Annotated in this window: 60 protein-coding genes and 1 tRNA gene (2 of these 61 cut by a window edge); 33 read left to right on the forward strand and 28 right to left on the reverse strand. The window is 67.7% G+C overall.

Translation table 11 applies throughout. The features are described from left to right. Positions 1 to 3 carry the final stretch of a DUF6134 family protein gene (locus H7X47_RS03535; RefSeq protein WP_193367207.1) on the forward strand. The gene continues 759 nt to the left of window position 1, outside the view, so only the last 3 of its 762 coding nucleotides appear in the window; its start codon lies beyond the left edge, outside the window; the stop codon is at positions 1 to 3. Between the two features lie 173 nt (positions 4 to 176). On the opposite strand, the gene H7X47_RS03540 is transcribed toward H7X47_RS03535, so the two are convergent. The 9 genes from H7X47_RS03540 to H7X47_RS03580 form a co-directional block, all read right to left on the reverse strand. Beyond that, positions 177 to 1,085: a 3-hydroxybutyryl-CoA dehydrogenase gene (locus H7X47_RS03540; protein ID WP_193367540.1), complete on the reverse strand. Its 909-nt coding sequence runs from the start codon at positions 1,083 to 1,085 to the stop codon at positions 177 to 179. 70 nt (positions 1,086 to 1,155) lie between these two features. Then, positions 1,156 to 2,088: an FAD-binding protein gene (locus tag H7X47_RS03545; protein WP_193367208.1), complete on the reverse strand. Its 933-nt coding sequence runs from the start codon at positions 2,086 to 2,088 to the stop codon at positions 1,156 to 1,158. Next, positions 2,088 to 2,837, reverse strand: coding sequence for an electron transfer flavoprotein subunit beta/FixA family protein (locus H7X47_RS03550; RefSeq protein WP_193367209.1), 750 nt, complete (start codon positions 2,835 to 2,837; stop codon positions 2,088 to 2,090). The genes H7X47_RS03545 and H7X47_RS03550 overlap by 1 nt, the downstream gene beginning before the upstream one ends. Before the next feature lie 180 nt (positions 2,838 to 3,017). Beyond that, a complete protein-coding gene (locus H7X47_RS03555) occupies positions 3,018 to 3,626 on the reverse strand; it encodes a cob(I)yrinic acid a,c-diamide adenosyltransferase (RefSeq protein ID WP_193367210.1) in 609 nt (202 codons plus the stop codon). 25 nt (positions 3,627 to 3,651) lie between these two features. Continuing rightward, positions 3,652 to 3,852: a twin transmembrane helix small protein gene (locus tag H7X47_RS03560; RefSeq protein ID WP_193367211.1), complete on the reverse strand. Its 201-nt coding sequence runs from the start codon at positions 3,850 to 3,852 to the stop codon at positions 3,652 to 3,654. A gap of 80 nt (positions 3,853 to 3,932) precedes the next feature. Further along, positions 3,933 to 4,562, reverse strand: a complete 630-nt coding sequence (locus H7X47_RS03565; protein WP_193367212.1) for a LysE family translocator — start codon at positions 4,560 to 4,562, stop codon at positions 3,933 to 3,935. 85 nt (positions 4,563 to 4,647) lie between these two features. Next, complete coding sequence (locus tag H7X47_RS03570; protein WP_193367213.1) at positions 4,648 to 5,034, reverse strand: c-type cytochrome; 387 nt, start codon at positions 5,032 to 5,034, stop codon at positions 4,648 to 4,650. A gap of 20 nt (positions 5,035 to 5,054) precedes the next feature. Continuing rightward, entirely contained in the window at positions 5,055 to 5,618 is a 564-nt protein-coding gene (locus H7X47_RS03575; protein ID WP_193367214.1) for a ferritin-like domain-containing protein, read from the reverse strand. A gap of 122 nt (positions 5,619 to 5,740) precedes the next feature. Next, entirely contained in the window at positions 5,741 to 6,463 is a 723-nt protein-coding gene (locus H7X47_RS03580) for an RNA polymerase sigma factor (RefSeq protein WP_193367215.1), read from the reverse strand. A 173-nt stretch (positions 6,464 to 6,636) separates the two neighbouring features. On the opposite strand from H7X47_RS03580, the gene H7X47_RS03585 reads away from it, so the two are divergent. Continuing rightward, complete coding sequence (locus tag H7X47_RS03585) at positions 6,637 to 7,491, forward strand: shikimate dehydrogenase family protein (protein WP_322096449.1); 855 nt, start codon at positions 6,637 to 6,639, stop codon at positions 7,489 to 7,491. Positions 7,492 to 7,497: 6 nt separating this feature from the next. On the opposite strand, the gene H7X47_RS03590 is transcribed toward H7X47_RS03585, so the two are convergent. From H7X47_RS03590 to H7X47_RS03600, 3 genes are all read right to left on the reverse strand, one after another. Further along, a complete protein-coding gene (locus H7X47_RS03590; RefSeq protein WP_193367216.1) occupies positions 7,498 to 8,079 on the reverse strand; it encodes a GNAT family N-acetyltransferase in 582 nt (193 codons plus the stop codon). Between the two features lie 104 nt (positions 8,080 to 8,183). Then, complete coding sequence (locus H7X47_RS03595; RefSeq protein WP_193367217.1) at positions 8,184 to 8,525, reverse strand: DUF1330 domain-containing protein; 342 nt, start codon at positions 8,523 to 8,525, stop codon at positions 8,184 to 8,186. Positions 8,526 to 8,543: 18 nt separating this feature from the next. Further along, on the reverse strand, positions 8,544 to 8,930 hold the full coding sequence (locus H7X47_RS03600; protein ID WP_227010134.1) for a hypothetical protein: 387 nt from the start codon (positions 8,928 to 8,930) through the stop codon (positions 8,544 to 8,546). Positions 8,931 to 9,060: 130 nt separating this feature from the next. On the opposite strand from H7X47_RS03600, the gene H7X47_RS03605 reads away from it, so the two are divergent. After that, the gene (locus H7X47_RS03605; protein WP_193367218.1) at positions 9,061 to 9,885 is read left to right on the forward strand and encodes an MmyB family transcriptional regulator; all 825 of its coding nucleotides are present in this window, start codon (positions 9,061 to 9,063) and stop codon (positions 9,883 to 9,885) included. Positions 9,886 to 9,900: 15 nt separating this feature from the next. Here H7X47_RS03605 and H7X47_RS03610 read toward each other — a convergent pair whose 3' ends face one another. After that, on the reverse strand, positions 9,901 to 10,923 hold the full coding sequence (locus tag H7X47_RS03610; RefSeq protein ID WP_193367219.1) for a methyltransferase: 1,023 nt from the start codon (positions 10,921 to 10,923) through the stop codon (positions 9,901 to 9,903). 311 nt (positions 10,924 to 11,234) lie between these two features. Here H7X47_RS03610 and H7X47_RS03615 point away from each other — a divergent pair, with 311 nt between their 5' ends. The 3 genes from H7X47_RS03615 to H7X47_RS03625 all read left to right on the forward strand — a co-directional run bounded on the left by H7X47_RS03615 (position 11,235) and on the right by H7X47_RS03625 (position 12,916). Beyond that, positions 11,235 to 11,423 (forward strand): Flp family type IVb pilin, encoded by a 189-nt coding sequence (locus H7X47_RS03615; RefSeq protein ID WP_319633518.1) that lies wholly within the window; start codon positions 11,235 to 11,237, stop codon positions 11,421 to 11,423. Between the two features lie 218 nt (positions 11,424 to 11,641). Then, complete coding sequence (locus H7X47_RS03620) at positions 11,642 to 12,511, forward strand: PhzF family phenazine biosynthesis protein (RefSeq protein ID WP_319633519.1); 870 nt, start codon at positions 11,642 to 11,644, stop codon at positions 12,509 to 12,511. Positions 12,512 to 12,718: 207 nt separating this feature from the next. Next, positions 12,719 to 12,916: a hypothetical protein gene (locus H7X47_RS03625; protein WP_193367220.1), complete on the forward strand. Its 198-nt coding sequence runs from the start codon at positions 12,719 to 12,721 to the stop codon at positions 12,914 to 12,916. Positions 12,917 to 12,933: 17 nt separating this feature from the next. On the opposite strand, the gene H7X47_RS03630 is transcribed toward H7X47_RS03625, so the two are convergent. From H7X47_RS03630 to ccrA, 3 genes are read right to left on the reverse strand one after another with little or no spacing between them, the layout of a single operon-like run. Continuing rightward, positions 12,934 to 14,613, reverse strand: a complete 1,680-nt coding sequence (locus H7X47_RS03630; RefSeq protein WP_193367221.1) for an acyl-CoA dehydrogenase family protein — start codon at positions 14,611 to 14,613, stop codon at positions 12,934 to 12,936. Positions 14,614 to 14,659: 46 nt separating this feature from the next. After that, a complete protein-coding gene (locus H7X47_RS03635) occupies positions 14,660 to 15,370 on the reverse strand; it encodes a phytanoyl-CoA dioxygenase family protein (protein WP_193367222.1) in 711 nt (236 codons plus the stop codon). Between the two features lie 22 nt (positions 15,371 to 15,392). After that, positions 15,393 to 16,691, reverse strand: coding sequence for a crotonyl-CoA carboxylase/reductase (gene ccrA, locus H7X47_RS03640; protein ID WP_193367223.1), 1,299 nt, complete (start codon positions 16,689 to 16,691; stop codon positions 15,393 to 15,395). A 456-nt stretch (positions 16,692 to 17,147) separates the two neighbouring features. Here ccrA and H7X47_RS03645 point away from each other — a divergent pair, with 456 nt between their 5' ends. The 7 genes from H7X47_RS03645 (at position 17,148) to H7X47_RS03675 (ending at position 23,643) form a co-directional block, all read left to right on the forward strand. After that, positions 17,148 to 19,169 (forward strand): protein meaA, encoded by a 2,022-nt coding sequence (locus H7X47_RS03645; RefSeq protein WP_227010135.1) that lies wholly within the window; start codon positions 17,148 to 17,150, stop codon positions 19,167 to 19,169. A 291-nt stretch (positions 19,170 to 19,460) separates the two neighbouring features. Continuing rightward, positions 19,461 to 20,555, forward strand: coding sequence for a TRAP transporter substrate-binding protein (locus H7X47_RS03650; RefSeq protein ID WP_193367225.1), 1,095 nt, complete (start codon positions 19,461 to 19,463; stop codon positions 20,553 to 20,555). Between the two features lie 389 nt (positions 20,556 to 20,944). Further along, positions 20,945 to 21,283 (forward strand): ACT-like domain-containing protein, encoded by a 339-nt coding sequence (locus H7X47_RS03655; RefSeq protein WP_193367226.1) that lies wholly within the window; start codon positions 20,945 to 20,947, stop codon positions 21,281 to 21,283. An 11-nt stretch (positions 21,284 to 21,294) separates the two neighbouring features. Then, on the forward strand, positions 21,295 to 21,804 hold the full coding sequence (locus H7X47_RS03660; RefSeq protein WP_193367545.1) for a P-loop nucleotide/nucleoside kinase family protein: 510 nt from the start codon (positions 21,295 to 21,297) through the stop codon (positions 21,802 to 21,804). Between the two features lie 75 nt (positions 21,805 to 21,879). Further along, positions 21,880 to 22,203, forward strand: a complete 324-nt coding sequence (locus H7X47_RS03665; RefSeq protein WP_319633520.1) for a dimethylsulfonioproprionate lyase family protein — start codon at positions 21,880 to 21,882, stop codon at positions 22,201 to 22,203. Between the two features lie 89 nt (positions 22,204 to 22,292). Next, complete coding sequence (locus H7X47_RS03670) at positions 22,293 to 23,120, forward strand: AraC family transcriptional regulator (RefSeq protein ID WP_193367228.1); 828 nt, start codon at positions 22,293 to 22,295, stop codon at positions 23,118 to 23,120. A gap of 76 nt (positions 23,121 to 23,196) precedes the next feature. Continuing rightward, on the forward strand, positions 23,197 to 23,643 hold the full coding sequence (locus H7X47_RS03675; protein WP_193367229.1) for a VOC family protein: 447 nt from the start codon (positions 23,197 to 23,199) through the stop codon (positions 23,641 to 23,643). An 18-nt stretch (positions 23,644 to 23,661) separates the two neighbouring features. Here H7X47_RS03675 and H7X47_RS03680 read toward each other — a convergent pair whose 3' ends face one another. Next, positions 23,662 to 24,408, reverse strand: coding sequence for a GNAT family N-acetyltransferase (locus H7X47_RS03680; RefSeq protein WP_193367230.1), 747 nt, complete (start codon positions 24,406 to 24,408; stop codon positions 23,662 to 23,664). 116 nt (positions 24,409 to 24,524) lie between these two features. Here H7X47_RS03680 and H7X47_RS03685 point away from each other — a divergent pair, with 116 nt between their 5' ends. Next, a complete protein-coding gene (locus tag H7X47_RS03685; protein WP_193367231.1) occupies positions 24,525 to 25,391 on the forward strand; it encodes an NUDIX hydrolase in 867 nt (288 codons plus the stop codon). Positions 25,392 to 25,423: 32 nt separating this feature from the next. Then, positions 25,424 to 25,861: a T6SS immunity protein Tdi1 domain-containing protein gene (locus H7X47_RS03690; protein ID WP_193367232.1), complete on the forward strand. Its 438-nt coding sequence runs from the start codon at positions 25,424 to 25,426 to the stop codon at positions 25,859 to 25,861. 10 nt (positions 25,862 to 25,871) lie between these two features. Here H7X47_RS03690 and H7X47_RS03695 read toward each other — a convergent pair whose 3' ends face one another. Next, positions 25,872 to 27,569, reverse strand: coding sequence for a GMC family oxidoreductase (locus H7X47_RS03695; RefSeq protein ID WP_322096450.1), 1,698 nt, complete (start codon positions 27,567 to 27,569; stop codon positions 25,872 to 25,874). Positions 27,570 to 27,782: 213 nt separating this feature from the next. Between H7X47_RS03695 and H7X47_RS03700 the strand changes: the two genes are divergently transcribed. The 4 genes from H7X47_RS03700 (at position 27,783) to H7X47_RS03715 (ending at position 32,010) form a co-directional block, all read left to right on the forward strand. Further along, positions 27,783 to 29,012 (forward strand): TRAP transporter substrate-binding protein, encoded by a 1,230-nt coding sequence (locus H7X47_RS03700; protein ID WP_227010136.1) that lies wholly within the window; start codon positions 27,783 to 27,785, stop codon positions 29,010 to 29,012. 203 nt (positions 29,013 to 29,215) lie between these two features. Continuing rightward, positions 29,216 to 29,734, forward strand: a complete 519-nt coding sequence (locus H7X47_RS03705) for a TRAP transporter small permease (RefSeq protein ID WP_193367235.1) — start codon at positions 29,216 to 29,218, stop codon at positions 29,732 to 29,734. Positions 29,735 to 29,741: 7 nt separating this feature from the next. Continuing rightward, positions 29,742 to 31,133, forward strand: a complete 1,392-nt coding sequence (locus tag H7X47_RS03710) for a TRAP transporter large permease (protein WP_193367236.1) — start codon at positions 29,742 to 29,744, stop codon at positions 31,131 to 31,133. An 85-nt stretch (positions 31,134 to 31,218) separates the two neighbouring features. Beyond that, positions 31,219 to 32,010 (forward strand): IclR family transcriptional regulator, encoded by a 792-nt coding sequence (locus H7X47_RS03715; protein WP_193367237.1) that lies wholly within the window; start codon positions 31,219 to 31,221, stop codon positions 32,008 to 32,010. Between the two features lie 24 nt (positions 32,011 to 32,034). On the opposite strand, the gene H7X47_RS03720 is transcribed toward H7X47_RS03715, so the two are convergent. The 3 genes from H7X47_RS03720 to gluQRS form a co-directional block, all read right to left on the reverse strand. Continuing rightward, positions 32,035 to 33,495, reverse strand: a complete 1,461-nt coding sequence (locus H7X47_RS03720; RefSeq protein ID WP_193367238.1) for an alkaline phosphatase family protein — start codon at positions 33,493 to 33,495, stop codon at positions 32,035 to 32,037. Positions 33,496 to 33,606: 111 nt separating this feature from the next. Further along, a complete protein-coding gene (locus H7X47_RS03725) occupies positions 33,607 to 34,587 on the reverse strand; it encodes a DUF3137 domain-containing protein (protein WP_193367239.1) in 981 nt (326 codons plus the stop codon). After that, positions 34,584 to 35,444, reverse strand: a complete 861-nt coding sequence (gluQRS, locus tag H7X47_RS03730) for a tRNA glutamyl-Q(34) synthetase GluQRS (protein WP_193367240.1) — start codon at positions 35,442 to 35,444, stop codon at positions 34,584 to 34,586. Before gluQRS ends, H7X47_RS03725 begins: the two co-directional genes overlap by 4 nt. Before the next feature lie 39 nt (positions 35,445 to 35,483). On the opposite strand from gluQRS, the gene H7X47_RS03735 reads away from it, so the two are divergent. The 3 genes from H7X47_RS03735 (at position 35,484) to H7X47_RS03745 (ending at position 37,553) form a co-directional block, all read left to right on the forward strand. Further along, entirely contained in the window at positions 35,484 to 36,140 is a 657-nt protein-coding gene (locus H7X47_RS03735; RefSeq protein WP_193367241.1) for a DNA-3-methyladenine glycosylase family protein, read from the forward strand. A gap of 28 nt (positions 36,141 to 36,168) precedes the next feature. Then, complete coding sequence (locus H7X47_RS03740) at positions 36,169 to 36,861, forward strand: alpha/beta hydrolase (RefSeq protein WP_322096451.1); 693 nt, start codon at positions 36,169 to 36,171, stop codon at positions 36,859 to 36,861. Between the two features lie 131 nt (positions 36,862 to 36,992). Further along, positions 36,993 to 37,553: an HNH endonuclease gene (locus H7X47_RS03745; protein WP_193367242.1), complete on the forward strand. Its 561-nt coding sequence runs from the start codon at positions 36,993 to 36,995 to the stop codon at positions 37,551 to 37,553. 19 nt (positions 37,554 to 37,572) lie between these two features. On the opposite strand, the gene H7X47_RS03750 is transcribed toward H7X47_RS03745, so the two are convergent. The 3 genes from H7X47_RS03750 to H7X47_RS03760 all read right to left on the reverse strand — a co-directional run bounded on the left by H7X47_RS03750 (position 37,573) and on the right by H7X47_RS03760 (position 39,291). Then, positions 37,573 to 38,061 carry a demethoxyubiquinone hydroxylase family protein gene (locus H7X47_RS03750; protein ID WP_322096455.1) on the reverse strand — a complete coding sequence of 163 codons (489 nt, stop codon included), beginning with the start codon at positions 38,059 to 38,061 and terminating at the stop codon, positions 37,573 to 37,575. Between the two features lie 104 nt (positions 38,062 to 38,165). Then, a complete protein-coding gene (locus H7X47_RS03755; protein WP_193367244.1) occupies positions 38,166 to 38,675 on the reverse strand; it encodes a disulfide bond formation protein B in 510 nt (169 codons plus the stop codon). A gap of 34 nt (positions 38,676 to 38,709) precedes the next feature. Continuing rightward, positions 38,710 to 39,291, reverse strand: coding sequence for a YqaA family protein (locus tag H7X47_RS03760; RefSeq protein WP_193367245.1), 582 nt, complete (start codon positions 39,289 to 39,291; stop codon positions 38,710 to 38,712). A 165-nt stretch (positions 39,292 to 39,456) separates the two neighbouring features. Here H7X47_RS03760 and H7X47_RS03765 point away from each other — a divergent pair, with 165 nt between their 5' ends. Next, positions 39,457 to 39,873: a nuclear transport factor 2 family protein gene (locus H7X47_RS03765; protein WP_193367246.1), complete on the forward strand. Its 417-nt coding sequence runs from the start codon at positions 39,457 to 39,459 to the stop codon at positions 39,871 to 39,873. A gap of 84 nt (positions 39,874 to 39,957) precedes the next feature. On the opposite strand, the gene H7X47_RS03770 is transcribed toward H7X47_RS03765, so the two are convergent. Further along, positions 39,958 to 40,464: a cold-shock protein gene (locus H7X47_RS03770; RefSeq protein WP_193367247.1), complete on the reverse strand. Its 507-nt coding sequence runs from the start codon at positions 40,462 to 40,464 to the stop codon at positions 39,958 to 39,960. Positions 40,465 to 41,158: 694 nt separating this feature from the next. Here H7X47_RS03770 and H7X47_RS03775 point away from each other — a divergent pair. Together H7X47_RS03775 and H7X47_RS26050 are read left to right on the forward strand one after the other, a co-directional pair. After that, positions 41,159 to 41,244, forward strand: a tRNA-Leu gene (locus tag H7X47_RS03775). Between the two features lie 704 nt (positions 41,245 to 41,948). After that, positions 41,949 to 42,071: a hypothetical protein gene (locus tag H7X47_RS26050; RefSeq protein WP_264373061.1), complete on the forward strand. Its 123-nt coding sequence runs from the start codon at positions 41,949 to 41,951 to the stop codon at positions 42,069 to 42,071. A gap of 631 nt (positions 42,072 to 42,702) precedes the next feature. Here the strand turns inward: H7X47_RS26050 and H7X47_RS03780 are convergent. Further along, positions 42,703 to 43,353 (reverse strand): TIGR02466 family protein, encoded by a 651-nt coding sequence (locus H7X47_RS03780; protein WP_193367248.1) that lies wholly within the window; start codon positions 43,351 to 43,353, stop codon positions 42,703 to 42,705. A 512-nt stretch (positions 43,354 to 43,865) separates the two neighbouring features. On the opposite strand from H7X47_RS03780, the gene H7X47_RS03785 reads away from it, so the two are divergent. The 3 genes from H7X47_RS03785 to H7X47_RS03795 all read left to right on the forward strand — a co-directional run bounded on the left by H7X47_RS03785 (position 43,866) and on the right by H7X47_RS03795 (position 46,568). After that, positions 43,866 to 44,639: an SDR family oxidoreductase gene (locus H7X47_RS03785; RefSeq protein WP_227010137.1), complete on the forward strand. Its 774-nt coding sequence runs from the start codon at positions 43,866 to 43,868 to the stop codon at positions 44,637 to 44,639. A 214-nt stretch (positions 44,640 to 44,853) separates the two neighbouring features. Then, entirely contained in the window at positions 44,854 to 45,330 is a 477-nt protein-coding gene (locus H7X47_RS03790; protein WP_193367250.1) for a hypothetical protein, read from the forward strand. A 119-nt stretch (positions 45,331 to 45,449) separates the two neighbouring features. Next, positions 45,450 to 46,568: an ATP-binding response regulator gene (locus H7X47_RS03795; RefSeq protein WP_193367251.1), complete on the forward strand. Its 1,119-nt coding sequence runs from the start codon at positions 45,450 to 45,452 to the stop codon at positions 46,566 to 46,568. A 46-nt stretch (positions 46,569 to 46,614) separates the two neighbouring features. Here H7X47_RS03795 and H7X47_RS03800 read toward each other — a convergent pair whose 3' ends face one another. Both H7X47_RS03800 and H7X47_RS03805 read right to left on the reverse strand, forming a co-directional pair. Further along, positions 46,615 to 47,295, reverse strand: a complete 681-nt coding sequence (locus tag H7X47_RS03800; protein WP_193367252.1) for a response regulator — start codon at positions 47,293 to 47,295, stop codon at positions 46,615 to 46,617. 375 nt (positions 47,296 to 47,670) lie between these two features. Next, positions 47,671 to 48,084: a response regulator gene (locus H7X47_RS03805; RefSeq protein WP_193367253.1), complete on the reverse strand. Its 414-nt coding sequence runs from the start codon at positions 48,082 to 48,084 to the stop codon at positions 47,671 to 47,673. 227 nt (positions 48,085 to 48,311) lie between these two features. Between H7X47_RS03805 and H7X47_RS03810 the strand changes: the two genes are divergently transcribed. The 5 genes from H7X47_RS03810 to ileS form a co-directional block, all read left to right on the forward strand. After that, positions 48,312 to 48,668, forward strand: a complete 357-nt coding sequence (locus H7X47_RS03810) for a Spx/MgsR family RNA polymerase-binding regulatory protein (RefSeq protein WP_193367254.1) — start codon at positions 48,312 to 48,314, stop codon at positions 48,666 to 48,668. A 152-nt stretch (positions 48,669 to 48,820) separates the two neighbouring features. Next, positions 48,821 to 50,104, forward strand: a complete 1,284-nt coding sequence (locus H7X47_RS03815) for an MFS transporter (protein WP_193367255.1) — start codon at positions 48,821 to 48,823, stop codon at positions 50,102 to 50,104. A 232-nt stretch (positions 50,105 to 50,336) separates the two neighbouring features. After that, positions 50,337 to 50,828, forward strand: coding sequence for a MaoC family dehydratase (locus tag H7X47_RS03820; protein ID WP_193367256.1), 492 nt, complete (start codon positions 50,337 to 50,339; stop codon positions 50,826 to 50,828). Positions 50,829 to 51,088: 260 nt separating this feature from the next. Further along, entirely contained in the window at positions 51,089 to 52,051 is a 963-nt protein-coding gene (locus H7X47_RS03825) for a bifunctional riboflavin kinase/FAD synthetase (RefSeq protein ID WP_193367257.1), read from the forward strand. A gap of 13 nt (positions 52,052 to 52,064) precedes the next feature. Then, on the forward strand, positions 52,065 to 52,964 hold the 5' end (the start) of the coding sequence (ileS, locus tag H7X47_RS03830; RefSeq protein ID WP_193367258.1) for an isoleucine--tRNA ligase. It continues 1,956 nt past the right edge of the window; only the first 900 of its 2,856 coding nucleotides appear in the window; the start codon lies at positions 52,065 to 52,067; the stop codon falls past the right edge of the window.

The raw sequence follows: 52,964 nt of genomic DNA on the forward strand, positions 1-52,964 counted from the left end.
TAGAGTGGCTGACCTTTGTCTGCCGCACATGCCTCTGTCGTCCCGGGGCTGGTCCCCGGGACCCATTGGCGTCAACGCGCGACGCTACCCAAGATCAATGTAACGGAAAGGTCTTTGGGTCCCGGCAACAGGTGCCGGGACGACAGCCGGTTCTACGGGGCTGGACCAGGCGCGCCCTAGCGCGTCGGGACGGGCTCGTCGCTGGAGTAGTCGTAGAAGCCGCGGCCCGCCTTCTTGCCGATCCAGCCGGCCTCCACGTACTTCACCAGCAGCGGGCAGGGCCGGTACTTGCTGTCGGCCAGGCCGTCGTAGAGCACGTGCATGATCGACAGGCAGGTGTCCAGGCCGATGAAGTCGGCCAGCTCCAGCGGGCCCATGGGATGGTTGGCGCCCAGCTTCATCGCCGTATCGATGGAGCTCACCGAGCCGACGCCCTCGTAGAGGGTGTAGACCGCCTCGTTGATCATCGGCAGCAGGATGCGGTTCACGATGAAGGCCGGGAAGTCCTCGGCCGGGGCGGTGGTCTTGCCCAGCTTCTCGGAGAGCTGGCGCACCGTCTCGAAGGTCGGCTCGTCGGTGGCGATGCCGCGGATCAGCTCGACCAGCTGCATCAGCGGCACCGGGTTCATGAAGTGCATCCCCATGAACTTGGCCGGGCGGTCGGTGACCGAGGCGAGGCGGGTGATGGAGATCGAGGAGGTGTTGGAGCAGATCAGCGCCGTCGGCTTCAGCACCGGGCAGAGCGCCTTGAAGATCTCGCGCTTGATTTCCTCGTTCTCGCTGGCGGCCTCGATGACGATGTCGGAGTCGGCGAACATCTCCAGGCCGCTGCCGGTGGCGATGCGGGCCAGCGCGGCGGTCTTGTCGGCTTCGGAGATTATGTCGCGCCGCACCTGGCGGTCCATGTTCTTGGCGATGATGTCCGTCGCCTTGGCCGCTGCTTCCGCGGAGACGTCGGAGAGCTTCACGTCGTAGCCGGCCAGGGCACAGACATGCGCGATGCCGGTGCCCATCTGGCCGGCGCCGATGACGCCGATGGACTTGATGTCGCTGAAGCCCGCCGCGGGCGCGTCCTGATCTGCCATGAGGTTCAAGATACCTTTGTTCTTATGAACCGGGTCGGGCCGCCGTCCCCACGACGCGAGGCCCCAAAGCTCACCCCAGTTCTTTTTCCAATTCGGGGACCGCCTCGAAAAGGTCCGCCACCAGGCCGTAGTCGGCGACCTGGAAGATCGGCGCCTCCTCGTCCTTGTTGATGGCGACGATGACCTTGGAGTCCTTCATGCCCGCCAGGTGCTGGATGGCGCCGGAAATGCCGACGGCCACGTAGAGGTCCGGGGCCACCACCTTGCCGGTCTGGCCGACCTGGTAGTCGTTGGGCACGTAGCCGGCGTCGACGGCGGCGCGCGAGGCGCCGACCGCGGCGCCCAGCTTGTCGGCGACGCGCTCCAGCATGGCGAAGTTCTCGCCGCTCTGCATGCCGCGGCCGCCGGAGATGACGATGCCGGCGGTGGTCAGTTCCGGGCGCTCGGACTTGGTCAGTTCCTGGCCCTTGAAGGCGGCCAGTCCGGTGTCGCCGGTGCTCTCCACCGCCTCGACGGCGGCGGAGCCGCCCTCGGCCGGCGCCGCGTCGAAGGCGGTGGCGCGGATGGTCAGCACCTTGACGGCGTCGCTCGACTTCACCGTGGCCAGCGCGTTGCCGGCGTAGATCGGCCGCACGAAGGTGTCCTCGCCCTCGATGGCCGAGATGTCGGAGACCTGCTGCACGTCCAAGAGGGCGGCCGCGCGCGGCATGACGTTCTTGCCGGAGGTGGTGGCGGCGGCGATGACGTGGCTGTAGTCGGCGGCCAGCTTGGCCACCAGCGGCGCCAGGTTCTCGGCCAGGTGATGGTCGTAGGCCGCGTCGTCGGCCTTCAGGACCTTGTCGACCCCGGCCACCTTGGCGGCCGCTTCGGCGGCGGCGCCGCAGCCGGAGCCGGCGATCAGGACGTGCGTCTCGCCGGGCAGCTGGCCGGCGGCGGTGACGGCGTTGAGCGTGGCGGGCTTCAGCTCCGCGTTGTCGTGCTCGGCGACGATCAGCGTGGACATCAGATCACCTTCGCTTCGTTACGCAGTTTATCGACCAGTTCGGCGACGGAGGCGACCTTGACGCCGGCCTTGCGTGCCGGCGGCTCGGTGACCGAGACCACGGTGAGGCGCGGGCTCACGTCCACGCCAAGGTCCGCCGGGGTCATGGTGTCGATCGGCTTCTTCTTCGCCTTCATGATGTTGGGCAGCGAGGCGTAGCGCGGCTCGTTGAGGCGCAGGTCGGTGGTGACCACCGCCGGCGCCTTGATCTCCAGCTTCTCCAGGCCGCCGTCGACCTCGCGGGTGATGGCGAAGCTGCCGTCGGTCTTCTCGACCTTGGAGATGAAGGTGCCCTGCGGCCAGCCCAGTAGCGCGGCCAGCATCTGGCCGGTCTGGTTGTTGTCGTTGTCGACGGCCTGCTTGCCGAGGATGACCAGCTCCGGGCCTTCCTTCTCGACCACCGCCTTCAGCAGCTTGGCCACGGCCAGCGGCTCCGGGTCGCTGTCGCACTGGATCAGGATGCCGCGGTCGGCGCCCATGGCCAGGCCCGTGCGCAGGGTCTCCTGGGCCTGGGCGGCGCCGGCGGAGACGACGATGACCTCGCTGGCGGTGCCGGCCTCTTTCAGGCGCACGGCCTCTTCGACGGCGATTTCGCAGAAGGGATTCATGGCCATCTTCACGTTGGCCGTTTCCACCCCGGTGTTGTCCGCCTTCACGCGGACTTTCACGTTGGCGTCGATGACGCGCTTGATCGGAACGAGAACCTTCATCGCAACCCTGCGACCACCTTTTGTCTTGAAGCTGTCAAAGAGCCCGCCGAGTGGTCCCGCGCAAGAATGTTGCGCGAGGCCCTTGGACGACGGACATACGGAAACGTTTGCTGCCTATCTCGCAGCCGCACAATAGGAGCATGGTAGTACACTGTCAACGCCACCAGACCCGCCCTCAGCCTAGGATTTCTGCCGATTCGCGCCCTGCTTTCCGCCCCGGGTCGCCCCCGGTTCCCAGAGCACGTCACCGGCGCCCTTGTCGTTCAGGTAGCGGCTCATGACGAAGAACAGATCGGACAGTCGGTTGATGTAGCGCACGGCCTCGGGATTGATGGCCTCGCTCTCGGCCAGCGCGGTGATCTCGCGCTCGGCCCGGCGCGCCAGGGTGCGGGCCAGGTGCAGGTAGGCCGCGGCGGGGCTGCCGCCGGGCAGCACGAAGGAATTGAGCGGCGCCAGCTCGGCGTTCAGACGGTCGATCTCCGCCTCCAGGCGCCCGGTCTGCTCGGCCACGATGCGCAGCGGCGGAAATTCGGGGTTGTCGGCCTCCGGGGTCGCCAGGTCGGCGCCCAGGTCGAAGAGGTCGTTCTGAATGCGGCCCAGGATGGCGTCAGCCTCCGGGTCGGCCAGGGAAGCGGTGTGCAGGCGGGCCAGGCCGGCCGCGGCGTTGGTTTCGTCGACGGTGCCGTAGGCGGCGACGCGCGGGTGGTGCTTGACCACGCGCTGGCCGCTGCCCAGCGCGGTCTTTCCCTTGTCGCCGCCCTTGGTATAGATGCGGGTGAGCTTGACCATGCGCCCCCAGCTGCCCTTTTCGGGCTCAGTCCTGGCTGCCGACCAGCACGGCGAGCGCGAAGAGCACCAGGGCGCAGCCCTGGGCGATGACGCGGGCGCGCATCAGCTTGTTGCCGTACTTGGCGTTGAACTCGCCGCCGCGGGCCATGCCGATGATGCCGGTCGCCAGCACACCCAGGGTGACGACCATGGCGATCAGCATCAGGATGAAAAAGAAGGTCTTCATGGCCGCGACCTTAAACCCGCGTCCCCCCGTGGGGCCAGCAAATTTCCGACGGTTTCCTGTGTCGTAGCGTCGCGGAGGCTCTAGCGGCGCGCCAGGGCCAGGCCCAGGCCGGTGCCGAGCAGCAGGGTCCCGGTGACGCCGTGGCGCACCCGGTTGGCCCGGGCCGAGGCGAAGAGGCCGCGTACCCGCCCGGCCAGCAGGGCGTAGCAGCTGTCCAGCGAAGTGGCGATGACGATCATGGCGATCGACATGGCCAGCAGCTGCGGGGCGACCGCCAGCTGCGGGTCGACGAACTGCGGGAAGAAGGCGGCGTAGAAGAACAGGGTCTTGGGGTTGGTGATGGCCACCAGCACGCCCTGCCAGAACACGCCCTTCCTGGACTTCATCGGCGGCAGGGCCGGCATCCGCCCGGCCGTGAAGACCTCGCGCCACTGCTTCAGCCCTAGGTAGACCAGGTAGGCGACGCCGGCCCAGCGCAGCACCTCGAAGAGGTCGGCGGCCAGCGCCAGCAGGGTGGTGAGGCCCGCGGCCCCGGCGACCACCAGCACCGCGTTGCCGCTGCTCGCCCCGGCCACGGTGGCCAGGCCCGTGCGCTGTCCGTAGGCCAGGGAGTTGGCGATCACCAGGGTGACGATCGGCCCCGGCATGAGGATCAGCACGACGACGGCGAGGACAAAGCCTGCGAAGAGTTCCGGGTTCACGGCCAGCATGGTTTCGGATCCTGAAGTTCGGTTGTCTCCGGCCCAGGAAAGACAGCTTCCGCGGCGAAAGTACAGCCCCTTTAGGGAAGGGGGGCTACTCGGGACAGGGGCCGGCGGCGGCGAGGAAGGCGATGAGGTCGGCGCGTTCCTGCGGGTCCTTCACGCCGGCATAGCCCATGCGCGTGCCGGGCACGGCCTTGAAGGGGTTGGCCAGGAAGCGGTCGAGGCTGGCTGCGGTCCAGACGATGCCGGACTCGCGCAGCGCCCGGGAGTAGCTGAAGCCCGCCACGCTGGCGGCCTCGCGGCCCAGCAGGCCGCAGTGCCTGGGGCCGCTGCGGTTGCGCGCGAGGGAGTGGCAGGCCTGGCAGCGCTCGTAGATCGCCTGCCCGCGCTGCGCGTCACCGGGCGGCAGGGCCGCGGCGGGTACTGCCGGCAGGGCCAGCAGCACCGCCGCGGCAAGACAGGTCCTTCGCAAGGCCATACCCCGGGGTCTCGGGGGGCTCAGGACACGAAGGCGACGGGCACCGGGTTCTCGCCCAGGGCGCCGCGCAGCACCGCCCAGTGCATGGCCTCGTCGCCCAGGATGCTGGCCGCCGCCTTGGCGAGCTCGCGCTCGGCGAACAGCGGCACGGCGCCCAGGTAGGCGCTGACCGCGCCCTTCTCCAGCCCCGCGGCGAAGCGCAGCACGTCGGCTTCCGATTTCAGGTCGCCGCTGGGAAAGTCGTAGCGCGCCAGCGGCTCCACCGCCGCGCCGCCCAGGTCGCGCACGGTCTTGGCCAGCACCTCGGCATGCTCCTTGTGGTGGCCCTGGAACTGCACGGCGAGATCCAGCACCGGCTTGGTCAGCAGCCCGCTCTCGGCACCGAGCTGGTAGGCGGCGATGGCCTCCTGCTCGGCCCCCAGGGCGGCGTTCAGGATGTTGATGTCGTCTTCGGGCGCCGCGGCCATGGCCGCCTTGTTGCCGCCGCAGCCGGCCAGCAGCAGGACGGCGCCGGCCGAGAGCGTGGACCTGGCGCCGGCGGTGAGGAAGGAACGGCGGGGCAGGCTGGTGATGGTGTCGCGCATGGGTCTCTCCTGCAGTTGTCGGGTTGGAAGGTGGATGCGAAGGCAAAGAGCCTCCCCGGCGCCGGGCGTGGGGCGCGGCGGTGTTACCTTTGGAGTGCTGAGTTAGGGGGCGGGGGCGGCGCTCAGCCGTCCGGCGGGGCCTGGGCGAGCCGCGCCAGCACGCGGGCGACGATGCGGTCGCAGCGCGCGCCGGCGAAGGGGAAGGTGTCGGCCAGGGCGCCGGCGACGCCGCGCTGCAGGCGACGGCGCAGCTGGCGCCTGGCGCGGTGCAGTCGCGTCTTCACGGTGTCCGCCGGGATGCCCAGGCAGGCCGCCGTATCCTCGGTGCTGAACTCCTCGACGGCGCGCAGCACGAAGACGGCGCGCTGGGCCTGGGGCAGGTCGTCGATGGCAGCCTCCAGAAGGCGGCGGATCTCACCCTGGGCGGCTTTGGCTTCCGGACTGTCGGCCATGGTCGGGTCCATGATCGTGCTGGCCTCCGTCGCGGGTTCGGCGCCGCTTTCCAAGGGGGTCGCGGGCATGCGGCGGCGCAGGCGGGCCAGCGCTTCGTTGACCGTGATCTTCACCAGCCAGGTGGAAAGCCGCGCGGACCCGGCGAAGCCCGCGAGATTTAGAAAGGCCTTCAGGTAGGCCTCCTGCACCGCCTCTTCGGCGTCGGCGTCGTTCTGCAGGATGGCGCGCGCGGTGCGGAACAGCAGCCTGTTGTGGCGCCGCATGATCGCCTCGAAGGCGCCGGCGTCGCCCTGGCGCGCGGCGGCGAGCAGGATGGCGTCCGCGTCGCCGCGTCCGGCCTGGGCGGCGGGCTTGGCCGGCGCGGCGGCAGATCTCTCGCTTGCTGGCTCCATCAGGTGTTCCCTTGGCTCCCGGGTGACTGTCGGTTGTCTGACCATTGGATGCCGGCCGCCGCCAAAAGGTTCCCTCTTTTTGCGGTCTCCCGCCAATTCTTTCGCCAGGGGGGTACCGGGCGAGGGGGCGGCGGAGCGCCTCTCGCGCCCGGCGCGTTGCTTTGAGCCGCGCTTTGGGGCAGTTTCTTCGCCGCATGATCGACGGCCGGACCACTCTCATCGCGCATCTCGGCTTTCCGACGGAAAGCTTCAAAGCGCCGATGATCTATAACCCCTACTTCGAGAAGATCGGCCTCAACGCCGTGGTGATGCCCCTGGGCGTCGAGGCGCCGGCCTATCCCGAGGTGCTGCGGGCGCTGGCCCGGCTCACCAACTTCCACGGCGCCCTCGTCACCATGCCGCATAAGGGCACCACGCTGGCGCTGGTCGACGCCGTCTCGCCCACCGCCGAGATCGCCGGGGCCTGCAACGCCGTGCTCAAGCGGCCGGACGGCTCCCTGCTGGGCGACATGTTCGACGGCGCGGGCTTCCTGCGCGGCCTGCAGCGCCGCGGCCGCACGGCCCGGGGCGCAAGGGCCCTGGTGGTCGGCTGCGGCGGCGTCGGCTCGGCCATCGCCGCTTCCCTGGCCGCCGCCGGGCTGGCGCGGCTCAGCCTCTTCGATGTCGACGGCCCCGCCGCCGAAGGCCTGTCGGCGCGCCTCAAGCGGCACTATCCGGCGCTGGAAATAACACTCGGGTGCAAGGACCCGGCGGGGCACGACATCGTCGTCAACGCCTCGCCGCTGGGCATGGAGGAAGACGACCCCCTGCCGCTCGACGCCGCGCGCCTGGAGCCCGCCGCCTTCGTCGGCGAAGTGGTGCTGAGCCGCGAGGTGACGCCCTTCCTGGCCGCGGCGCGGGTGAGGGGCTGCGAAACCCAGGTCGGCACCGACATGCTGTTCGAGATGATCCCGGCCTACCTGGAGTTCTTCGGCTTTCCCGCCACGACCGCCGAGGAACTGCGCCGGGTGGCGAAGATCAGCTACTGAACCGCCTCACTTCACCAGCAGCACCCAGTTCTCGCCGGGGTTCTCCCAGTCGTCCTTCACCATGGGGCGCTGGTCGACGAAGCGGTAGCCCCTGCGCTCGTAGAGCCGCCGCGCGCCGGTGTTGGCGTCGGAGACGATGATGCTCTCGCCGCGGCTGGCGTTCTCGCGCGCCTGCTCGGCGGCGATCTCCAGCAGCTTGCCGCCCAGGCCTTGCCCGCGGTGCTGGGGGAAGACGGCCAGGACGTTCACGTACCAGCTTCCGGGCACCATGTTCTCCAGCTCGATCAGCGGCACGAACATGCCCGGCGTCTCGGCGTCGATGGGCTCCGGCTCGTCCGCCACGCGGTAGGCGACCAGGCCGGCGATCACGCTGCCGCCGCGCTCGGCCACCACGGCATTGCGGTAGGAGAAGGCGCCGGTCTCGCGCTGGGCGCGGCGGCGCCCCACATCCCAGGCGCTCTCGCCCGGCTCGGCCATGCGCTCCCAGAGGTAGAGCGGCAGGCCCTCGCCGGCGAAGTTGATCAACTCGGCCAGGGCCTCGGCGTCGGCCGGGGTGGCGGGGCGGTAGCGGATGTCGGTGTCGTTCATGGCGGTCGTTTCCCTTCCGGGTGACGCGGCGCCAGAGGTGGTAATGCGATACGGCGGGCGCTGCAAGCCCCGGACGCTTCAAGCCCCGGACGATGCAGATGCCGCTAAGCCGCGGTCCCCAGAATGTCGGTGGCGCGATGGTCCGCCGTCACGCCGTCGACCAGGATGACGTCGCCGACGCTGTTGGCGGTGCGCAGGGCAATGATCGCACGGTAGGCGGGGGAGTTGTACCAGGCCTCGGCGCTTTCGCGGTCGGGAAAGCCGATCACCACCAGGTCGCCCGGCCAGTCGCCTTCCAGCACCGTGGCCCTTGCGCCGTGGACGACGTAGCGGCCGCCGTAAGGCGCCAGGGTGGCGTCGATGCGCTTCAGGTACTCGATGATGTCGGCGCCGAAGTCGACCTGGCGCAGGTGGGCGACGGCGTAGGCTCCAAGAGGGGCGGTCATGGCAGAACTCCTTCTCGCTCAGGCGGCCTGCGGCCGCGCGGTCTTCAAAGCGGCGTGCTCCAGCATCGCCAGGCCGGCCACGGCCAGGGCCTGCGCCACGACGAAGGCGACGCCGAGGGTGGTGGGGGCGACCCAGCCGGAGACGAGCAGGACGAGGCTGGCGGCGGCCCAGGCGGCGTTGCCGGTGACGGCCAGGCGCACCGCCGCCGGGTGCGGGCGCCAGGCAACCAGGGCCATGAAGAGGGCGATGGGCAGCAGGCCGAGCCCGGCGTAGAGCAGCAGGGGCGCGGGCAGCCCGGTCAGCGCCGCCAGGGGTGCGGCGCCGAGATCCAGCGCCAGGCCCATGACGGCGCAGGTGGCGGCATCGATCAGCAGCAGGGGGCGCAGGGACAACAGCTTTGGCATGTGAGGGTCCTCCTAATCATGGGCGCCGCGGGCTGCGGCGCTTGACCCCAAGGATTGGCCAAAGGCCGCCGCCGGTCGATTACCTGAGAGGTAATTGGTGGCCGGAATTTTGTGCTGCTAACCTGCCGCCATGAACACGACCACATCCCCCGTTGCCTCTTCCCCTGTCGGCGAGCTGCTGCGCGGCTGGCGCCGCCGGCGCCGGCTCAGCCAGCTCGATCTCGCCCTGGCGGCGGAGGTCTCCCAGCGCCACCTCAGTTTCCTCGAGTCCGGCCGTGCCGCGCCCAGCCGCGAGATGGTGCTGCGCCTGGCCGAGCCGCTGGCGATCCCCTTGCGCGAGCGCAATGCCCTGCTGGCCGCCGCCGGCTTCGCCCCGGTCTACCCGGAACGAGCCTTGGACGACCCGGACCTGGCGGCGGCGCGGCGGGCGGTGGAACAGATCCTGGAGGGTCACCTGCCGCACCCGGCGCTCGCGGTCGACCGGCGCTGGCATCTGGTCTTCGCCAACAAGGCGGTGGCCCCCTTGATGGCCGGCGCCGACGAGAAGCTGCTGGCGCCGCCGGTCAACGTGCTGCGCCTCAGTCTGCACCCCGACGGCCTGGCCCCGCGCATCGGCAATTTCCGCCAGTGGCGCGCGCACATCCTGGAGCGGCTGGGACAGCAGATCGACGCTTCGGGAGACGCGGGACTGGTCGAGCTATTGGAGGAACTGAAGGGCTATCCCGTGCCGCCGGGCGCGCGGCCTTACCGCCCCGCTGCGGAAGAGTCCCTGGGCGGCATCGCCGTGCCCCTGGAGTACGTGACGGACAAGGGCACCTTGCGCTTTCTCAGCACCACCACGGTTTTCGGCACGGCCCTCGACATCAGCCTGTCGGAGCTAGCCATCGAGACCTTCTTTCCGGCGGACGCCGGGACGGCGCAAGCCATGCGGGCCCTGGCGGAGGGGGCGGACTGAGACCGAAGGGTCCCCCTACTTGTAGGCAACGGCGGCGCTGGACGGGCCGGTCAGCGGGAGGATCTCGAAGCGGCGGAAGCCGGCGGCCGCGCACCAGTCGCGGAAGTCCGCGCCGGTGAAATCGAAAGCGTCGCCGAACTCGATCAGCATGTTGAGCGACATCAGCAGGCCGAAGGCGTTCTCGCGGCGCGCGTCGTCGATCAGCGCCTCGATGGCCACCAGCGCGCCGCCTTCGGGCAGCGCCTCGTAGGCCTTGCGGATGAGGTGCTGTTTCTTCTCCAGGTTCCAGTCGTGCAGGATCATGCCCATGGTGATGACGTCGGCGGCCGGCAGCGGATCGTCGAAGAAATCGCCGGCCACGGCGCAGACACGGTCGCCAAGCCCGGCCCCGGCGATGTGGCGCTCGGCGATACGCGTCACCTCCGGCAGGTCGAAGGAGGTGCAGCGGAGGTGCGGGTTGGCGCCCGCCACCAGCAGCGAAAGCTGGCCCGAGGCGCCGCCGACGTCGCAGAGGGTCTTGAAGCCGGAGAAGTCGAAGCGCTCGGCGAAGGCCCGGAAGTTGGCCAGCGAGGCGCCGGACATGGCGTCGATGAACTGCTCCAGGCGCTGGGGGTCGGCGTAGAGCGTGGCGAATACGCTCTCTCCTCCTTCCTTGGTCTCGTTCTGCGGCCGGCCGGTCCTGAGGGCCTCGGTGAGGTCGCCCCAGAAGCCGTAGATCCGGTCGTTGAACATCTCGAGCAGGCCGCCGATGTAGTCCGGGCTCGCCTTCACCAGGAAGGCCGCGGTCTCCGGGGTGTTGGCATAGCGCGCCGCGGGACCGTCGCCGTCGCGCCGCAGCAGGCCCAGGGCGACCAGGCTGTCGGGGAAGTCCGGCACCGCGCGCGGGTGCAGCCCGCAGCGCCGGGCCATCTCTTCGCCGGTCATCGGCCCTTCGGCCAGGATCGAGAAGAGGTCGAGTTCCACCGCCGACAGCAGGGCCTTGGCGGCGAAGAACCCGGTGCCGATCTGCATGATATGGGCGGGATCTGGTTGCGGCATGCGCGGCTCCCGGGGAGCGTCTGGTTGCGGGCTGACGCGGCAATCTACAGCGCGCGCCGTCCGGCGGTCGAGGCCGGTGCCGGGCCGGGGGCGTTCCCGGCGCCGCCTGGCCAAGTTGCGGCACAACTTTTGAGAGTACAGCGGCGGTGTTTTTCGTGCGGCAGCTCTATGGCGTCCCGCGGCCTAAACCGCTGAAGCTTTTTGCCTTCCGGCGACGCTGGGCCGTCGCCGAAAATACTAGCTAAATGGTTGCAATTGTTCATGGATTTGCAAGATTCCCGGGCCAAGCTGGACGCCTGCGGAAGTAACGGGTGGATCAGGACATGCTGGAAGCTCTGACCTGGTTTGTCAGCGACGAAGAAGGTGCGTCGGCGATCGAATACGGCCTCATCGGGGCCCTGGCCTCGGTCGCCGGGCTCGCTGCCTTGGGCCTTGCCGGTTCCTCTCTCGATGCGCTGCTCACGGAAGTGGCCAACGCGATGGCGCCGCCGTCGCCCTAGAGCAACCCGCGTCCGTGCGGACGCGGACAAGCTGCTCTCACCTTCCAAGATAGAGCACTTCATCCTCGGTCGGGGGAGCCCGCCTGATCGAGGATTGATCTGTGCGGGTGTCCCGGCCGCCGGCGGGCGCGGCGGGCTGCTTTGCCGGCCTTTCTTTCGCCCTCTCCCGGACTCTATAAGAAGGCGTCGCCCGCCGTAATCAGGGGAAACCCCTAGCTGTGTCCGATTCTGCCGCTCCGCTTTCGGGGCTCAACTGGCTGCATGCCGATGTCTTCTGTGACGCGCCGCTGACCGGCAATGGTCTCTGTGTCTTCCTGCCGCAGCAGGAACTCTCCGCGGCGGCCATGTTGGCCCTGACGCAGGAGATGCGCCAGTTCGAGTCGATCTTCCTCTCTGAGGTCGCAGAGGGCGCCGCGCGTGCCCGCATCTTCACCCTGGAAGAGGAACTGGATTTCGCCGGCCACCCGCTGCTGGGCGCGGCCGCGGTGCTGCATCACGCGGCCGGGGCGGGCGAGCGCCACCACGTCACCTTCCGGCTGACCGCGCGGGAGGTCGCCGTCGCGACCCGGCGCCGGGCGGAGCGTTTCTTCGATGCGGAGATGGCGCAGGGGCCGGCCGTCTGGGGCGGCGAGGCCGAAGGCGCGCCCCGTGCCGCCGTGATTTCCGCATTGGGCCTGCAGGAAGGCGATCTGGTGCCGGGCCTGCCCCTGGCGGCGGTCTCCACCGGGCTCGACTACCTCATCGTGCCGGTGACCAGCGCGGGGCTCGCCCGCGCCGCGATCCGGGTCGACGACTTCGAGGCGCGCCTGGCCGCCCTCGGCGCGAAGTTCGTCTACGTCCTGGATCCGGAGGCCCGCGAAGGCCGCACCTGGGACAATCTCGGTGCGGTGGAGGACGTGGCCACCGGCAGCGCCGCCGGCCCGGCCGGCGCCTACCTGCACCGCTACTGCAACGCCCCGGCAGCGATGACGCTGCACCAGGGCCGCTTTGCCGGCCGCCCCAGCCGGCTGTCCGTCACCCTGGATAAAGGGGGGAACGTGACGGTCGGCGGCGGTGTCTCCGTGCTGGCCGAGGGCCGCTTCTTCTAGTCCCGGTCCCGCCGCCGGCCGCGCTCCTGAAGGGGCAAGTGAAGAGGCAAGGACTGTTTCCCTCTACCGGCAACCTCTCCGTGTCTTTCGTCGCAACCCAGGGTGTTCCCCGGCGCACGGTGCCACAGATATTCCACACCGGTTTCATCGAAACCTAAGGCCCGGAGCGCAAGCTGACGGTCTGCGGAAGAAAGGAGGGATCAGCTTATGCGAGACACACTGACCCTTGGAATGCTGAAGCTGGAGACCGTGAAGCGGTTCGCCCTCGATAACGAGGGCGCGCTGGTGCTCGACTTCGCGTTCATCGGCGCTCTGGTGGCGGTGGCCGGGATCGTTGCCCTGGTCCTCGCCGACGATGCGATGGACTGGGTGCTGATCGGGGTCTCCGAAATCCTCGGCGACTAACGAACGCCCCCCGTATTTCAGTTCCGCCCGGAGAGCAGGCCGCGGGCGATGACCTGCGCCTGGATCTCGGCGGCGCCTTCGAAAATGTTGAGGATGCGTGCGTCGCAGAGCACGCGGGAGATCTTGTACTCCTCGGCGTAGCCGTTGCCGCCGTGCACCTGCAGCGCGTTGTCGGCGTTGGCCCAGGCGACGCGGGCGCCCAGCAGCTTGGCCATGCCGGCCTCGATGTCGCAGCGCCGCTCCGAATCCTTCTCGCGCGCGGCGAAGTAGGTGAGCTGGCGGGCGACCATGGTCTCCACCGCCATCCAGGCCAGCTTGCCGGCGACGCGCGGGAAGGCGACGATCGCCTTGCCGAACTGCTTCCTGTCCTGTGCATATTCCAGGCCCAGCTCCAGGGCGCACTGCGCGACGCCCACGGCGCGGGCGGCGGTCTGGATGCGCGCCGACTCGAAGGTCGCCATGAGCTGCTTGAAGCCCTGGCCCTCGACGCCGCCCAGCAGGTTCTCGGCCTTCACCTCGAAACCGTCGAAGCCCAGCTCGTATTCCTTCATGCCGCGATAGCCCAGCACCTTGATCTCGCCGCCGGTCATGCCGGGGGCGGGGAAGGGGTCGTCCTCCGTGCCGCGCGGCTTCTCGGCCAGGAACATGGAAAGTCCGCGGTAGCCGGCTTCGTCGGGATCGGTGCGCGCCAGCAGTGTCATGAGGTCGCTGCGCGCGGCGTGGGTGATCCAGGTCTTGTTGCCGGTGACCTTGTAGCTGTCGCCGTCCCGCAGCGCGCGGGTGCGCAGGGAGCCGAGGTCGGAGCCGGTGTTGGGCTCGGTGAAGACGGCGGTCGGCAGGATCTCGCCGGAGGCGATGAGCGGCAGCCACTTTTCCTGCTGCGCCGGGGTGCCGCCCAGGCGGATCAGTTCGGCGGCGATCTCCGAGCGGGTGCCCAGCGAGCCCAAGCCGATATAGCCGCGCGACAGTTCCTCCGTCACCACGCACATGGCCAGCTTGCCGAGGCCGGAGCCGCCGAAGTCCTCCGGCACCGTCAGGCCGAAGACGCCGAGCCCGGCCAGCTGCTGGACCACCTCCAGGGGGATCAGCTCGTCCTTCAGGTGCCACTCGTGGGCGTCTTCCTTGTGATCCTCGGCGACCTTGTGGAACTGGTCGCGGATCATCTCCAGCATCTCGTCGGCCAGGCCCGCCTCGCCGAACTTGCCCTCGGCCAGGTGGCGGGCGATGGCCATGCGCAGGGCGTTGCCGTTGCCCGCGGTCATCAGCTTCTTCACCGCCGGGGTCTGCAGCGCCGTGACGTCGTCGTCGCCGAGGCCCAGGTCGGCCGGGCGCAGCACCTCCACCTGGCTGAGCGCGATGCCGCCGACAAGCTGGTTCAGGTACTCGCCGTAGGCGGCCTGCAGCATCATCTGCTCCAGTTCGCCGAGCTGGCCCGCGGCCTCCAGGCGCTCGGCCCAGTGCAGCATCTCGCGCAGCGCGGCGACGTAGGTGGCCAGCCAGGCGTAGCCATGGGCGGCGAACTGCTCGCGCTCCAGCAGCTTGGCGTCGATCCTGCCGCCGGGGGCGACCAGCGCGGCCACGGCAGAGCGCGCGGCGGCGCCGAAGCTCTCGGCGGCGGCCAGCGCCTCGGCGCAGGTGGCCAGCAGCTCGGGCAGGATCAGGCTTTCGGTCCGGGCTTCGGCTTGCACGGCGGTCATCTCTCTAACCTTCTACCTTCTTCGACTTTATCACTTGGGGGGTGGATCAGGCCCAGGCCCATTCGAGCGGCGGCGGCGGGTCGCCGGCGGCCAGTTCGACATGGAGGATGCGGCGGTGGCCCCGCGTGGTGCGGCGGCGCGAGCCGTGCACCAGCAGCGGGCGCAGGACCAGCACGGTGCCGGCGGAAACCGCGAGCTCGACCGCCGGCGTCTCGCTGGCCAGCACCGCAATTTCTTCCGTGGTCAGGCGGCCCTTCGTATGGCTGCCGGGCAGCACGCGCAGGCCGCCGTCGGCGGGGCCGATGAGGTCCAGGTGCCAGCGCAGGGTCAGCATCCGCTCCAGCAGGTCGACCGGGGCCTCGCAATGGGGTACGCCCGCCTTGACCGTCCAGTTGCCGACCGGCGCCGATGCGTCGCGCCGCTTCACCGCGATGGTGCGGTCCTGGTGCCAGGGCACGAACCAGTTGCGGTGCCCGGTCTTGTCGAAGGCGATGGCCCGCACCGGCCTGGCGGAGGGGCCGAGCGCCTCGCGAACGATGTCGCGCACGGCGGGCTGCGCCAGCAAGGTGCCGATCAGGGGAACGTCGGGCGCAATGCGCGCCGAGCCTTCGTCCTCGGCGGCGGCGGCGCGCAGGGCGTCGAAGGCCGCCACGGCCGCCGTCCGGTCAACGGCGGAGCCGTCGACCAGGGCATAGCCTTGAGCGGCGAGCCTGTCGCCCGCCCGCTCGGCCTCCGCTGCCAGACAGGCCAGCGCCATGGTTGTGCTCCCTCCGGCCGCCTCAGTCTTCCGCTTCGGCGTCTTCCAGGGTGCGCAGGCCCGGGCGCTTCGCCTGGACCAGCACGGCCATGTTTCCGGGACGGTGCTGGTTCTTCATCATCTTGGTGTGGGCGCGCGGGATGTCGCGCCAGGCGAAGACCTCCGACATGCAGGGGTCGATGCGGCGCTCGACCATCAGGTTGTTGGCCTGGCTGGCCTGCATGAGGTTGGCGAAGTGGCTGCCCTGGATACGCTTCTGGCGCATCCACACGAAGCGCGCGTCGAAGGTCAGGTTGTAGCCGGTGGTGCCGGCGCAGAACACGACCATGCCGCCGCGCTTCACCACCATGCAGCTGACCGGGAAGGTCTGCTCGCCGGGATGCTCGAAGACGAAGTCGACGTCGTTGCCCTTGCCGGTGTACTGCCAGATCGCCTTGCCGAACTCGCGCACCCGGCGCATGTAGTCGCCGAAGCCCTCGCCGTTGACCGGGGGCAGCTGGCCCCAGCAGTCGAAGTCCTTGCGGTTGATGACGCCCTTGGCGCCCAGTGACATGACGAAGTCGCGCTTGTCCTCGTCGGAGATCACGCCGATGGCGTTGGCGCCGGCGGTCGAGATCAGCTGGATCGCCATGGAGCCCAGGCCGCCGGAGGCGCCCCAGACCAGCACGTTGTGGCCCGGCCGCAGGATGTGCGGGCGGTGGCCGAAGAGCATGCGGTAGGCGGTGGCGAGCGTCAGGGTGTAGCAGCCGCTCTCCTCCCAGGTCAGGTGGCGCGGGCGCGTCATCAGCTGGCGGTCCTGCACGCGGGCGAACTGGGCGAAGGAGCCGTCGGGCGTCTCGTAGCCCCAGATGCGCTGCGAGGTGGAGAACATCGGGTCGCCGCCGTTGCACTCCTCGTCGTCGCCGTCGTCCTGGTTACAGTGGACCACGACCTCGTCGCCGACCTTCCAGCGCTTCACCTTGGAGCCGACGGCCCAGACGATGCCCGTCGCGTCGGAGCCGGCAATGTGATAGGGCGCCTTGTGGACGTCGAAGGGCGAGATCGGTACGCCCAGGCCGGCCCAGACGCCGTTGTAGTTCACGCCGGCGGCCATCACCATGACCAGGACGTCGTGGCTGTCCAGCGTGGGGGTGTCGACCACCTCCAACTGCATGGCCTGTTCCGGTTCGCCGTGGCGCTCGCGCCGGATGACCCAGGCGTGCATCTTCTCCGGCACGTGGCCCAGCGGCGGAATCTCACCGACCTCGTAGAGGTCCTTCACCGGCCGTTCCGGTGTCTGCGCCTCGGTGCTTTCAGCTGACCCTTCGAGCGTCTCGGCCATGTCTCAAACTCCTCCAGTCTTCTCTCGGCGCCCGGTCCCGGCCGGGGCCCCTCTGCCTATCCCTTCGCAGCTGCTCATTGTTCTGGAGGCAAATCCGCGGAAAACTGCGATCCTCCGCCGGAAATCCCCTTTGGCAGTGCGGTATTTTTCTTGACTCATAGACGCTCAGACGCTTTTTTGCAATGCACAATGACATTGTTTTTTACGTCCAGAGGGATTTTTTCGTAATTATCTGTCGGTTTTGGCGGGTGGACGAAATATGATAACCTGGAATCGGTTGCTTTCAGGGGGTTCCGGAGGATTAGAGTGCATTGCAGCACGTTCTTTCCGACCCTGCCCCAGGGGTGTCCCGGGGGGCGTCCGGGGGGCATCCGAGGGACCGGCGGCGGCCTTGGGTTTGATCCCGCTCGGGCCGCCGGGTATCAGAGAGTGGTTGGTTAGAGTGAGATGAGCGACATGACGGACAGCAAGACCGCCGGAGCTTCTGGGACGCGCGCGAAGGACAAGCCCTGGCTGATCCGCACCTACGCGGGCCATTCCACCGCCGAGGCCTCCAACGCGCTCTACCGCAAGAACCTGGCGCGCGGGCAGACCGGCCTCTCGGTGGCCTTCGACCTGCCGACCCAGACCGGCTACGATTCCGACCATGCCCTGGCCAAGGGCGAGGTCGGCAAGGTCGGCGTGCCCATCAGCCACCTGGGCGACATGGAGAAGCTCTTCGCGGAGATCCCGCTGGAGCGCATGAACACCTCCATGACCATCAACGCCACGGCGCCCTGGTTGCTGGCGCTCTACATCGCCTGCGCGGAAAAGCAGGGCGCCCCGCGCGACCAGCTGACCGGCACGGTGCAGAACGACATCATCAAGGAATATCTCTCGCGCGGGACCTACATCTTCCCGCCGCAGCCCTCGCTGCGCCTCATCACCGACGTGATCGCCTTCACCTACCGCGAAGTGCCGAAGTGGAACCCGACCAACGTCTGCTCCTACCACCTGCAGGAGGCCGGCGCGACGCCGGTGCAGGAGCTGGCCTACGCCCTGGCGACGGCGGTCGCGGTGCTGGATGCGGTCCGCGATTCGGGCCAGGTGCCGCCGGAGGACTTCCCCCGCGTGGTCGGGCGCATCTCCTTCTTCGTCAACGCCGGCCTGCGCTTCATCACCGAGCTTTGCAAGATGCGCGCCTTCACCGAGCTGTGGGACGAGATCTGCCGCGAGCGCTACGGCATCGAGGAAGAGAAGTACCGCCGCTTCCGCTACGGCGTGCAGGTGAACTCCCTGGGCCTCACCGAGCAGCAGCCGGAGAACAACGTCTACCGCATCCTGCTGGAGGCCCTGGCCGTCACCCTGTCGAAGGACGCCCGCGCCCGCGCCGTGCAGCTGCCGGCCTGGAACGAGGCGCTGGGCCTGCCGCGCCCCTGGGACCAGCAGTGGTCCCTGCGCCTGCAGCAGATCCTCGCCTTCGAGACCGACCTGCTGGACTACGACGACATCTTCAACGGCTCGACCGTGATCGACGCCAAGGTCGCGGAGCTGAAGGCCGAGGCGCGCGCGGAGCTGGCCCGCATCGAGGATCTCGGCGGGGCCATCGCCGCGGTGGAGAACGCCTACATGAAGGAGCGCCTGGTGGAGAGCGCCGCCAAGCGCCTGGAGGCCATCGAGACCGGTGCCCAGACCGTGGTCGGCGTCAACGCCTACCAGGACAGCGAGCCCTCGCCGCTGACCCGGGGCGGCGATGGCGGTTTCCTGGCCCCCGACCCGGCGGCCGAGGCCGGGCAGCTCGAGAACCTCAAGGCCTGGCGCGCCGCCCGCGACCAGGGCGCCGTCGACAGGGCCCTGGCCGAACTGGAGGCCGCGGCCAAGGAAGGCGCCAACATCATGGAGCCTTCCATCGCCTGCGCCCATGCCGGCGTGACCACCGGGGAGTGGGGCGAGGTGCTGCGCCGGGTCTTCGGCGAATACCGCGCGCCCACCGGCGTCGGCGGCTCGGCCGCGGCGCACTCCCAGGAGGAAGAGGACGCCCTGGCCCCGGTGCGCGAGCGCGTCGAGAAGGTCTCCCGCCGGCTCGGCCGCCGCCTCAAGATCCTGGTCGGCAAGCCGGGCCTGGACGGTCATTCCAACGGGGCCGAGCAGATCGCCGTGCGCGCTCGCGACGCCGGCTTCGAGGTGGTCTACGAGGGGATCAGGCTGACCCCGGCGCAGATCGTCGGCGCGGCGCTGGAGGAAGGTGTCCACGTCATCGGCCTCTCCATCCTCTCCGGCTCCCACGTCGCCCTGGTCGGCGAGGTGCTGGAGCGCATGGACAAGGCCGGGCTCTCCCGCGTGCCCCTGGTCGCCGGCGGCATCATCCCGCCGGAGGACGAGGCGGCGCTCAAGAAGGCCGGCGTCGCCGCGGTCTACACCCCCAAGGACTACGACCTGACGGCGATCCTGGCCGACATCGTCGACATCGTCGACCGCGCCACCCAGGAAGCGGCCTAGGGGAAGCGGCTTTAGGGGGCGATTGTCCTGGCCACCTTATAGCCGTCGTCCCGGCACTTGATGCCGGGACCCATTGCCAGTTCCGCCACCTCGACCTTCCTGGAGAGGCTCACCGCTTGCCGGCGGCATTGGGTCCCGGGGTCAAGCCCCGGGACGACAGCGAGTATGGATCCCTGCCCTGCGGTTTGCCCCCGTAGCTTTCTCCCGCCAAGCCCGCTAATCTCCCGGCCAATTCAGTCAGGCAGGACGCCCGGGAAGAGGCGGCCTGCGCGCATTTCGGGAGGAGTTCTTATGAAACGCCGTGACTTCGTGAAGGGCGCGGGAAGCGTTGCCTTGGCAGGGGGCGCCGCGGCCAGCCTGGCCGCGCCGGCCGTCGCGCAGGAGCGCATCGAGTGGAACATGGTGATGCCCTGGCCCAAGGGCGCGCCGGGTGTGGGCGTCAACGCCGAGCGCTTCGTCCAGCGGGTCAACGAGATGAGCGGCGGGCGCCTGACCATCAAGCTCTTCGCCGCCGGCGAACTGGTGCCGCCCTTCGACAGCTTCGACGCGGTGCAGAGCGGCACCGCCGATGTGGTGCACGGCACGCCCTACTACTGGGTCGGCAAGTCCAAGGCTTTCAACTACTTCACCACGCTGCCCTTCGGCCTCAACGCCGTCGAGCTGCCGGCCTGGCTGACCTACGGCGGCGGCCAGGAGCTGTGGGAGGAGGCCTACGCCGACTTCGGCATCCAGCCCTTCTATGCCGGCTCCAGCGGCGTGCAGGCCGGCGGCTGGTTCAAGAACGAGATCAACACCTGGGAGGACCTGCAGGGCCTGAAGATCCGCATGGCCGGCCTGGGCGGCGAGGTCATGCGCCGCGCCGGCTCCGTCGTCGTGCTGCTGCCGCCGGGCGAGATCCTGCCGGCCATGCAGTCGGGCGCCATCGACGCGGCGGAGTGGATCGGCCCCTGGAACGACGTCGCCTTCGGCCTGCAGAAGGTGGTGAAGTATTACTACGTGCCCGCCTTCCACGAGCCGGGCCCGGGCCTGGAGATCTCGGTCAACAAGGCGAAGTTCCAGGCCCTGCCCGCCGACCTGCAGGCCATCGTGCGCTACGCGGCCGCGGCCACGGCCCAGGACACCACCACCGACTTCACCTACCACAACATCCAGGCCTTCCGTCCGCTGATCGACGACTACGACGTGGAGCTGCGCAGCTTCCCCGACGAGATCATCAAACGCCTGGGCGAGATCACCATGGAAGTGGTGGCGGAGATCGGCGAGACCGACGACCTGACCCGGAAGATCCACGCCTCCTTCATGGATTTCGCCAAGAAGGCCGCCGATTACGAGGGCGCCTTCGAGGAGACCATGCTGCGCCAGCGCCGGCTGGTCTGGGAGGGCTGACCCCCACCCTAACGCTCGCCCACAACGGGGGAGGGGACGGTTTGCGTCCGCCGAAACAGAATCCCCTCCCCCTCGATGGGGGCGGGCTGGGGAGGGGGTGGAGCCCCAAATTCTGTCATGCTCGGACTTGATCCGAGCATCCAGGGCAGACAGCGGGGCGTCGCCCCTGGGCCCTCGGGACAAGCCCGAGGGTGACGACAAATGCAGGGGCTTCCTTTGGTTAACGCCCCGCCCCGCTTGACAATTCCAGCGCCAGGGCGTTTCATCGGCCCGTTATGAGCAGAAACCTTCTGTCCGCCATCATCATTCGAATTACGGACCCGGCGCCCAAGGGGTAGTCGGGAGTTAGTGATTCGTCTTAGGTGATGTCCGTACAGGAGGGCCAAGTGATGGCCGCTCATCCTTCTCTTTCCGATCTTTCTGACCGAAGTCCTTTCGTCTCCGCCGCGGCCGAGACCGTCTACTGCTTTTCCATCCTCGCCGAGGCCGAGCCCGGGGTCATGCCCCGCGTGCTGGAGCTCTTCGCCAAGCGCGGCCTGGTGCCGACCCGCTGGCACAGCGACGTGACGGGCCCCAAACACCCCGGGGGAGGCCGCGACCTGGCCATCGACGTGCAGGTCGACGGCCTGGACGTGGACACGGGCGACTACATCGCCCGCTGCCTGCGCCAGACCTTCCAGGTCGAGGCGGTGCTGACCTCGCAGAAGCACATTTCTCCACGGCAATAGGCCTCTTGACCATGGAAGCGGAATCCGCTTCCCGGCCCGCGCCGACCCTGCACCTGCTGTGCGGCAAGATCGCCACCGGCAAGTCGACGCTGGCGCGCCGTCTGGCGGAGAGCCCGAAAACCGTGCTGATCAGCGAGGACGACTGGCTGGCGCGGCTCTATCCGGGCGAGATCGCAACGCTGGACGACTACCGGCGTTGCAGCGCGCGCCTGCGTGGCGCCTTGGACGGCCATGTCGTCGCGCTGCTGTGCGCGGGCGTCAGTGTGGTCATGGATTTCCCGGCCAATACCGTCGAGATCCGCGGCTGGTTGCGGCGTCTCTTTGAACGGGCAGGGGCGGCGCATCGCCTGTATTGGCTGGACGTCGCCGACGATGTCTGCAAGCTGCGCCTCGGGCAGAGAAACGCGGCGGGCGGCCATGCCTTTACCCCCAGCGAAGCTGATTTTGATCTCTTCTCCCGTCATTTCCAGCCGCCGACACCGGAGGAAGGCTTTCAGATTGAAACCCTCTACGTGCCGTAGGATGGCGCGCTTTCGTCTTTTCCGTGAGGCCCCATACTCGCGCGCATCTTCGCCAAGCGGAACAGGACGCTCGTTGTGACCGGCACCGGGGGAGTTACCATGCAGTGGCTGATGGAAGACGCCATCACGCCTGACGCCGGGCTCAGCCTTGCGCGCATGACCGTCGCGCCGGGCGTGACCTCCCAGGCGCACCGCCACTCGGATTGCTCCGAGGCGGTGCACCTGCTGGAAGGCAGCGTCGCGCAGCGCCGCGGTGACGACTGGGTGCCCCTGGCGGCGGGCGAGACGCTTCTGATCCCGCCGGGCGCCGTACACCAGACCCGCAACACCGGGCCGGAGACGGCGGTGCTCATGGTCGCCTACTCCAGCGGCGCCAGGATCTACGATCCGGTCGAATAGCGCCTGTCATCAGCTTTTACGGCGCGGGGTTTTCGGCTGCGTTACGACCTTCTATCCTGGCGGCGCACCTTGCTTGAAGGGGGCCTGCGATGCCTCTCAGCCGACCGCCGATCCCCGCCCTGCGGCCCTTTGTCGAACTGATCTGGGCCTCGGAGGGAGCCTCCGCGCCGCCGTCCGTCTCCGATAGCGGACCCCGGCGCGAGCTGGTCCTGCCCACCGGTGCGCTGCACCTCGTGGTCCGCCTCAGCGCGCAGCCGCTGCGGGTCTTTCGCGATTCCGGCGACAGGCAGGGACACAGCGTCAGCACGGCGGTGATCGGTGGCGCTCGCGCGGCGCCCTACCTGCGCGATATTTCCAACCCGGTGCCGAGCCTCGGGGCCCTGTTGCGTCCCGGCGCCGCCGGGCTGCTGGTCGGCGCCCCGGCCAACGCCTTTTCCGGTGCCCACACGCCGCTGGAGGATATCTGGGGCCACGGCGCAGTCGAGGACCTGCGCGACCGCCTGGCCGGGACGGGCTCGGCGGAGCGCCGCCTCGATCTCTTCGAAGCCGCGCTTTTGCAGCGCCTGCCGTCTCTTACCCGCATCGATCCCCGTGTCGCCCTGGCGCTCAGTGGCTTCGCGGCGGCCCGGCCGGTGGCGGCCATGGCCAGCGACCTGGAGATCAGCCATCGGCACTTCACCGCTCTGTTCCGCGAGAGCGTGGGTTTGGCGCCGAAGACCTGGTGCCGTCTCCAGCGCTTCGGGCGGGCCTTGGACCGTCTGGCGGCCGAACCGCAGATCGCCTGGGCCGAACTGGCGGCGGCGGAAGGCTATGCGGACCAGGCGCACTTCGCGCGCGAGTTCCGCGATTTCGCCGGACTTACGCCCGGCGCCTATCGCCGCCGTGCGCCGGCCGCGCCACGGCATGTGCCTCTCTAGGTCGATTTCCTTCAAGACGGCGCGCCGGCCCGCCGCCACAATGCTGCCGACACGTTGTTCAGTCAGGAGGTTTCCCATGGCCGTGCACGAGCTCTTCGTCTATCTGCGCGCCAGGTCGGCGCAGCAGGCGGTCGAATTCTACAAGCAGGTCTTCGGCGCGACGGAGAAGTTCCGCCTGGTCGAGCCCAGCGGGCGCATCGGCCATGTCGAGCTGGAGCTCGGCGGCACCACCCTGATGCTGTCGGACGAGTTTCCCGAGTTCGATATCCATGCGCCCGACCCGGAGGCGCCGGGCAGTTTCTGCATCCACCTGCACGTGGACGACGCCGATGCCCTGATCGACAAGGCCGTGGCCGCCGGTGCGCGCCTGATCCGCGCGCCCCAGGACCATTTCTACGGCGAGCGTTCCGGCACCCTGCGCGATCCTTTCGGCTACGACTGGCTGATCGGCCATTCCATCGAGGCGGTGGAGCCTGAGGAAATGCAGCGCCGCTACACGGCGATGCTCTCGGGTGGGGAGTAAGGCGCCTGCCGGCCCGCTTCAGCGCTTGCGGCGGTAGTGGTAGCGGTGCAGCTCGGTCGTGAAGCCGAGGGAGCGGTAAAGGCCGATGGCCGGCGCGTTGTCGGCGACCACCTGCAGGCAGACGCCATAGGCGCCTTCGTCCTTGGCCCACTGCAGCAGCCGCCCCACGGTCCGGCGGGCGTAGCCCTGCCGGCGCTTCGCCTTGTCGGTGACCACGGACTCGATCACGCCCAGGCCGTTGCAGACCACGCCATAGGCCAGCGCGGCGATCTCGCGCTTCGCGTAGGTCGTGGCGAAGGCGCGGGGCAGCAGCAGGCTGCCCAGCATGGCCTCGTAGATTCGCGATTCCGCGGCACCCACCTCGCTGAACTCGGCGCGGGCCTGCAGCCAGTCCGCGCCGGGCACGATGGCCAGTTCGGTCGTCTTCTCCGAAGAGATCGCGAAGCCGTCGATGTCGCCGTAGAGGGTGAGCGTCTCGCCTTCCGGGGCATAGCCGTTTCTGTCCAGCACGGCGTCCGTCTCCTCGACGAAGGAGAGCACGCGGAACAGCGGCGTTTGCCCGAAGGCGCCGTAGATGGTTTCGACGGTCGGGAGGATCGCGCTGGGATCGCTGGCGCCGCCGCGGATCGGGTTGACCGAGTTGGGCCGTCGGTGACCGCCGCCAGCCGCACGCAGCAGCCAGCCTTCCAGCAGCAGCTCGCGCGGCGCCGGCCAGGCGGCCATGCAGGCTTCTTCGGCGCGCCAGCTCAGGTCGGTGGGGTCCATTTGGCCTCTCTTCATTTCTGCCGGATTCAGCTATAGCCGCTTTCCCGGCGCCTGGGGACCCCCGACGTCAGCAAAACCCGTAGCCATCCCCGCCGCCAGGACGTAGCCTCCGCGCCATGAGCTACCTGGACCGTATCCGCGCCTGCCATCGCTGGCGGGCGGAAGACTACCTTCCCTTCCTGCTGGCGGGCGATCCCCGGCCGCTGGGCTGGGTGACGCCGGGCTTCGCCGGCCGCCTGCACGATTTCCCGGAGGCCTTCGAGGTTTCCGAGGCGGCCGTCACCCTGCCGGCGCGCCACGGCGACTTCGAGTCGCGCTCGGCGGTGCTGAAGGAGGTGCTGTGGAAGCTGCACAGCGAGGGCGAGGTTCCCGCCTGGCGCGGCGAGGACTACGGCATCTGCCGGCGCTGGGGCGCGGCGGTGCTCTTCAAGATGGAGCGTGGCGCGGTGCCCCTCTTCGGCCTGCCGGCCTACGGCATCCACGTGAACGGCTATGTGAAGACGCCGGAAGGTCCGCAGCTCTGGGTCGGGCGGCGCTCGCGTCACAAGACGCTGGCGCCTGGCAAGCTCGACCACCTGGTCGCCGGCGGGCAGCCCTATGGTTTGAGTTTGATGGAGAACGTCGTCAAGGAAGCGGCGGAGGAGGCCAGCGTGCCCGAGGACCTCGCCCGCCGCGCCCGGCCGGCGGGGGCGCTCGGCTATCTCTGCGCCCGGCCCGAGGGCCAGCGCAACGACGTGCTGTTCATCTACGACCTTGAACTGCCCGCCGACTTCGTGCCGACGCCCAACGACGACGAGGTGGAGGAATTCTTCCTCTGGCCGATGGAGAAGATCCTGGAGCGTTTGAAGGACAGCGACGACTTCAAGTTCAACGTCGCCCTGGTGAACCTCGATTTCGCCCTGCGCCACGGTGTGCTGACCCCGGACGACGAGCCCGAGTACCAGGCCATCGTCGAGGGCCTGCAGGGGCGCTTCGCGGACTAGCGCATTCTGATATCTGCTGTCATGGTGCGGCAATGACGCTTGTGAATATCATATCGGAAGCTTGGGGCTGGACCGGCATCCGCCCGCGCCGGATCGTGGACCGGAACGCATTCGGCAATCTGCTGATCGAGGATCACGAGGAGAAGTACTGGCGCATTTGTCCGGAGGAACTGTCGTGTTCCGTGGTCGCCGGCGGTACCGTTGAATTTCAGCAGCTGATCGAGGATGCGGAGTTCCGGAGAGACTGGCAGATGGCGGCACTTGTCGCCGAGGCTGAGGCTGAACTGGGCGAACCGGAAGAGGGGCGCTGTTTCTGCCTCAAGATTCCCGCCGTTGTCGGTGGTGCCTATACGATGGCCAACATTGGACAGATTTGCCTGGAGGAGCTGATCGGCTTTTCAGGCGACTTCGCTGAGCAGATCAAGGACCTTCCCGACGGAGCCCGGATAAGGCTCAAAGTGGTCGAGTGATTTTCCAGGCCTAAGCCCTCGCCGCCAAACGCCGCTCGCGGCCGTCGGCCAGGATCATGTCGCTGGCCTTTTCGGCGATCATGATGGTCGGCGCGTTGGTGTTGCCGGAGACCACGCAGGGCATGATCGAGGCGTCGACCACGCGCAGGCCCTCCAGCCCCTGCACGCGCAGGCGCTCATCCACCACGGAAGATTCATCGCGGCCCATCTTGCAGGTGCTGGTGGGGTGGTAGATGGTCTGGCTGATGCTGCGCGCCGCCTCCAGCAGCTCCGCGTCGCTCTCGACCTGCGCCCCCGGCGTCATCTCGCTCTCGATCAGCGGCGCCAGGGTATCGGTGGCGGCGAAGGCGCGGATGAGGCGCATGCCGGCCACGGTGACCTGCTGGTCCTTCACGGTGGCAAGGTAATTGGGATGGATCGCCGGATGGTCCTGGGCGAAGGGGCTGCGCAGTTCGATGACGCCGCGGCTTTCCGGGCGCAGCTGGCAGGTCGAGCAGGTGAAGGCGGAGAAGCGGTGCAGCCCGTCGCCCGGCTTGTCGGCGCTCAAGGGCTGCAGGTGGAACTGGATGTCCGGCGTCGCCACCTCCGGCGAGGTGCGCGCGAAGACGCAGACCTGGCTGGCGCCCATGGTCAGCGGCCCGCGCCGGAAGAAGATGTAGTCCAGCCCCATCAGCATCTTCTTGAAGGGGTTGTGCACCTGGTCGTTCATAGTGATGGGGTCTTTGGTCTTGAAGACCAGGCGCACCTGCAGGTGGTCCTGCAGGTTGCGGCCGACGCCGGCCAGGTCGTGCACCACCGGGATGTCGAAGCCCTGCAGCTGCGCGCCGGGGCCGACGCCGGAGAGCAGCAGGATCTGCGGTGAGCCGATGGCGCCGGCGGAAAGGATCACCTCGCCACGGCAACGCGCTTCTCGCGGCACGCCCTTGCGGCGGTAGGCGACGCCCAGGGCGCGGCGTCCTTCGAAGAGCACCCGCTCTGTCTGGGCGTGGGTGACGATCTCCAGGTTCGGGCGGCCGCGCGCCGGGTTCAGGTAGCCGACGGCGGTGCTGCAGCGCCGCCCGTTCCTGGCCGTGAGCTGGAAGTAGCCGGCGCCTTCCTGCTCGGCGCCGTTGAAGTCGTCGCGCGGCGGAATGCCCAGCTCGCCCGCTGCCTCGATGAACTTGTCGCAGAGCTCGCGCCGGATGCGCATGTCGGAGACCGCCAGCGGGCCGCCGGCGCCGTGGTAGTCGTCGGCGCCGCGCTCCTGGTCCTCGGCGCGGACGAAGTAGGGCAGCACGTCGTCATAGGACCAGCCGACGTTGCCGAGCTGGCGCCAGTGGTCGTAATCCTCCTTCTGGCCGCGGATGTAGAGCAGGCCGTTGATGGAGGAGGAGCCGCCCAGCACCCGGCCGCGCGGCCAGTCGAGGCGGCGCCCGTTCAGCCCCGGGTCCGGCTCGGTCTTGTAGCACCAGTCGGTCCGGGGGTCGTGCATGGTCTTGAAATAGCCGACCGGCACGTGGATCCAGGGGTTCCAGTCGCGCCCGCCGGCCTCCAGCAGCAGCACCCGGTTCGCCGGGTCGGCGGAAAGGCGGTTGGCCAGCACGCAGCCCGCCGAGCCGCCGCCGACGATGATGTAGTCGTAGGCCCCGGCACCGCCTGCGTCTCTCTCCGGCGCGGCGTCGCGGCGCTGTGTCTCGGGCGTGGCGCTGCTCTGATCCTCGGCGATCACCTGCTGATTCCTCCCTCGCGCGTTCCCCCGGGCCTGCCCTTTCCGAAGGAACAACATTCGATCGTTGGTGCTCCCTGTGGGGCACGAATATTACATATCGCTTGATTTCCGCTCACGCAATCGCAATAATGAAACTATAAGTCTCGTTAAATGAGAAACACGCTAATAACTAGCGGCCGTTGGCCAAATGCCTTCGGGGAAATGGGAGGAACCATGCTTAGCGATAAACTGAAGCAGGTATCGCGCCGCGACCTGCTGCGCCTGACCAAGCAGTACGGCATCTCGTCAACTTTGCTGGCGGCCGGCTCCATGACCGGTCTCATCACCACGGCGCGTCTGGCCGAGGCGGCCAACTCGACCTACGAGAAGCGCTTCAAGACCGAGCCGAAGTTCACGCTGAAGTTCGGCGCGGCGGGCTTCAACGAGCGCAACCTGCTGATCGAGCGCGCCGGCTGCCTGCAGTTCGCCGCCGACCTGGAGGAGCGCACCGACGGCGCCATCCGCATCGAGTTCATCGGCTCCAACCAGATCTGCGGCCAGCTCAACTGCGTGAAGAAGACGCAGCAGGGCATCGTCGACATCTTCGCCGCCTCGACCCAGAACTCGGCCGGCGGCGCGCCCTACCTCAACGTGCTCGACTACGCCTATATGTTCCCGAGCCGCGCTGCGCAGTACTACTTCCTCTACCACCCGGGCAGCGAGAAGGTGCTGCGCGAGCCGCTGCGCCAGCGCCATAACCTGGAGTTCCTGTTCAGCCACGCGGAGCTGCGCGGCATCCAGCTGGGCCTCAAGTGGAAGGACAAGCCGCTGGTCACCAAGGTCGGCGACCTGGCGGGCACCAAGAACCGCGTCACCGGCACGCAGCTGGGCCGCATCGCCATGGAACTGATGAACCTGAACCCGACGCCGATCGCCTGGGAGGAAACCCTGGACGGCCTGAAGCAGGGCCTCATCGACGGCGCCGAGACCTGGGCTTCGGCCGTGGCCTACGCCAACATGTCGCCGGTGGTCTCCCAGGTCGTGAACCTGGAGTTCTTCTGCGGCACCGAGCACACGGCCATGAGCACCAAGGTCTTCGACAAGCTGGGCGGCGAACTGCAGGACGCGGTGCGCGAATCCGCCTACCTGACCCAGGTGCATGTCCAGGCGGCCAACGAGGCGGCGCTGGTCAAGACCGTCGGCTTCTCCGATCCGCAGATGCCGGGCACGATCTTCGACAAGAACGGCACGCGCGTTTCCATGCTGACCGACGAAGCGCGGCGCGAGGCCGAGGAGATGTGCTCGCCGGAGTTCCAGCCGGCGGCCTGGGAGCAGTGGCGCGAACGGCTCAACGGTTGGGCCGGCGGGATGGACACCTACAAGTTCATCTACGACATCGCCCGCGAGATCCCCAAGGACACGCTGCCGGAGAACGTCGAACCCCGGCGCTGGTGGAAGGCCTGAGGCCCTCCTACGGCATCGGTTCGCGACCCGGCGGGGGCGCAATGGCTTTCCGTTCCCCCGCCGACCCTCCCCCGGCAACGACCAATGCCGTAGACTCGATTCGGGCATCAACCGCGGTTTTGACGACGTGCCCCGGCTGGTCCCGGATCACTTTTCTTCTTTGCTAGCCCGTTCCGGGTTCAGGGGATTCTGACGAGAGCATTATGGCGGTCATGCGGTGGCTCGACGCGAACGTCGAGAAGATCCTTATCCTGGTCTGCTATGTATCGATGGCCGGGATCATTTTCGTCGAGGTGATCCGGCGCTTCCTGTTCAACGAGCAGGTCGCCTGGAGCACCACGGTGCCGGTCTACCTCTTCCTGTGGATCGTCTGGCTGGGCTGCGCCTACAACGTGAAGATCCGCGCCCACCTGCGCTTCGACGAACTGCGCCTGCGCCTGCCTTACGCCGGGCAGTTCCTCTGCCTCTGCCTCGACGCGCTGCTGTGGATCACCTTCGCCGCCATCGTCATCGTCTACACCAGCGAGCAGGTCTGGCTGTCCTACGACAACTTCGCCATCGTGCAGGGCACCGACGACGTCATGCAATGGTGGTTCTACATGGCCACGCCCTTTGCCTGGAGCGTCCTGGTGATCCGCGTGCTGCAGAACCTCTGGCATGACCTGAAGCTCTTCCGCCGCGGCGAGCCCTTCAATCTCAAAGCCAACATCTTCGGGGATTGAGGGCGCCATGGACGGACTCTGGATCATTCTCATCTCTTTCGGCGTCACCATCCTCTTCGCCCTGGGGGTGCCGATCTTCCTGGTCATCGGCTACTGGGTGGTGGGTGTCAGCCTGGTCATCGACTTCACCCTGGCCAACATCGGCGTCACCCTCTACGAGGGGCTGAACTACTTCGGGCTGCTGGCGCTGCCGCTGTTCATCATGACCGGCGACCTCATCAAGTCGGCGGGCATCGCCAAGCGACTCTCCGATTTCGCCTACTCGATCCTCGGCTGGCTGCGCGGCGGCCTCGCCATGGCCTCGCTGGGCGCCTGCGGCATGTTCGCCGCCATCTCCGGCTCCAACTCGGCGACCACCGCGACCATCGGCTCGATCATGCACCCGGAGATGACCAAGGGCGGCTACGAGCCGACCTTTGCCGCGGCCACGGCGGCGGCGGGCGGCACGGTAGGTATCATCATCCCGCCGTCCATCATCTTCATCGTCTACGGGTTCCTCATGAACCTGTCGATCAGCGACCTCTTCATCGGCGGCCTCATTCCCGGCTGTCTCATGGTCATCGCCATGCAGGGCGCCTGCTGGGTCATCTGCCAGAGGAACGGCTGGGGACACCTGATCCAGTTCCGCCTGCTGCGCAGCCTGAAGACGGCGCTGGGGGCCTGGCTGGGTTTCTTTGCCATCCTGCTGGTGATCTGGGGCATCTACAGCGGCGCCTTCTCGCCGACCGAGGCGGCGGGGGTGACAGCGGGCTTCTGCATGATCGCCGGCCTGGTCATGTATCCCATCGCGCGCCGGCTGCACCACAGCCAGCCGGGCGACACGCCGGGGGCGCTGCCCGACGACGCCGGCTTCTTGGCGCGCCTGATCATTCCCGGCTTCAGCCTCACCGAGCTGCCCGCCATCATCATGCGCTCCGGCCAGATCACCGGCCTGCTGGCGCCGCTGATCGCGGTCTCGGTGGTGATGCAGCAGATCCTCTCGCTGCTGGGCGCCGACGCCTTCGTCACCGAGATGCTGAGCGCGCTGGGCGGCTACTACGCCGTGCTCTTCGCCTGCATGGCCATCGTGCTGGTCGCCGGCACGGTGCTGGAATCTCTGCCCAACACCATCATCCTGGCGCCCATCCTGGCGCCGATCGCCGCCAGCATCGGCGTCGACCCGATCCACTTCGCGGTGATCTTCCTGGTCGGCGACGCCATCGGCTTCATCACCCCGCCTTACGGGCTGAACCTCTATGTCGCCAGCGGCATCACCGGGATCCCCTATTTCCGTCTGCTCAAGTACACCATGCCCTACCTGGGCGCGCTGGTCGTCGCCTGGCTGCTGATCGCTTTCATTCCGGAACTCTCGACCATCCTGCTGGTGAACAAGGGTGCCGGCGTTTACCAGCTGCAGTAGTGGAAGCGGCCCCGGGGTCGGAGGGAGAGTTGCGTCGCCGCGGGCGGCGGTGTAGCAACAGAAACGCGTGGGAGGTGCAGTAGTCTTGGACAAGCCGCAAGCGGCGAAATCACGGTCGGCCCGCGTGCTGCAGCTTCTGGAGCTGGTGGCGCGCATGGACCGTCCCGCCTCGGTGCAGGAGATCACCGAGCTGAGCGGCCTGCCCAAAGCCACGGCCTACCGCATCTGTGCGGCCCTGGAGAACGACGGCTACCTGCGTAAGGAGTTCGGCGGCCGCGGCCTGGTGGCGGGTCCGCGCCTCTTGAGCCTGGCGCGTAACCTCATCGGCGGCTCCGGCCTGGCCACGGTGCGCCACGCCGTGCTCTCGGCCGCGGCCAAGCGCATCGGCGAGACCTGCAACCTCTCCATGCCCCAGGACGGCGAGATGGTCTACCTGGACCGCGTCGAGGCCGAATGGCCGCTGCGCCTGCAGCTGCCGGTGGGCACGAAGGTGCCGCTGCACTGCACGGCCGCCGGCAAGCTCTACCTCTCAAGCCTCTCGCCGGCGCCGCGCGCCGCCCTGCTGCGCAGCCTGAAGCTCGACAGGCACACACCCAACTCCGTCACCGATCCCGAGGCCCTGAACACGGCGCTGGACGACATCCGCAAGAACGGCGTCGGCATCGACAACGAGGAGTTCCTGGAGGGCATGGTCGCGGTGGCGGTGCCGGTCACCGACGGCGGCGGGCGCTTCTTCGCCGCCCTAGCGGTCCATGCCCCGGTGATGCGCATGAGCCTGGAGGAGGCCATGCAGCACGTTCCGGTGCTGCGCGAAGCCGCGGCCGAACTCTCCACCCTCGCCGCCGACGTCAGAGCCGCCGAGGCGGCGGAGAGCTAGTTCTCCCGAAACGCCCGGCGGCGATCACCCGCCGCCCTGTTCCGCCTTATAGGCCCTCAAGCGTGCTTCGATGTCCTCGACGCTGCCGCCCTCGTCGACGGCCTGGCGGATGACCGGGATGGGCAGGCCCTCGGCGGCTTCGAAGTCCTTGGCGCCGCCGCCCTGCTTGGCGTAGTCCGGCGGCACCTTGAAGCGCGGGATGTCCTCGCGCAGCGACGTGGTCAGCACGGACTCGAAGGTCGGCGCCACGGCGACCCGCTTGCCGAGGCCGGCGCCAGCCGGATCCACACCCTGCCATCTGAGGATGCTGGCGATCAGCGAGGTGTGGTCGTAGGGATACTTGCTGTCGGCCGGCGCGCGGAACACCGTGCCCGCGGGAATCCAGGGCGAGGCCAGGACCGTTGGCACGCGCACGCCGTAGCGGTCGAACTGGAAGCCGTTGGGGCCGCTGTGGCTGTCCGGCTTCACCGCGCCCCAGCCGGGGTCGACGTGATCGTAAGTGCCGCCGTGCTCGTCGAAGGTGACGATCAGCAGCGTGCTGGCCCAGGCTTTCGGATTGGCGGTCAGCGCGTTGTAGATGTCGTTGAGGAAGGCTTCGCCGGGCCCGACCCAGGTCGGCGGGTGATAGTCGTCGCCCTGCTTGCCGATGAAGGTGTCGGGCAGGCCCTTGCCGTAGCCCCAGGCGGGTTCGATGTAGGTGAAGGCGGGCAGGATGGCGGCCTTGGCGCGCTTGAAAAAGGTGTCCATCGTCGCGATCTCGCTCCAGGCGGCGGTCTTCTTCGCGTCGTCGATGAAGGGGAAGCTGTATTCGGTGTAGCACTTGCCGTCTTTCCAGGGGTCCTTGTAGTAGATCCCCCAGCTCACGTTCTTGGGCAAGGCGTTCCAGATGGTCTTGGTCTTGAACTGCTCGACCGCCGAGACGTGCAGGTTCTTCACCCGTCCCAGCGAGGTGCCGCAGAGGCTGAAGGCGCGGTTGGGGTTGGTCTGCGTCGGCACCGAGGAGAACCAGCGGTCGCTGACGGCGTAGGCGCCGGCCAGCCCGCTGAGCGCGGGCAGCTGCTTCGTGTCGTAGGCGCCCATCACCTCGCCCAGTTCCGACCAGCTTTCGTAGACCGAGTCGAAGTCGTAGGCGAAGCCCTTCATGTGGGCCGGCGTGCCAGGCTTCACGTCGGGCATCTTGCCCTTGCCGTCGGCGAAGAGCTGCACCGTCACGTGCTCGAAAGGCTCGTTGGGATCGAGCCGCGGCACGCGCAGCGGCTGCACGGCCTTTTCGGTGCCCTGGGCCACCGGCAGCTTCTTGCCCTTGTAGTCGTTGTAGTAGCCGCCGCCGGAAAGGCCGTCGAAAGTGCTGCCGCTGCCCGGCGGCACGATGCGGCTCGGTTTGCTGCCGTCGTAGAGCCAGCCCAGCAGGTTGTCGAGGGAGCGGTTCTCCAGCATGACCACGACGACGTGGCTGATCTGCTCCATGATCCGCGTGGTTTCCATGGGCGGCCTCCCTTTCGCACACACCTCGGAGTTTGGGTGTGTGTTTTTTGCTACTCAGGGTCGCACTTTGCCGCTGGGGGGACAACTGCGCTTAAGGAGGGGCGCCGGGGTTCAGCTTTCCGGCAGCACCCGGCTTCGCTCGCCGTGCAGATTGTCGATGAGGCGCTGGGGGATGGTGAACTCGCCGGCCAGGCGGCGCAGGTCTTCCTCGGCGTGCGCCAGGGAGCGGTGCAGGCGCCCGACCTCGAAGAGATTCCGGCTCTGCGGGATGATCACCAGGAAGCGCCCCTCGAAGAAAGCGCAGCTCACGGCCTGCTTGCCCAGGCCGTCGGCGATTGCCAGCAGGGAGTCCAGCAAGCCTTCCTGCAACAGGCCGCGCGCTTCTTCCGGGTTGTCGCTGTAGACGCGGAAGCGTTGCTCGAAGGCGGCGTGGCCCAGCGGCACCTGCTCCACCTTGGCGAACCCGCCGCGCAGGAAGTCCATCACCTTGTTGCCCAGGCCGCCGGTGTCGGGGGAGATGACGACCTTGCAGGAAAACGGCTGCGGCACCGAGATGTCGCACAGCAGACCCGCGAAGACGGTGGTGGTGCTGCTCTTGCCCGATTGCTTCAGGCGCGCCTCCACCATGCGGTAGTCGGTGTCGCGGTGGCGGCCGCCGATGAAGTCCTCCAGCACGACTTTCGAGCGCCCGAAGCCCAGCAGCACGCCGCTGCGCTTGAAGCCGTCGAGGTCGAAGCGGTCGCCGGGCCGGCGGTGGTACTCGACCGTCTCTCCCGCGCTTTGCAGAAAGCGGCAGAGTGGCGGGATGAAGAGGTCGCGCACGGCCTTGCGGTGGTGCTCTACCGGGCGGCTCGCCAGGAAATAGCCGGCAGCCAGGCCGACCACCAGGATGCCGCCGGCGACCCAGGGCCGGCCCAGCAGCCAGGCGACGAGCGCCGCGAGCACGACCACGAAGGCCGTGGCGAGCGCGCGGAGGGTGGCGCTGCGCAGCCGGTCCTTGCGCACCGCCTCCAGGGCCGGCAGGGCCGGGGCGATCTGCGCGGCGAAGAAGGCATCGAAGTCTTGCTGAGCTGTCGCCGGCGTCTCGTTCATGGCTCGAGACCGGTCATGGCGATGACCTCGCCCGCGCTGTGGCCGGCCTCGCGCAGGGCGCGGATGGCCAGGGCGTCGGCGCGCTTGGCCAGGCGCGCGCCCTTGTCGTCGGTGATCAGGCGGTGATGGTGATAGTCGGGCACCGGCAGGCCGAGCAGCTGTTGCAGCAGGCGATGGACGTGGCTGAACTCGAAGAGGTCCTCGCCGCGGGTCACCAGGGTAACGCCCTGCGCGGCGTCGTCCACCACGACCGAGAGGTGGTAGCTTGTGGCAACGTCCTTGCGCGCCAATACCACGTCGCCCAGGGCGCGCGGGTCGCAGACCTGGGTGCCGCGGCCGCGGTCGTGCCAGGTGAGGGGGCCGCCGTGCTCTGTTTCGGCCTCGCCGCAGGCGTGGTTCATGTCGAGGCGCAGAGCATAGGCCGCGCCGGCGTCCTGGCGCCGGTCCCGTTCGGCCCGGTTCAGCCGCCGGCAGGTGCCCGGGTAGACCTGCTCTGCCGGGCCATGCGGCGCCGCGCCGGCGTGGGCGATCTCGGCGGCGATCTCCTTGCGGGTGCAGAAGCAGGGATAGACCAGGCCGCGCGCCTCCAGCCGGGCGAGAGCCTGGGCGTAGTCGGCCAGGCAGTCGGACTGGCGGCGCAGGGGCGTTTCCCAGGTCAGGCCCAGCCAGGCGAGATCCTCGAAGATCGCCGCTTCGTATTCGGGCCGGACGCGGGCCAGGTCGATGTCCTCGATGCGCAGCAGGAAGCGCCCGCCTTTCCCGGCTTGACGGGCGGCGAAGAGCGCCGAATAGGCGTGGCCCAGGTGCAGATAGCCGCTGGGCGAGGGGGCGAAGCGGGTGACCTCGGGTGCCGACATGCGATTGGCCCTAAGCTACTCCCGCGCTAAAGTCCAGTCATGATCCCTGACGTACAGCCCGACGAGCGGCTTCGCCCGGCCATGGAGACTCTGGCGGCGGCCGATCCCGACATCGCCGAAGCCTATGCGCGCTGCGGCCTGCCGCCCGAGCGCGGCAGCGCGCCCGGCTTTGCCGGGCTGATGCGCATGATCGCCGGCCAGCAGGTCTCCGTGCAGTCGGCCGCCGCTATCATCGGTCGCCTGGAAGAGCGCGTCGATCCCCTGACCGCCGAACAGTTCCTCAAAGCCAGCGACGACGACCTGAAGGCAGTGGGCCTCAGCCGCCCCAAGATGCGCTACGGGCGCATCCTGGCCGAGGAGATCGCCGGCGGGTCGCTCGACATCGCCGGCCTCGAAGCCCTGGACGACGTGCAAGCCATCGCGGCGCTCACCCGCGTCAAGGGCATCGGCCAGTGGACGGCGGAGATCTACCTGCTCTTCGCCCTCAGGCGCCCCGACGTCTGGCCGGTGGGCGATCTTGCGCTCTGCATCGCCGCGCAGCATCTGAAGAAGCTGGAGGCGCGGCCCGGCCCCAAGGCGATGCTGGCCCTGGGCGAAGCCTGGCGGCCCCACCGCAGCGCCGCGGCGCGCTTTCTGTGGCATCTCTACCGCCATCCCGGCGTCGCCCTGGGGCGGGGCGTGAAGAAGACAGCTTAAGTTTCCCGACAGGAAGGATTGGTCAGCAGTGAGTGAAGTGATGGAACTGGAAGGCCCGCGCCATGGGCCCGCCGAAAAGGCGCGCGCCCTGGTGGTCTTCCTGCACGGCCTGGGGGCCGACGGCAACGACCTGATCTCCCTGGCGCCGCTCCTGGAGCCGCTGTTGCCGGACACCGCCTTCGTGTCGCCGCACGCGCCCTTTCCCTGCGACATGGCGCCCATGGGCCGCCAGTGGTTCAGCCTGCAGGACCGCGATCCCGACGTGCTGCTGGCCGGGGTCCGCGCCGTGGAGCCCGGCCTCAATACCTTCCTGGATGCGGAACTGGCCCGGCACGGTCTCAGTGACGACCGCCTGGCCGTCGTGGGCTTCTCGCAAGGGACCATGACGGCGCTGCACACCCTGTTGCGCCGGCCCCGGTCCTGCGCCCTCATCGTCGGCTTTTCCGGCGCCCTCCTGAAGCCCGAGGTGCTGGGCGAGGAGATCGTCAGCCGGCCACCGGTGCTGCTGGTGCACGGCGACGCCGACCCGGTGGTGCCCTTCGAGGCCCTGGCCGCGGCCGAGCAGGCGCTGGACCTGAACGGGGTGCCGGTGGCCGCCTACCCGCGCCCGGGGTTGCAGCACGGCATCGACCAGGAAGGCCTGCAGCTCTGTGCCGCCGCCCTGATGCAGCACCTCTTTCCGGACGCCGTCCCGAGCGGCGCCGAGCCGCCGGCAAAATGACGCTTCGATGAAGAATTCCTTAGGGGAATCCCAATATCTTGTATGTGGGGGCGGCATTTAGTATTTATAGCGTGTCGAAGGGCCTGGCATCCCAGACCTAGATGACGACGCCGAGGAAGGATGGACCGGACATGACCGGTGCTGCACAGACCTATCCAGCGCTCGTCCTCAACGCCGACTTCCGTCCGTTGAGCTACTTCCCCCTGTCCCTGTGGTCCTGGCAGGATTCCATCAAGGCCGTTTTCCTCGACCGGGTGAACATCGTCTCGGAGTACGACGAGGTGGTGCGCTCGCCCAGCTTTGAGATGAAGCTGCCCAGCGTCATCTCGTTGAAGCACTACGTCAGCCTGGACCGCCGACCCGCCTTCACCCGTTTCAACGTGTTCCTGCGCGACAGCTTCGAATGCCAGTACTGCGGCGACGACTTCCCGGCGGAGGACCTCACCTTCGACCACATCGTCCCGCGTTCGCGTGGCGGCCGGACTTCCTGGGACAACGTTGTCACCGCCTGCCAGGAGTGCAACTTGGCGAAAGGGAACCGAATGCTGGGCGAGTCCGGCATGCATCTCTTGAGGCCGGTGGAGGAGCCTACCACCTACCAGCTGCAGGAGAATGGTCGCTGCTTCCCGCCAAACTTCCTTCACGAAAGTTGGCGGGATTTTCTTTACTGGGACAGCGAACTGGAATCCTGAGACTCCGCTTCCTTTCGCCTCAGAAGCGTTCCGACAGCCAGATGGCCAGGCGCGAGCCGGCCTTCACCGCCCCGCTCAGCAGTTCGTAGCCCGGCGTCTCCTCGGCGCCGTGCTGCAGGCCGATGTCGCGGTGCTCCAGCTCTTCCTGGCGGAAGGTCTCTATGGTGTCCTTCAAGGCCGCCTGGTCGTCGCCCAGCCGGGCCTGCTGGCCGGCGTAGTGCTCGTCGATGACCTCCTCGACCGCGACGGTGCAGGCCATGGCCGCCTTCTCGCCCAGCATGGCGGTGGCCGCGCCCAGCGCGAAGCCGGCGATGTGCCAGACCGGCTGCAAGGCGGTGGGGCGCACGCGGTTCTGGACCATGAGATCCTCGAAGGTGCGCAAGTGGTGCAGTTCCTGCTCGTGCATGTGCTTCAGGGTGGGCGCGCAGGCGCTCCTGCCCAGCACGGCCAGCTGGCCTTCGTAGATGCGCCGGGCGCCGTATTCCCCGGCGTGGTCGACGCGGATCATGCGGGCCAGGCGTTCCTCCGGCGTCAGGTCGCCCGGCAGGTAGTCGTTGGGCCGGTAATCGCCCGGCTCGTCGGTTTTTGCGTCGCCGGGCTTCGGAGCGTCCGTCATGCTTGGGCTCCTTTGCTGGTGGAAAAGGCTGCCCAGAACGATAGCGCGGCCAGCACGGCGTAGGCCAGGATGTTGAAGCCGGCCATGGAGATGCCGAAGAGCTCCCAGGGCACCTTGTCGCAGGGCGCGAAGGGCTGGTTCAGCAGGATCTCGCGCAGCTGCTCGACCGTGGCGTTGTCCGGCAGCGCCGGGGCGTGGCACTCCGCCGTGCCCTGCCACCATTTCTGCTCGACGCCGACATGGAAGACCGCGATGGCGCTGCCGCCGACAAAGGCGAGGCCGCTGCCGATCAGGGCGAGACGCCGTCCTGTTGCGCTGCCGGCCAGCAGGAAGGCGAGCACGGCAAAGCCCAGGGCGACGCCGTAGGCGTAGCGCTGGTAGACGCAGAGGACGCAAGGGTAGAGGCCGCCCCAGTATTGCGAGGCGAAGGCGGTGCCCAGCGCGCCGAGACAGGCGGCGGCGAGCAGCGCCGGCATGGTGCGGGGATTGCGCAGAAGAAGTTCCATGGGGCGGTGTCGCTTTTCTTTCTTTGCGGCGGAGCTACAGAAGATAGCGCAGGGCGATGAAGCCGCCGAACAGCAGCACGAAGAAGACGAACGTCAGCTGCGGCAGGTAGCGCTCGATGAAGCTGCGGATCGGCGGACCGAAGTACCACAGCAGCGCCGCCATCAGGAAGAAGCGCGCACCGCGGGAGATCGCCGAGGCGATCATGAAGACGCCGAAGTTCAGGTCCATGACGCCGGAGGTGATGGTGATCACCTTGTAGGGGAAGGGCGTGAAGCCGGCGCCGGCGACGATCCAGGCGCCCCATTTCTCGTAGGCCGCCTGGAATTCCTGGAAGCGGTCGGTGTAGCCGTAGAACTCGACGATCGGTTGGCCCAGCGTGTCGAACAACAGGTTGCCGATGGCATAGCCGGCGACGCCGCCGGCCACCGAGGCCAGGGTGCAGACCAGGGCGATGATCCAGGCGCGCTCGCGCGCCGCCAGGATCATGGGGATCAGGAGGACATCGGGAGGGATGGGGAAGACGGAGGACTCGACGAAGGAGATGACGGCCAGGGCCCAAAGGGCATAGGGCCGCCCGGCCAGGTCCATGGTCCAGTCATAGAGTCGCCTTACCACGCCCGATCAGACCCCTCTGGTGCGTTTCGGTCCGGATTGTCCTGACCCGGCAGATAGTTGGGGCAGGCGAGCGTCTCCTTTAGCAGGGCTGGTTGATGCGGGCAACCGCCCTGGGAAGGTGCTAGGCTTGCCGTCATCAGCCAGCCGCCGACCCCAAGGGAGCGCATGCACGAGCACGCCGATATCATCTTCGCCAACGAGGCTTTCTACGTTGCCTTCCAGATGAAGGACCTCGAGGCCATGGAAGACCTTTGGGCGCAGGAGGCGCCGGTGGCCTGCACGCACCCCGGCTGGCCGTCCTTGAGCGGGCGCGAGCAGGTGCTGAAGAGCTGGCGGGCGATTTTCGAGAACCCCGACGCCGTGGCCGTGACCTGCCGGGGTGCCAAGGCGCGGCGCTACGGCGATACCGCCTTTGTCACCTGCTACGAGGTTATCGGGGAGAATCTCCTGGCGGCGACCAATATCTTCGTGCGCGAGGAAGGCGCCTGGAAGATGGTGCATCACCAGGCCGGCCCCTGCCACGTGCCGCCGCCCGAACTGGGCGAGGATGACGATGATGAAGAGGCCGGGCGGCTGCAATAGGCCGTTCTCGGGCCTTCGCCCACCCTGTCGGCGCTGGGCCGCGCGCCCGTGAGGGATGCCGAGGGGTCAGAACCGTGAAAGGCTCTAGATCAGCTCTACGTGCTCGGCCATCGGGCCTTTCTGCCCCATGCGTGTCTGCAGCCGGACGCGCTGGTTCGGTTGCAGCGCCGGCAGCCCGAAGCGTTCCAACGTGCGGCCGGAGACGAAAACGTCCTTGCCGCCGTTGTCCGGGATGACGAAGCCGAAGCCCTTTTCGACATTGAAGAACTTGACCGTGCCCTCGACCGTCTCGGTGTCGCCCTGGCCTCCGGGCGCGGCGCCCGGCGGCGGCGCGGCGGCGGCCTCGACGGAATGAATCTCCGCCACCTGCAGGCCCTTGCGGCCCTGCATCAGGTCGCAGACGATGGTCGTGCCTTCAAAGAGTTCGCGATTGCCCGAGCGCTCCACCACGGAGATATGCAGGAAGGCGTCGGGCGCGCCCTCGCTCAACTGGACGAAACCAAAGCCCTTGGTCGCATTGAACCACTTGACCACGGCCTTCACGTCACGGTGGGTGATTTCTTCTCGATCGAAATCATGATCATTGGTCATCACAACGGCCACTCCAAGACAAGCAGGGGAGACCCTTCCTACGTCCTGCAGCCATCGCAATGCAGGGAAATCCGGCGGCGTTCCACGCCCTGTCCGCGATCTCCGAACCAAATTGCTTGAGAGACGCCTCTCGTGCCCGGTGAAGGCAAACCGGCGGGACCCACCGTCCTTGTCCCGCAGTCGCGATGCCAGGTTCTTCCCTATACGGCGCGGGGGTGAGGCCCACACGCCCATCCACCATTAAAGTTCCCCACTCCAAGCTCTACCTAGCCTTCACGTGCCACGTCCAACGCCCGTGTAGGCGTCCGTTTCATTCAGGTTTTCCTAGACAAAAAGGACAGGATTCCCCTGAACGTCACGTCCTGAACGTAGCATATGCACGTTGCATTTAAACGTGTCTGCCAGATCAGTGCCATAGAAAAGCGTGTGCGCCCCGTGTAGGTGCAAACGTCAAGATCACCCGGAAGCCCTTGCGCGACGGGGGTTTCCCGGCCTCGGACGGGCAGGCGCGGGGCGGATCTCGCTGGCCCGGTCGCCTGGCGGGGCGGCCCGGCGGCGCGGTGGCGAAGTCACCGGTTGCCAAGCGCGCGGCCCCGGCTATGATGCGCTCCGGCCGGGCGGCGGGACACGATCCGCCGCCCGCAGCCGCTTTGCCGGCTTCCGGCGATCCCGCCGGAACCCTCCCGGTTTCGGGGCCCCTGTGGCGGAATTGGTAGACGCGACAGACTCAAAATTTGTTTCCCTTTGGGAGTGGGGGTTCGAGTCCCTCCAGGGGCACCACATGTTGCGCCGCAGCGCACCATGCTACCGCATCTTCCTTCCTACGCCCGCGCTCGGCGTGCCTATGCCGTGCCTAGCGGAGACATAGACGAGACATAAATCCGCGACAGAATCGGAGTCTGTCGCGTGTACTTCCGTTGTACACAGCCCGCCGTGCTCAGTTGTACTCCGTATGGTACTATGTGGTGGAAGGTACTTGTACTTTGACAACTGGGTAGGACATACAAACCGCATTATTAGCGGGGAGAGTAGCCATGCGGTTTGTCTCCCCTTTAATGAAAAACTACTATGGAACCATGTTACTCATGTGGGCGACCATATGATGATAGTTTTGCTGACTGGACTATCTGTCGTCCTTGTAAACAGCAGCAAATGGCAGAATACCATGGCGAGGAAGTGTATATGGACGCACTTGGTATCTGCTGGACACAAGAAGAACTAGAAGAAGCCGGTGGTCGTAACGAAGTCGATCACCTCGTCGCAGAATCCCGTTTCCAGGGATAGCTCCCAAATCCTACTCAGTTGTCAGAATGCACCCTTGCAATCCCTGCGTTCATTTCCCATCTTTCGGTAGAGTTTCAAGGACAGCCGAAGCGTGTGGGGGCCACCAGGTGGCTGTTTAAAAACCCGAAAACCCCCATGCTGGTCTTAAGCGCGGTTTCGGCTCATCAAGAGACCCCGCGCCTAGATAGAGGAGATTGCCCATGTCGGTGATCCTCGCTATCGAAGCCAGCCAGCCGTGCGGGACGACCTACCGCCTGGCCATCGGGTGCTTTTTGCCCCCGTCACTGGTTTCGGTGGTCGCCGCTCTCTCGCGGTTGCTGTAGTACCGAGAAGGGCACCTTGGAGACAGGGTGCCCTTTTCTTCACCGGGCTACCCAATCAAAATCTTGAAAAGCCACAATAAAACCTCTATTATTACTGACCAAATCACCCAGTCAGCAATGGAGGTTATCTTGCGCTTCAGAAACCCCGTGAAATACCTGACAAGAAATCTTGCTGGTCGGCTACTGAATACTTTGCGCGCAAGGTGCTTTGCGATGCTTGGCACTGTCCGGGCTACCGCCCGGACAGTGCCAAGCCTTACCACATTTCCGATTACTTTTCAACGTGTTTAATACTTACAGGCGAGCCTCTTTTACCTGCGGCTGAACATACCTGCGCCTCGGTACGCCCCAAATCCGCGAGACAATAGAGAGACAAGCCCACCTAAGTCATTGAAATATAACGGTTCGAAAAAGACTCAAAATCTGTTTCCCGCAAGGGAGTGCCTGTTCGAGTCAGGCCAGGGGCACCAATAAAATCAGGGGTTTAATACCCTATCCTCCAGGTACGTGCCGCGCAGGGCCGCTTTCATCCGTGAAGGCTGGCAAAGCCGGCAGGCGCGCCCGCTTTCCGGCCGCGCCTGCGGGACGATAGGGCCCGCAGGGTCCGTTACGCCGGGGGCGCCGCCGGCGGCTAGGTCCCTGACGGCGTCCAGATCGGCGGGCTGATCGTCTCGATGTAGTCGTTGAGCATCAGGTTGAAGGCGATGGTCACCCGCTCCTCGTTGCTCGCATTGCGCCGCACGTCGTGCTGCAGCCAGGAGGGAAAGAGGATCATGACACCGTCCGCGACCTCCAGGTTGATGACCGAGGCGTTCAGCACGTTGTCTTTCCTGTAGCGGGGCTGCATCACGGCGCACTGGACCCGCGGGTCGGTGAAGCTGATGTGATTGCCGCCCTGCGGCGCCCGCACATAGTAGACGCCGCTCAGGAAGTTATTGGGATGGGTGTGGGCGCGGTGTCGGGCTTCGGGCGGGTTTACGTTGGCCCAGCAGCCGGTGATGGTCAGCCCGTTGTGCTCGGCCTCGATGGACTTCAAGGCCGCCTCGCCGGCTTCGACAATGACCTTGGCGAGATCGGCGAAGGCGGGCTGCAGGTGGAGGTCCTGCGCGGTCTGCCAGCCGACGCCGGCGGTCTGCGCCGGCCGCGGCGTGAGCTGCTTGTCGATCGCCGCCAGGAGGCGGTTGTTGGCGGCCTCGGCCCGCGCCGGCGGCAGTTCCTGTCGCCACACCAGCGTGGGGAAGAACTGCATGGCGGCGGCATTCTTGAAATCGTTGATCTTCATGCGGTGTTGCGGCGCGCTTTGGCCGGCTGAGCCGGCGCGGCGCAGGCCCTGATCTTCCCTGGCATTGTCCCCCCCGGGTGTTGCCGTCGCTGGGAGGTTAATTCCGACAGGCGCGATCGGCCAGCACTTCTTGCCGGCGCCGTAGCCCGGCAAACGCCGCCGCGGAATCAGGCCGTTCGATAGAGATCTGCAAGACCTGACCCCTATCGTGCGCGAAGAAACGCGGCGGGGACGGATTCCCCGGGAAGGGCGGTTCCGAGAGCCGCGGGCCACGTCGTCGGCCGGTCGTACGGTCGACCGGCGCGAACCCGGCGGCCGGGCCCCGGCGCAGGGGGGCAACCCGGCACAAGGGACAGCCGGCACAAGGGACAGATTGAAGCGGCCGCGCGCTTTGCTAAGCTGCGCGCTGCATCGCAATCGCCACCCGGCCCGTCCCGCTTCTTCCTCTCAATTCGGTTCTTCGCTTCATGATATCTGCAGAAGGCGAGTCTTCCCCCGCACAGATTGCCGACATGCCCCGTGCGGCGCTGGTCACCGGTGCGGCGCGGCGCATCGGCGCGGCCCTGGCGCGCGCCCTGGCGGCCGACGGCTGGGCGGTGGCGCTGCACTACCACATGTCAGAGGCGCCGGCGCGCGCGCTGGCGGCGGAGATCGCGGCGGCCGGCGGGCGCGCCGTGGCGCTGGAGGCGGACCTGCGCGACGAGGCGGCCCTGGCGCGCCTGGTGGAAGCGGCGGGGAGCGAACTGGGGCCGCTCGGGCTGCTGGTGAACAACGCCTCGATCTTCGAGTTCGACGACCACGAAAGCTGCGACCGGGAGAGCTGGGACGCGCATCTCGACACCAACCTGCGCGCGCCCTTCGTGCTCACCCAGCACTTCGCCCGGGCGCTGCCGGAGGGGACGCGCGGCCTGGTGGTCAACCTGCTGGACACCCGGGTGTGGAACCTCTCGCCCGGCTATCTCAGCTACACGCTCTCCAAGGCCGGGCTGTGGACTCTCACCCACACCCTGGCCCAGGCGCTGGCCCCGCAAATCCGGGTGAACGCCATCGGTCCGGGGCCGACGCTGCCCTCGAAAGGGCAGAGCGCGGAAGACTTCGCCGCGCGCCGCGCCGGCCTGCCGCTGGGCGACAGCGCCAGCCTGGGGGAGATCTGCGCGGCATTGCGCTTTCTCATCGCTGCGCCCTCGGTCACCGGCCAGATGATCGGCCTGGACGGCGGCGACCATCTGAGCCGCGAACAGCCGGCCGCAGGCACCACCCGCCCAGAGGGCGCGGACGACTCCTAGAGACCATCCTCGAGCGCCGCCTGCGGCGCTTTTCCTTCTTTGCGGGGATGCGCCGCCGACTGGCTGCGTAACCTTCTTTATCGGGCCGCATCCGACCCCAGGGCCAAGGGGCGACCTCGCCACAGACAGCAAATCAACGGCGGGGCGAACTCCGGGCGGGCGGCGAGAAAGGTTCTGCACCGCAGAACCTGACCACCAATGCGAGGAGGCCCTGATGTTCAGAATACTTTTCCCCCGCAAGCAGTCCCGTTTCACCGTCCCGGCGCTGGCCATGATGGTTCTGGCCGGCGGCGTCGCCGCGGCCCCCGCGGCCGCCGAGCCGCCGCGGCCCCTGCGGATCCAGTCGCAAAGCGCCGATCTGCTGGTGCAGGTGAATTCGCATCGCGAGTACCGGCGTGACGGCGGCTATCAATCCCGCCCGCAGTGGCAGCAGCGCCGCCATCACCGTGAAGGGGTGAAGCGGCCGCATCACCGCCGGCACATCGCAAAGCGCGATTGGCGCCGCCACTATCGCGGCTACTACGCCAAGCGGCACGACTGGCGCGGCCAGTATCGCGGCCACTACGCCAAGCGGCACGACTGGCGCCGCCCCTATCGCGGTCATCAGGCCAAGCGCTACGACTGGCGCCGCCACGACAACCGGAGCCGTCGTGATTGGGGCCATCAGGCCCGCCGCAACTTCTTCCAGTGACGACGTAGCGGTTGCCGCAAACTGCGACTTTTGGTTGTAATTCGAGGTTTTCGTCGTTCATTCCCGCAGGCATTCGGCCTATGCTCACAGGTCGGTCAATTCTTCTGCGGGGGCGTGATTTGAAGCAGGCGGGCAAAGCGCGTGGCGGCGGCTATTTTCTGGAGGCGCAACACCAGCTCCGCCAGCCGTTGAATGCCTTGAGCCTGTTGATCGGAGAACTGCGGCAGTCCGCGGACAGCGGGGACCGCGAGGCGATCGTCGACGACATGCGCTATGCGCTGGATCTCTCGAACGCCTGGCTCGATTCGCTGGCCGATCTGGAGAAAGCGGAAAACGACCTGCTGCAGCTGCGGCCCCAGGAGGTGCTGCTGCAGCAGGTCTTTGCCCGCCTGTACGACGAATTCCTGCCGCACTTCACCCACTTGGGCCTCGACTTCCGCGTCGTCGCGTCGCGCGCCGTGGTCCGGGCCGATCCGGTGGTGCTGCGCCGCCTGCTCACCCTGCTGCTGGACAACGCCGCGAAGTTCACCCCCGACGGCAAGGTGCTGCTGGGCTGCCGGCGCGACGGCGGCGACCTGCGTGTCGAGGTCTGGGATACCGGGCCGGGGATGGCGGCGCCGGAGGCGGCGCGTCTCTTCGACCCCTTCTTCAGGCTGGAGAACGAGGTGCGCCCGCGCGAACGCGGCCTCGGCCTGGGCCTGACCTACGCCCGGCGGCTGGCCGAGCTCTTGGGCGAGGAGCTGACGCTGCGCTCGCGGCCGGGCCGGGGGTCCTGCTTCGCGCTCACGCTCCATCGCACGACGGCGGCGCCGGGCCCGCGGGACGCGGAAGAAGAGGAGAGCTTCGAGGTCGGACTGCTCGCCGGCCTTCCCTCGGATGCCATGGGCAATCCCCTGGCCGGCGCGGCGGTGCTGCTGGTTGAAGGGGCGGAGACGACGGGGCTGAAGGTCAACCTGCAGACCTGGGGCGCCGCGGTGACGCTGGTGCCGCCCGGCGGCCTCACGGCGGCGCTGGCCGAGACGCCCGATCTGATCATCGTCGAACGCCAAGCCTTCGAAGCGGAGCAGGTTCTGCAGCAGGCCGCGTCACGGCCCCCCGTGGTGCTGATCACCGGGGCCGGGAGCGCGCAAAGCGCCGCGAAGACAGAGGCCGGCGTACATGTTCTGCAAGCGCCGGTGAAGGCGGCGCGGCTGCGCGCGCTCTGCCACTACGCGCTTTCGCCCGCCGGGCAGCCCTGAGGCCCCCGCGCCCGGTCAGTGCCGCTGCGCGGGGCTGTCGTCGGGATCAAAAGCTGGCGGCTTCGGCCTCTTCCAGCGCGCGCACCTGCGCCGCGGCGCTGATGGCGGCCTGGGTGCGGCTGTCGAGATTCAGCCGCTTGACGATGGCCGAGACGTGCACCCGCACCGTGTGCTCGGAAAGGCCCAGCGATTCGGCTACCTGGGCATTCGACATGCCCTGGCCGAGGTGCTTGTAGACTTGAAGCTGACGCTTGGTGAGCGCGTTGGCAACGTCCTCCAGCGATTTCTCGTTGCCGAAGGCGTAGACCTGCGACTTCTTCGCCGGATTGCTTTGCTCCAGCAGGCGCCGCGGAAAGGCGACGCCACCGGCGAGCACGGTCTGCAACGCGGACTCGATCTCGTCGCTTTGCGCCGACTTCGGGATGTAGCCCATGGCGCCGGCCTCGATGCACCGCAAGATCTCCTCGCGGTCTTCGATCGCGGACATCACGACCACCGGTACCTGCGGCAGACATTCGCGCATCGCGCGAAGACCTTCAAAACGCTTCATGCCGGGCATCAGCAGATCCAGGAGAATCAGATCCAGATCGGGATTGCTGGACGCGATCTCCAGAGCCTGTCGAAAGTCCGCGGCTTCGAGCAGTTCACTCCCACGCTCCAGCCGGTCAATCAGATGCCTGGCGGCACTACGTGTAATCCAGTGATCGTCGGCGTAGAGGACTTTCATAGTTTAGAGAACCCTGAAATTCGTTGCGTATGCCGACCCCTACCGGGGCCGGTGTTCGTTGGTAACGGGCGACAGTCTTCGCTCCCCCAAGCGGCTTAAGCGTCACTCCGCGGCGATTCGAAAATCGGCCGCGCAGGTCGGAATAAGCAAATCAACTGGCAGCTCGGTACGCTAGGTATAATCCGAATTTTCGCTGGCATTTCAACCACAAAACGAGTCCGCCCAGGAGCTGTTTCCAGTCTCTGACGGCTCCCTGTCATGCCTCCGGAGACCAGCGTCCTCGGCGCTCTACGATTTATGTCCCAGCTCTATACAGCCGTTGGTTGCTTTTTCCGAACCCCTGTTCGGCAGACGCAGATAAGCCTACTGCTTTGTTTAGCTGTTTATGGAGATGGCGTCTAGGAAGGAGTCGACATTGACCGGTTTGCGCAGCAGGCGGAAGCCGGCTTCGGCAACATTGCTGGCCACCTCGTCGGAAAGATCGCCGGTGACGATCAGCCCCTGGACCGGGCTGCCGGCCGCCTCCCGCACGACGCGCGCGGCGGTCAGGCCGTCCTCGTCATGGCTCAGCCAGTAGTCGGCGATCACACAACTTGGGGTTAATTTCCGGTCCGAGATTGCCGCCAGCACCTCGGCGCTGCTGGCGCCGGTGATCACCACCGCGCCGAAGCGGGTCAGCATGCGTTCGGTCGCCCGCCGGACCAGCTCGTCGTCCTCCAGCAGGACGATTACCTTGCCGTCGAGGGAAGGGGCTTGGTCTCGGGTGTTGGCGCTGGGCGAAGAGGGCATGCCTCATGAGAGGCCTCAGGCTGCAGGCTGTCAACCGCCTGCGAGGGCGCAGAAGGGAGGCGCCACAGCCGCAAAAGGGCGCTCGACGCGGCGCCGCGACATTGGCTATAGGGGCCGGGCACAACGCCGCGGGAGGATCCCGCCCGGAAGAACCAGCCTGGATCTTTCCCCGGCCAGGTAGAGTCACCTGATCGGGGATAGGTTTCTGTAGCGCCCGAGGCCGACCGATGATCGTGATCTACGGACTGAAGAACTGCGACAGCTGCCGCAAGGCCGTGAAGCTGCTGCAAGCCGCCGGCAGCCCGCACCGCTTCCACGACCTGCGCGCCGAGGGCCTGCCGGCCGATCGCCTCGCCGCCTGGCTGCGCCAGCTCGGCTGGGAGGCGCTGCTCAACCGCCGCAGCACCACCTGGCGCGAACTGCCGGCGGCGGAGAAGGCGGATCTCGACGCGGCCCGTGCCGCCGACCTGCTGACCCGCCACCCGACCCTGATCAAGCGGCCGGTGGTGGAGGCCGGGCAAGAGCTCATCGTCGGCCTGGCGCCGCCGCAGGTGGCGGCCCTCAAAGCCCTGGCGAAGGCCTAGCGGGCCGCTGAAGGGGGCTGGCGATTCGTCAGAACACAAAGCATTTCAGTCATTTCGCGCCGGATTGGCGGCGCAAATCCGCAAGCACGGCCGGTTTCGCCAATGCATAAGGCGGGACGAGGGGCCGCGGTTCCGGGTTTTGGGTTTTTGTAATGTTTGCAGCGATTACTTCCGCTTGGGCACTTTTCGTCGGGCTGGGCATGCTGATGCTCGGCAACGGCCTGCAGAACTCGCTGCTCGGCATCCGCGCCGGCGCGGAGTCCTTCACCACCGAGACAACCGGTCTCATCATGGCCGCCTACTACGTCGGCCTACTGACCGGTGCGCTGGTAACCCCCAAGGTGGTGGGCAACGTCGGCCATGTCCGCACCTTCGCCGCGCTGGCCTCCACCGCCTCGACCGCCGCGCTGGTCTACGCGGTCTTCGTCGACCCCTGGGCCTGGGGCGCCATGCGCATGGTGACCGGCTTCTGCTACGCGGGCCTCTACGTCGTCGCCGAGTCCTGGCTCAACGATCGCGCCACCAACGAGACCCGCGGTACCCTGCTGTCGGTCTACATGGTGGTGCTGCTGGGCGGCATGGCGGCCAGCCAGTTCCTGCTGAACCTCGCCGACACGAACAGCTACCTGCTCTTCGTGCTGGCCTCCGTGCTGGTCTCCATGGCGCTGGTGCCGATCTCCCTCTCGGTGGCCCCGGCGCCGGACTTCGAGGCGCCGGAACCGCTGGGCCTGCGCGCCCTCTACCAGACCTCGCCCCTGGGGACGATCGGGGCGCTGGGCACCGGCATGGCCAACGCGGCGATCTATGCCATGTCGCCCGTCTATGCCGGCGCCGTCGGCCTCAGCGTCGCGCAGATCGCCCTCTTCGTCAGCGCCAGTATTGTCGGCGGCATGGCCTTTCAGTGGCCCATCGGGCGTCTCTCCGACAAGCTGGACCGGCGCCAGGTGCTGACCGTGGTCACCTTCGCGGCCGCCCTGGCCGCGCTGCTCGCCGCCTTGGCGGCTCGCGGCGAACCCATCGCCCTCTACGCCATGATGTTCCTGGTCGGCGGCATGAGCCTGCCCATGTACTCGCTCTGCATCGCCCACACCAACGACTACCTGACCCCCAAGCAGATGGTTTCGGCCAGCGGCACGCTGATGATGGTGGGCGGCGCGGGCGCCATCTTCGGGCCGATCGGGGTGTCTCTGCTGATGGGCGAGATGGGCAGCGACGGCTTTTTCGCCTGCATCGGGGCGGTGCACGCCGCCATCGGCGTCTTCGCGCTCTACCGCATGCTGCGCCGGGCGGCGCTGCCGCTGGAGGAGCAGGGCGCCAGCGTGCCGCTGGCCAGCAGCGTCAGCGCGCCCACCGCGACCCTGCCGGTCGAAGCCATTCGCGATCAAATGGACCGCGACCTGGCGGCCATGGCCGGTCCGCGGCTGCGCCGGCGGTAGCTTCTCCAGACCACTTCCCCGCCTCCAGCGGCCCGAAGCCGCCACCGCGCTGCGGTAGCGGGGAGGCTTTGGGTAAGCCAAAATTTACCGAAAAGTGCGATATTAGAGGGTCTTCGCAGCCGCGAAATCGCACTTGCGAAGACATTTGCTTTCCTCTAATGTGCCCACAATAAAATTACGCGATTGGGTATCCAATCGTAACATAATTTCGAAGGCAGAGAGAATCGATCTTATGAAGGAAAAGCACGGTTACTTCATCGAGGATATGGAGGTTGGGATGTCGGCGGTCTTCGCGAAGACCGTGAGCGAGGCCGACATCACCATGTTCGCCGGCATCTCCGGCGATACCAATCCGGTTCACCTCGATGAGAGCTTCGCGGAGAAGACCATGTTTGCCGGGCGCATCGCCCACGGCATGCTCTCTGCCAGTTTCATTTCCACGGTTTTCGGCACCCGCCTGCCGGGGCCGGGCTGCATCTACCTGCGCCAGGACCTGCGCTTCAAGGCGCCGGTCAAGGTCGGCGATACGGTGGAGGCGCGGGTCACGGTGAAGGAAATCCAGGCCGAGAAGAAGCGGGTGGTCTTCGACACCGTCTGCTGTGTCGGCGACACCGTGGTGCTGGACGGCGAGGCGACCTTGATGGTGCACCGCCGCCGGGACGTCCTGGGCGAGCCTGAAGAGTCGGCCAACGACGCTCCGGCGTCTCCCCAGGCCGCCGAATAAGGGGCCGGCAGACAGCCGCAGACCCTGGTTCTCTTGCGCCGCCGGACCCAGTCAACCGGTCTGTCCCGGAAGGTTGGAGCATCTTGGCCGCGTCCGCCCGCACGCCGGTTGCTCTAGGCCCGGCGGCGCATCCTGCTTTATCTTGCCGGGCGGCCCAGCCTTTCCGCCGGCCGCCGTCCCCGGGGGCCTGGCGGCCGCAGCGCGGCGGCGGGCTTCTTTCGTTGACACTCCCGGCCTAAGGCGTCAGACCAGCCGTTCCCATGGCGATATTCCGGCACAGCAACGACCTTCCCGACGCCGCCCGGGGCGCGGTCGTGGTCATCGGCAACTTCGACGGCGTGCACCGCGGCCACCAGCTGCTGCTGGCCGACGCGCGCCGCCTCGCCGACGAACTGGGCGCGCCCATGGCGGTTCTGACCTTCGAGCCGCACCCGCGCTCGGTCTTCATGCCGGAACGCCCGCCCTTTCGCCTCACCTCCCTGCGGGCCAAGGCCCACGCCCTGCAGGAAGCCGGGATCGACCACCTTTTCGTGCTGCACTTCGACCGCGCCTTCGCGCTGAAGCCGGCGGAGGCCTTCATCGACGAAATCCTGGTCGGCGACCTGGCGGCCCGCCATGTGGTGGTCGGCTGGGACTTCTGCTTCGGCCACAAGCGCGGCGGCAACGTGGCGCTCTTGAAGTCCATGGGCGCCAAGCGCGGCTTCGGGGTCACCGCGGTCGATCCGGTGATGACCGGCGACGGCGAGGTCTATTCCTCCTCCATCATCCGCGACCACCTGCGCGAAGGGCGCCCGGCCAAGGCCGCCGATCTGCTGGGCCGGCCCTGGGAGATCGAGGGTCGGGTCGAGGAGGGCGACCAGCGCGGGCGCACCATCGGCTTCGCCACCGCCAACATCGGTCTGGGCGACTACCTCTGCCCGGCGCTGGGGGTCTATGCGGTGCTGGCCGGGCGCGACCCCGGCGTCGAGCACGGCGAGGAGACCCGGTGGATGGCGGGCGTGGCCAACCTGGGCCGGCGGCCCACGGTGGGCGGCGAGGACGTGCGCCTGGAGGTTCACCTCTTCGATTTCGCCGGGGACCTCTACGGCGAGACCCTGCGCGTGCGCCTCATGGACTTCATCCGCCCGGAAAAGAAGTTTGACGGCCTCGACGCTTTGAAGGCACAAATCGCCCTCGATTGCGGCCAGGCCCGTGAAATCCTGGCCCAAAGCGGCCCCAGTTAAGAAGAACCACGCGATGAGCGTAGACTACCGACCCACCGTCTTCCTGCCGAAGACCGACTTCCCGATGCGCGGCGGCCTGGCCCAGCGCGAGCCGGAGACCCTGGCGCGCTGGGAGGGGCTGGACCTCTTCACCCGCCTGCGCGAGGCCTCAGAGGGCCGCGAGAAGTTCATCCTCCACGACGGCCCGCCTTACGCCAACGGCCACCTGCACATCGGCCACGCGCTGAACAAGATCCTCAAGGACCTGATCAACCGCGCCCACCAGATGCTGGGCAAGGACGCGCACTACGTGCCCGGCTGGGACTGCCACGGCCTGCCCATCGAGTGGAAGATCGAGGAACAGTACCGCGCCGCCGGCAAGGACAAGGACGCGGTACCGGTGCTGGAGTTCCGCAAGGAATGCCGCGACTTCGCCGAGAAGTGGGTGAAGATCCAGACCGAGGAGTTCAAGCGCCTGGGCGTGGTCGGCAACTGGGGGCGTCCCTACACCACCATGTCCTTCGACGCCGAGGCGCAGATCGTGCGCGAGATCGGCAAGTTCCTCATGAACGGCGGCATCTACAAGGGCTCGCGCCCGGTGCTGTGGTCGGTCGTCGAGAAGACCGCGCTGGCCGATGCCGAGGTCGAGTACCACGACCACACCTCGACCACCATCTGGGTGCGCTTCCCGGTGCTGAAGGCGGCCGACCCGCTGCTGGAAGGCGCCAGCGTCGTCATCTGGACGACCACACCCTGGACCATCCCCGGCAACCGCGCCATCGGCTACGGCGAGGAGATCGCCTACGGCGTGTTCCAGGTCGAGGCGGTGGCCGAAGGCAGCGCGGCTGAGGTCGGCGAAAAGATGGTGCTGGCCAAGGACCTGGCCGAGCAGGTGAAGGCCGACGCCAAGATCGAGGCCTGGCGCGAGCTGGGA

Origin of the sequence: Pelagibius marinus, assembly GCF_014925385.1 — a bacterium.
In the GTDB taxonomy this organism is placed as follows: domain Bacteria; phylum Pseudomonadota; class Alphaproteobacteria; order Kiloniellales; family Kiloniellaceae; genus Pelagibius; species Pelagibius marinus.

What these genes read in the sequence shown, in the direction of transcription:
- H7X47_RS03655 (WP_193367226.1), top strand. Translation starts at nt 20,945, where the DNA reads ATGGCCGCTCATCCTTCTCTTTCCGATCTTTCTGACCGAAGTCCTTTC.
- H7X47_RS03555 (WP_193367210.1), bottom strand. Translation starts at nt 3,626, where the DNA reads ATGGTCAAGCTCACCCGCATCTATACCAAGGGCGGCGACAAGGGAAAG.
- H7X47_RS03720 (WP_193367238.1), bottom strand. Translation starts at nt 33,495, where the DNA reads ATGGAAACCACGCGGATCATGGAGCAGATCAGCCACGTCGTCGTGGTC.
- H7X47_RS03800 (WP_193367252.1), bottom strand. Translation starts at nt 47,295, where the DNA reads ATGAAAGTCCTCTACGCCGACGATCACTGGATTACACGTAGTGCCGCC.
- H7X47_RS03690 (WP_193367232.1), top strand. Translation starts at nt 25,424, where the DNA reads ATGACGCTTGTGAATATCATATCGGAAGCTTGGGGCTGGACCGGCATC.
- H7X47_RS03790 (WP_193367250.1), top strand. Translation starts at nt 44,854, where the DNA reads ATGTTCAGAATACTTTTCCCCCGCAAGCAGTCCCGTTTCACCGTCCCG.
- H7X47_RS03755 (WP_193367244.1), bottom strand. Translation starts at nt 38,675, where the DNA reads ATGGAACTTCTTCTGCGCAATCCCCGCACCATGCCGGCGCTGCTCGCC.
- H7X47_RS03685 (WP_193367231.1), top strand. Translation starts at nt 24,525, where the DNA reads ATGAGCTACCTGGACCGTATCCGCGCCTGCCATCGCTGGCGGGCGGAA.
- H7X47_RS03815 (WP_193367255.1), top strand. Translation starts at nt 48,821, where the DNA reads ATGTTTGCAGCGATTACTTCCGCTTGGGCACTTTTCGTCGGGCTGGGC.
- H7X47_RS03565 (WP_193367212.1), bottom strand. Translation starts at nt 4,562, where the DNA reads ATGCTGGCCGTGAACCCGGAACTCTTCGCAGGCTTTGTCCTCGCCGTC.
- H7X47_RS03540 (WP_193367540.1), bottom strand. Translation starts at nt 1,085, where the DNA reads ATGGCAGATCAGGACGCGCCCGCGGCGGGCTTCAGCGACATCAAGTCC.
- H7X47_RS03825 (WP_193367257.1), top strand. Translation starts at nt 51,089, where the DNA reads ATGGCGATATTCCGGCACAGCAACGACCTTCCCGACGCCGCCCGGGGC.
- H7X47_RS03610 (WP_193367219.1), bottom strand. Translation starts at nt 10,923, where the DNA reads ATGCCGCAACCAGATCCCGCCCATATCATGCAGATCGGCACCGGGTTC.
- H7X47_RS26050 (WP_264373061.1), top strand. Translation starts at nt 41,949, where the DNA reads ATGTCGGTGATCCTCGCTATCGAAGCCAGCCAGCCGTGCGGGACGACC.
- H7X47_RS03595 (WP_193367217.1), bottom strand. Translation starts at nt 8,525, where the DNA reads ATGACCGCCCCTCTTGGAGCCTACGCCGTCGCCCACCTGCGCCAGGTC.
- H7X47_RS03745 (WP_193367242.1), top strand. Translation starts at nt 36,993, where the DNA reads ATGACCGGTGCTGCACAGACCTATCCAGCGCTCGTCCTCAACGCCGAC.
- H7X47_RS03545 (WP_193367208.1), bottom strand. Translation starts at nt 2,088, where the DNA reads ATGTCCACGCTGATCGTCGCCGAGCACGACAACGCGGAGCTGAAGCCC.
- H7X47_RS03645 (WP_227010135.1), top strand. Translation starts at nt 17,148, where the DNA reads ATGACGGACAGCAAGACCGCCGGAGCTTCTGGGACGCGCGCGAAGGAC.
- H7X47_RS03820 (WP_193367256.1), top strand. Translation starts at nt 50,337, where the DNA reads ATGAAGGAAAAGCACGGTTACTTCATCGAGGATATGGAGGTTGGGATG.
- H7X47_RS03630 (WP_193367221.1), bottom strand. Translation starts at nt 14,613, where the DNA reads ATGACCGCCGTGCAAGCCGAAGCCCGGACCGAAAGCCTGATCCTGCCC.
- gluQRS (WP_193367240.1), bottom strand. Translation starts at nt 35,444, where the DNA reads ATGTCGGCACCCGAGGTCACCCGCTTCGCCCCCTCGCCCAGCGGCTAT.
- H7X47_RS03605 (WP_193367218.1), top strand. Translation starts at nt 9,061, where the DNA reads ATGAACACGACCACATCCCCCGTTGCCTCTTCCCCTGTCGGCGAGCTG.
- H7X47_RS03770 (WP_193367247.1), bottom strand. Translation starts at nt 40,464, where the DNA reads ATGACCAATGATCATGATTTCGATCGAGAAGAAATCACCCACCGTGAC.
- H7X47_RS03700 (WP_227010136.1), top strand. Translation starts at nt 27,783, where the DNA reads ATGCTTAGCGATAAACTGAAGCAGGTATCGCGCCGCGACCTGCTGCGC.
- H7X47_RS03590 (WP_193367216.1), bottom strand. Translation starts at nt 8,079, where the DNA reads ATGAACGACACCGACATCCGCTACCGCCCCGCCACCCCGGCCGACGCC.
- ccrA (WP_193367223.1), bottom strand. Translation starts at nt 16,691, where the DNA reads ATGGCCGAGACGCTCGAAGGGTCAGCTGAAAGCACCGAGGCGCAGACA.
- H7X47_RS03675 (WP_193367229.1), top strand. Translation starts at nt 23,197, where the DNA reads ATGGCCGTGCACGAGCTCTTCGTCTATCTGCGCGCCAGGTCGGCGCAG.
- H7X47_RS03705 (WP_193367235.1), top strand. Translation starts at nt 29,216, where the DNA reads ATGGCGGTCATGCGGTGGCTCGACGCGAACGTCGAGAAGATCCTTATC.
- H7X47_RS03600 (WP_227010134.1), bottom strand. Translation starts at nt 8,930, where the DNA reads ATGCCAAAGCTGTTGTCCCTGCGCCCCCTGCTGCTGATCGATGCCGCC.
- H7X47_RS03710 (WP_193367236.1), top strand. Translation starts at nt 29,742, where the DNA reads ATGGACGGACTCTGGATCATTCTCATCTCTTTCGGCGTCACCATCCTC.
- H7X47_RS03785 (WP_227010137.1), top strand. Translation starts at nt 43,866, where the DNA reads ATGCCCCGTGCGGCGCTGGTCACCGGTGCGGCGCGGCGCATCGGCGCG.
- H7X47_RS03680 (WP_193367230.1), bottom strand. Translation starts at nt 24,408, where the DNA reads ATGGACCCCACCGACCTGAGCTGGCGCGCCGAAGAAGCCTGCATGGCC.
- H7X47_RS03780 (WP_193367248.1), bottom strand. Translation starts at nt 43,353, where the DNA reads ATGAAGATCAACGATTTCAAGAATGCCGCCGCCATGCAGTTCTTCCCC.
- H7X47_RS03725 (WP_193367239.1), bottom strand. Translation starts at nt 34,587, where the DNA reads ATGAACGAGACGCCGGCGACAGCTCAGCAAGACTTCGATGCCTTCTTC.
- H7X47_RS03660 (WP_193367545.1), top strand. Translation starts at nt 21,295, where the DNA reads ATGGAAGCGGAATCCGCTTCCCGGCCCGCGCCGACCCTGCACCTGCTG.
- H7X47_RS03580 (WP_193367215.1), bottom strand. Translation starts at nt 6,463, where the DNA reads ATGGAGCCAGCAAGCGAGAGATCTGCCGCCGCGCCGGCCAAGCCCGCC.
- H7X47_RS03550 (WP_193367209.1), bottom strand. Translation starts at nt 2,837, where the DNA reads ATGAAGGTTCTCGTTCCGATCAAGCGCGTCATCGACGCCAACGTGAAA.
- H7X47_RS03765 (WP_193367246.1), top strand. Translation starts at nt 39,457, where the DNA reads ATGCACGAGCACGCCGATATCATCTTCGCCAACGAGGCTTTCTACGTT.
- H7X47_RS03735 (WP_193367241.1), top strand. Translation starts at nt 35,484, where the DNA reads ATGATCCCTGACGTACAGCCCGACGAGCGGCTTCGCCCGGCCATGGAG.
- H7X47_RS03635 (WP_193367222.1), bottom strand. Translation starts at nt 15,370, where the DNA reads ATGGCGCTGGCCTGTCTGGCAGCGGAGGCCGAGCGGGCGGGCGACAGG.
- H7X47_RS03625 (WP_193367220.1), top strand. Translation starts at nt 12,719, where the DNA reads ATGCGAGACACACTGACCCTTGGAATGCTGAAGCTGGAGACCGTGAAG.
- H7X47_RS03570 (WP_193367213.1), bottom strand. Translation starts at nt 5,034, where the DNA reads ATGGCCTTGCGAAGGACCTGTCTTGCCGCGGCGGTGCTGCTGGCCCTG.
- H7X47_RS03805 (WP_193367253.1), bottom strand. Translation starts at nt 48,084, where the DNA reads ATGCCCTCTTCGCCCAGCGCCAACACCCGAGACCAAGCCCCTTCCCTC.
- H7X47_RS03560 (WP_193367211.1), bottom strand. Translation starts at nt 3,852, where the DNA reads ATGAAGACCTTCTTTTTCATCCTGATGCTGATCGCCATGGTCGTCACC.
- H7X47_RS03810 (WP_193367254.1), top strand. Translation starts at nt 48,312, where the DNA reads ATGATCGTGATCTACGGACTGAAGAACTGCGACAGCTGCCGCAAGGCC.
- H7X47_RS03650 (WP_193367225.1), top strand. Translation starts at nt 19,461, where the DNA reads ATGAAACGCCGTGACTTCGTGAAGGGCGCGGGAAGCGTTGCCTTGGCA.
- H7X47_RS03575 (WP_193367214.1), bottom strand. Translation starts at nt 5,618, where the DNA reads ATGCGCGACACCATCACCAGCCTGCCCCGCCGTTCCTTCCTCACCGCC.
- H7X47_RS03670 (WP_193367228.1), top strand. Translation starts at nt 22,293, where the DNA reads ATGCCTCTCAGCCGACCGCCGATCCCCGCCCTGCGGCCCTTTGTCGAA.
- H7X47_RS03750 (WP_322096455.1), bottom strand. Translation starts at nt 38,061, where the DNA reads ATGATCCGCGTCGACCACGCCGGGGAATACGGCGCCCGGCGCATCTAC.